Below are 56,166 nucleotides of genomic sequence, written 5' to 3' on the forward strand. Positions count from 1 at the left end.
TTGCGTTAAAAAAGAATATTACGCAGGCAAAGGTTTACGCCATTGACATTAGTGAAAAAGCTTTGGAAATTGCTAAAGAAAATGCTCTAATAAATAGGGTAGAGGTAGATTTTATATTAGATGATGCGCTGAATTTATTGAACCAAAAATACCCTAAATTTGATGTGATCGTAAGCAACCCACCATACATTGCAGCAAAAGAAAAGCAAGAATTACAAAAACAGGTTTTAAACCACGAGCCACATTTGGCTTTATTTGTAGATGATGAAAGCCCCTTGGTTTTTTATGATAAGATTGCTGATTTTGCCATTAACAATCTAAATAAGAACGGATTTTTATATTTTGAAATTAACCAGTATTTAGCTTTAGAAACCAAGCAATTAATTGAAAATAAGGGATTTAAAGTTGATGTTATTAAAGATATGAATGATAATTACAGAATTATCAAGGCTAGTTTCTAGGATGAAACTCTTTAATGGTCTGCTTTAAAAAATCCCTATCTAAATGGGTATAGATCTCTGTTGTGGTAATGCTTTCATGCCCTAACATTTCTTGTATCGCCCTTAGATCTGCACCACCTTCTATTAAATGTGTAGCAAAAGAATGCCTAAACGTATGCGGACTTATATTTTTCTGTAAGCCTATTTTTTGCGCCAGGTCTTTGATCAACATAAAAACCATTATCCTACTTAGTTTGGTTCCCCTACGGTTTAAAAACATAAAATCTTCTTGCCCTTTTTTTATTTCTTGATGATTTCTTACCGTTTGCCTGTAAATAGCGATATGCTTCATTGCGGTATCACCGATAGGCACCAATCTTTCTTTATTTCCCTTTCCAGAGATTTTAATAAACTCCACATCGGGGAAATAGTTAGATATTTTTAATTCTATCAATTCGCTTACCCGCAAACCGCTGCTGTACAAAGTTTCTAACATCGCTTTATTCCTGATGTTTTCTGGTTTGCTTAGGTCTAATGCCGCTATTAAGCCCTCAACTTCTTCAACCGTAAGTACATCTGGTAGTTTTCTCCTAGTTTTTGGTGCTTCTATTAGGGCAGAGGGGTCTTTTGTGATCAGATCTTCTATGATTAAAAATTTATAGAAAGACTTTATCCCACTGATCAACCTTGCTTGGCTTGTGGCCAACATACCCAATTGGTTAACCCATTGCAAAAGATCTTTTAGATCTTGAGTGGTTATTTTTAATGGAGCTATGCTTTTATCATGATAAATTAAAAACTGCTCTATTTTATCAATATCACGCAAATAAGCCTCAATAGAGTTTTTAGATAGCGAACGCTCTAATTTTAGATAATTTTTGAATGCTTTTTTTGCCGATTGCCAATCCACTTTTTGTTTTAAAAATTTAATGATAAGTTTGAGCGCATGAAGATACAAATTATCAACGGGCCAAATTTAAACCTTTTGGGCAAACGCGAACCAGGGATTTATGGTAACCAAGGTTTCGAGAGCTATTTTGAAGATTTAAAACGTAAATATACCGATGTAGATCTATATTATTTCCAAAGTAATGTAGAAGGAGAGATTATTGATAAACTTCATGAAATAGGTTTTTCTTTTGATGGTGTTGTGATGAATGCGGGAGCTTACACACATACATCTGTTGCCATAGCTGATGCCGTTGCCGCTATAAAAACACCCGTTGTTGAAGTTCATATCTCTAATGTTTATGCCAGGGAAGAATTTAGGCACCATAGCATGATGGCCAAAAATTGTAAGGGTGTTATCACGGGTTTTGGGATGATGAGCTATGAACTGGCTTTAAAGAGTTTTATGCCTTAACTCTTTTTTTATAAGTAAACAGATAAACAAAAACCGCACATAAAGCCATTATTGCAGAGGCGATACAGATAGATTGCCAACCTTGCCACTCCCATAATGCCAAACCAATTGCAGAACCCAGCGATGCCCCGATAAAGCTCATGGTCATTAAAACGGTGTTTAACCTATTTCTTGCCGCAGGGTCCAAAGCATAAACCCTGGTTTGGTTGCTTACATGAACCGCTTGTTGACCCATTTCTAACAAAATAATACCTCCGATAAAAACAAAAAGCTTGGCACTAAAAAAGTAAAATATAACCTGACTTATAAAAAGAATAATTAAGCCATAGCCTACGGCAATCCTTGGGTTTGCCTTATCTCCAACGCTACCAATTAACGGTGCTGTGAAAGCTCCAACAGCACCTACCAAGCCAAATAAACCTATTTTGTCGCTCTCAAAACTATAAGGTTGTTGGGCAAGCAGTAAAACCATGTTGGTCCAAAAAGTACCAAAAATCATAAACACAAAGAAATTGATGATGGAGCTTTCTCTTAAAACAGGCTCTTTTTTTATCAAGGTGGTTAAAGAACCCATCAGCTTTTTATAACCTCCGGTAAAGGTTGGGTGGTTTTTTGGAAAACGATAGTAAATCAACCCGATTATTATGGTACAGATGCAGGCTGCAATCCAAAACATTGTCCTCCAACCGTATAAATCGCCCACAAACCCACTTACAGTTCGAGATACCAAAATCCCTATTAAAAGTCCACTCATTACAATGCCAATTACCTTGCCCCTGTTTTTTGGTGCAGAAAGTTGGGCTGCCAACGGTAATATCAGTTGCGGAACCACAGAACTAAATCCTATAATAAAACAAGCAAGCTCTAAAACCCAAAATTTTGTTGCTATGGCAGCGCAAATTAAAGCTATAACGGCCAATATTGTGGTAAGTATTATTTGTTTCTTGCGCTCAAACATATCGCCCAAAGGCACCAAAAACAACAAACCAGCTGCATAACCAGCCTGTGTTAAATATGAAGTATGCCCAGCTTGTGCAGAAGAAATATGGAAATCTTTAGCGATCAAAACAATAAGAGGTTGGCAATAATAAATGTTTGCAACAATGAAACCTGTTGCCAAGGCCATTATAATTACGTCAGATTTTTTTAATTCCATAAAAAGGTTTAATTTTTCCTTAAGTTTTTAAACCTTTTATTTCCTAATAAAAAATAATCTATCACTATGCTTTTATTGTACATCCCAACCAAATTTGGGGTTTTACTAATGTCCCTGTTATATTTTATGGAATGGTTATAAAAAGCTTTTATCACATGTCTGTGTGCTTTAGAAACAGCAGCAGCATTTTTAAATTTTCCATCCACCAAAAATTTTATTATGGCCAAAAAGTCTAAACAGAACCTAAAGGGGATTAAAAAGTTTGCCCGCCAAGGTTTAATGTTCTTTTTTATTAGATAATGGTTGTTTCTAAAATTTAGGTAGGTTTTAAAAGGGCTTTCTGCGTTTAAGGTGCCTCCGCCAACATGGTAAACCATAGACTTGCCACAATACATTACTTTGTATCCTAAGTTTTTAACTCGCCAGCAAAGGTCAATCTCTTCCATGTGGGCAAAAAACCGCTCGTCCAAACCATTTACGCGTTTCCAGACAGAAGATTTTATAAACAAGGCACAACCAGCGGCCCAAAAAATCTCTCGGTTATCGTTATACTGCCCAACATCCTCCTCTACAAAATCAAAAATACGCCCTCTACAAAACGGATAAGCCCATTTATCGATAAAACAACCTGCTGCGCCAGCATATTCGAAATGGTTTTTGATTAAAAGCGAACGTATTTTAGGTTGTGCAATGGCAATTTTATCATCACTCTCCATTAAATCTATAACGGGTTTAATCCAACCCGTGGTTACTTCAACGTCAGAATTTAATAAGATAAAATAATCGGCCTTTACCTGTGCCAAAACTTTGTTATAACCTTCGGCGAAGCCAAAATTTCGCTCGTTTCTAATGATCTTTACCAATGGGAAATTATCCTTCAAGAAATTACAAGATTCATCTGTAGAGTCGTTATCGCCAACAATAATCTGCAGGTTTGGATAAGGGCAATTAAATACGGATGGCAAAAATTTCTCCAAGTAATTTTGCCCGTTCCAGTTTAGGATCACAATGGCTACGCTAGGTTGTTCCATTTGCCACCTCCTTTTTATATTTCCATCTTTTGTGCGACCATAGCCAGTAAGCAGGTTCTGCATTGATCCTATCCTCTAAAATCTTGGTGTGCTTTTTTGTTATTTCTAAAGTATCCGTTTTAGAAGGATCATCGCAAACCAATTTAAAATCGCAAGTGTAATAGCCTCGTTTTGCCAAAGCGACATCACAAAATATAATGGGCGAATTTGTAGATTTTGCAATTTTTTCTAAACCCATAAAAACCGCGGTTTCTTGGTTTAAAAAAGTAACCCATGCTTGTGAATCTCCATGTGCGGGCGTTTGATCTGTTGCAAATATAGTAGAGGTTAAATCGTTCTTCCTCCTAATTATTTCTTTTAAAGATGTTTTCATCCTTATCATCTTGGCCCCGCTTTTTTCCCTCGCTTTTTTAAAAAAATCATCAAAAAAAGCATTATTCAAGGGCTTGTAAATGATCAATACGGCAGCTTTCATTGCAATAGGGGTAACTATTGCGCTCCATTCCCAATTGCCATAGTGGCCTACGGCAGATAGGTAACTTTGGCTCTTCTCTTCATATTTTCTTAATAATTCTATATTACTGAAACTAAAGCGTTTCTCTATAAAGCTTGGTGGAGCAGAAATCATTTTAATGGTTTCTACAAATAAGTCTGCTAAGTATTTAAAAAACTTTTTTTCAATAGCCTTTAGTTCTTCTAGGCTTTTATCGGGGAAAGAGTTTTGCAAATTACTTAATACCACATGTCTTCTGTATTTGATCACATAAAAAAGAACGAGATAAATAAAATCTGACAATAGATATAGCAAGAACATGGGGAGCAGGGAGAGCAAGTACAAAAAAAATGCTGCAACATAAAAAAGCCCTCTATTTATCATTAATTTTACGGTGTAATATTATTTGCAAACATAAAAATTTTGAAATGGAAAAAGGAGCTGTATTTCCTTTGTTTTATCTACCAAATGTAGAATTTTTTAATACCCTACGATCTTATAGCGAAAATGGAATCTTTTTAGAAAATAAAGAACATTACCCTAAGCAAACCTTTAGAAACAGAACCGTTATTGCTGGGCCAAATGGTAAATTAGAGTTGAGTGTGCCCATAAAAAAAGGGCGTTTACAACATACACCATATAAAGATATAAGGATAAGTAATGACGATGACTGGCAACGCATACATTGGTTAAGTTTAGGAACAAGTTATAGAAGCTCGGCCTATTTCGAGTTTTATGAAGACGATTTCGCCCCGTTTTATCAACAAAAGTTCAATTTTTTGTTTGATTACAACCTGCAGCTTTTAGAAGTAATCCTGAAATCTATCAAAATGAAAGTTGATTATAAATTTACAGAAGAATACCATCCTCAGTATAATGATAAAGAAGACTTTAGGTCATCATTAAATATCAGAAAACCTAGTGCTTACCAAACAAAAAAATACCATCAAGTTTTTGAGGATAGAAACCCATATTTGAACAATATCTGTATATTGGATCTGTTGTTTAACCAAGGCCCACAGGCATCAAAGTTTTTTTAAATTAAATTATCAGTTTTGAAAATCCCTCTTCCGAAAATCGATATTTCTAAGATCAACATTACCCAGCACAGAAGGAGAAATAACCCAGGCGAGGTCCCAGGTACTTTCTTTATTAATGAAACTGCCTTACCCAGTAAGATTTTTGTTTATTCTTATAAAGAAGATCACTTAGAAGAACTAGCGGCAAACGATATGGCTGATGCCATAAACTTTACAAAAAATCATAGAGGTTATACCCATTGGATAGATGTTAAGGGCTTAGGCTCTCAAAGTGTTCTGGATTTTATCCAAAAAGAATTTGATGTTAATCCTCTAGTGATGGAAGATATAGTGCATACCCACCAACGGCCAAAAAACGAGGAATACGACCATTTTATGTTTGTGGTAAGCAGGATGTTAGAGCTAGACAAAGGGCTGCAACTCAAAAACGAACAACTTTCTTTTCTGCTTTTTAAAGATACCCTTATCAGTTTTCAGGAAGATTATGACGATGTACTGGACCCCGTAAGAAACCGTTTAAGAAAAAACGTGAATGGTAACATAAGGGTTTTAGGGCCCTCTTATATGCTATACGCATTAATGGATACCGTTATTGATCATTATTTTACCATCATCAATAGGTTAGGAGATGAGCTTGAAATTGTAGAGGACCATCTTTATCAAAAACCAAGAAAGCAATTGATGTACCGTATCCAAGGGGTTAAAAAGCTGATGATTACTATGAGAAGAGGATCTTGGCCAGAACGCGATAAGCTCAATGAGCTTTTAAAATCCACCAATCCTTTGATCAACGAAGAGGTTAAGTTATTTTTAAGGGATGCCTATGATCATAGTATCCAAATTATAGATCTGATAGAAAGCATGCGTGAAACCGCCACCAGTTTGTTGGATCTATACCTTTCATTGATGAGCAATAAGATGAACGAAGTGATGAAAACCCTAACCATCATCTCGGCTATTTTTATCCCATTAACATTTATTGCCGGCATTTATGGGATGAATTTTGCCTATCAAGACCCAAAAACGGGCGAAATATTGAAAGACAACATGCCAGAATTATACATGCACAACGGATATATGTATGTGATGATATTGATGCTTCTGATCGCTATTGCCCAAATATGGTATTTTGCTAGAAAAGGTTGGTTTAGGGATTAAGACTTTTTTTGGTTTCTTCCTATCTGATCAAAAATTTCTGTGATCTTATCCTTGTTGCTTTTAGAAACGCTTATCTTCTCTCCATCTTCCATTAAAACATAGCCACCGTCATTTCTGATGTACTTTTTTAGATATGCGGGGTTTATCAAATGAGATTGGTGTATACGTACAAAACCGTTCTTAAATAATATTTGCTCTACTTCTTTTAAGGTTCTACATATCAGATGCTTCTCTTCGTTTTTTAAAAAAAAATGGGTGTAACTACTTTCTGATTGGCACCTAATAATATTCTCTATTGCAATAAACTCTAGCCCATAGGTTGTTGGCAATGCTAGTTTCTTATTTTGCGCATTCCCGTTTTGCAAAGAATCTATCAGAAAATCAAATTGGTTTAACGTTAAATATTTTTGATTTTTACGTTCCCAAAGATCTATGCAATTAGAAAGCTCTAAAGGATCAATCGGCTTTAGCAAATAGCTAACGGCACTAAAATTAAATGCTTTAATTGCATATTGATCATAAGCGGTGGTAAAAACAACGTCGAATTTAAACTGGGATAAGCTATTAAGCAACTCAAATCCGTTTAGCCCAGGCATTTCAATATCTAAAAAAAGCAAATCAAAAGTGTTTTGCCTCAAATAATCTTGTGCCAATCTCGCATCGTTAAAAACAGCTATTATCTGTATGTTTTTGTTTAGGCCATCTATTAGCATTTGTAAAGACGCAGTACAATGCAGCTCATCATCTATTATTACAATACTGATCATAATTGTTTATTTTAAGCTTAAAATAATTTTTGTGCCATCTGGCAATCCGTTGGTTTCCATATCAACTATTTTCAGGTAAATCTTTGTTGTGGAGGTATTGTTAAAAAGGGCGATGCGTTCTTGGGTTAGCAGCATACCGTATGATTGATGTTTTTTGAATTTACTTTTCAAACTTTCTGATTTTTTTCGGCCAATGCCATTGTCTTCAATCAAAATTTGGCAACTTTTATCGTTTTCGTTTAGTGGGTTAATTCTAATATCTATTGCTTTTTCTGTACGGTTGCTATTCAGCAACCCATGCCAAATTGCATTTTCTATAAAGGGCTGTAAAAGTAATGGAGGCAAGTAAATCTCATTGGTATTTAGTTTTGGCGAAACGGTTATGTTATAGGTAAATTTTTCTTCAAATCTATTGGCTTCAATATCAAGGTATAACCGTAATGCCGTCAATTCTTGATTTAAGTTTATCTTTTCTTTTCGGCTGTTTTCTAAGATCAATCTTATCAACCTCGAAAATTTATTTAAGTAATTAACCGCCTTTTCATCTTGGTTGCTCATTACCAAATACCTGATGGAATTTAAGCTGTTGAACAAAAAATGTGGGTTCATCTGCGAGCGTAAAGCTTGCATTTCTGCCTCTGCGATTTTTCTCTCAAAATCTAGCTTTAGAGATGTCAACTTACGCTGTTCCATTTCTCTGTTAACTGCAATTAATTTTTGCGTTCTTTCGTTAACTTTTTGCTCTAGTTCTAAATTGGAAGATTCTATCAATTGTTTATTGATCTGTAATTGGTTGATGAGGGCAAGCTGGTTATTGTTCTTATCCTTCTCTGTTATCCTGATGCGGTATCCGATAGCAAGTGAAAAACAAAGAACTTCGGCCAGTATGCCTAATTGAAAAACATTTAACGAGTTTAGGCCAAGCGTTATGAATTGAAAAGATTGAAACCTATAATCAACAAAGGCAGCTAAAAAACCAGAGAATATGTAACAACTTACACCTACCAAAAAATAATTTAAGACCGGTGTTTTGACTTTTTTTGCAGCCCACACAACCAATATGATATTTAAAGGCACTAATATTATCCTTGTGATTACAAATAGCGTACTGCGCAATTGTAAGGGATAATAAAAGTACATCATAAAGAAATGCAAAACAGCATAGCATATATATACATATGAAAGTGATTTAAGAACTTTTACCAACTTCGGGTCGTATTTTTTAATGTCCAATAAATAAATCACAAAAAAGTGGTAAACCGCAAAAAACAAAAACTGGATCGGTTCATTGATATATATTCTGAAGAGTGGAAACTCGCCCAGCAAACTGCCTATATAGGTAATCCTATCAAGCCTCATTAAGGCATATATAATTGCTCCCAGTAAATAAAGAGAGTAAAAAAGATATATTTTATGATAGCTCTTTAAGAAAAGAAATATCATAAAAAAGAAAAGAAAACTTAATGAACCAATAAATACAATGGGTATAAATGTGTCTTTAAAAGAGGTTTGATAATATTTTAATATCTCTTGGTCAAAAGTATTGCTATCTTCTAAACTTAAATCTAAATCAGCACTATGGTTGCCTTTATTAAATACTTTAACAAAAATATTTTTTTTCTCGCCCTTCTTTATCTTAAAGGAAAAATAATAGGGAATATTTTCTATCTGTAAAACTGATGTTTTGTTAAGCGTACCTGCCCTACCTAAAAGAATTACGCTATCTTCTCGTTGCTCATAAAGTTCGGTGTAATCATTATTTCCACAATAAATAAAGTGAATGATGTCTTGGTCCAAATCATTAAAAAGCGGGATTTTAAACCAATAAGCTTTATCTTTTTCAATATTTATGAGCCGTTTATTAGAGGTAAATTTTGCTGCAAAAACAGTTTCTATACCCGTTTCTTTGTTAGTTTTTGCAAGCGATATTTGCTGAATATCAAAAAAATAATTAATGCCCTTTAAATTAGAAATTTTTAAACTTTCGTTTTGTTGGCAGCTTACATTGCTACTAATACATATAAAAAATATGACAATGAGAACCTTAAAGAACAATTTAAAACCCAGCCTAAAATTCACCTATTTTTAATTTTAAATATAATAGGTTCAAATTATAACGATAATTTTTAAAATCAAAATCAAATTCTTACGCTAAAGTGCCAAATACTTATTCAAATGGTACAAATACTTATCGCCTATTTTTTATTGGTTTTTTTGATGATATAATTGATCATCATTTAAAAAAATTAAATAAAAAAAAATGAAAAAATTTAATCTACTTTTTATGTTGTTCGCAATTATTATTTGCACCTCATCTACTTTTGCACAAGAAACTTTTAAACAAAAGCTAGAAAGAAAGCTTAAAGAAGCAAAAGAACAAAAAATAGATAAAACCATTGATAAAGCTCTTGGTAAAAGTGAAGAGAAATTAGACAAAGGGGTTAATGGAGTGCTAGAAGGCAAAGATAAAAGCAAAAAAGATAGGTCTTTAAATAGCGAAGGCAATCTTGATAACAACGCCGTAAACGACAAAGAAAACGTTACTAATACACAAAATAAGCAGTCGGTGCGAATTTCTGCTACCTCTAAATTCGATTTTATACCAGGAGAAAAAGTTTTGTATTACGATGATTTTTCCACTACCTCAATTGGTGATTTTCCTCATGGATGGAACACAAACTCCTCTGCCGAGATTGTGAAACTTACGGGTTCAGAAGATAAATGGCTTTTTATGACCAAAGACGGCTATTTCCAACCAATTATGGTAACCGATATGCCAGAGAATTTCACTTTAGAATTTAATCTTTTTAACAGATATAGGAGCAACAATATATTGAATTATCATTTCATCTTGGCAGCATCAGATAACCCAAAGAAAGATTTAAGTGAAGGCGATATGACCAATATGTTTAGGTTTAATTGGGCGGGTTGCATTGGCGAGGCAGGTTTTTATACTAATGAAAATGGAGAGAAAACAAATGAAAACGCAAGTTTAAACATTAAAGGATTAATGGGCGGAGGGGATAATTTTGAGACCCCAGTAAATGCTAAAATTTCTATTTGGAGACAGAAAACAAGGTTGCGCATTTATGTGAACGATGCAAAGGTATTAGACCTGCCGCAAGCTTTGGACCCTAAACTTAGATACAATGTTTTCAAGTTTGGCAGCAATTACATGAATTATTCTGATAATGAGAAAAAAGATGAGTTTATGGTTTCTAATCTGAGGTACTCCATTGGTGCGCCCGATACCAGAAGCAGATTGATTACAGAAGGGAAGCTGGTAACAAGAGGGATTTTGTTTGATGTTAATTCTGATCAAATTAAGCCAGAATCAAATGGAGTTTTAAAAGAGATAGCTGCTGTTTTGCAAGAAAACCCAACCGTAAAAGTAAAAATTATAGGGCATACGGATAGTGATGGTGATGCTGCTTTAAACTTAGATTTATCAAAACGTAGAGCTACTGCCGTAAAAGCTGCTTTAACAGATATTTTTGGAATTAGTGGCGACAGGTTTATGACTGATGGAAAAGGTGCTGCCGAGCCTACAGATCCAAATACCACCATCCAAGGAAAAGCTAATAACCGTAGGGTAGAATTCATCAAACTTTAATAATGGGTGTTAAACTGTTGCTCTTCATATGTCTCAATTTTACGCTGCATTTTCAAGATGATGATTTTGCAGAAACTTTAGCAAATACTTATTTGGTAGCTAATAAAAGTAATACAGGCATTACCAAAATAATTATTGATACTCAACATAAAAAGATAAAGGTTTGGGAAGGTTGTGTGCCAAAAGATTGCGATTGGGGAATAGTTTCTTATAAAAAAACGGGAGATATATTAACCGCATGGTACACCATGGGCGATATTAAGAAGCATATTAATCTAAACTTAAAACGTGATGATTTAATAATGGAGGCTGAGATTAAATATTATATGGATGAAAAAATAATTAAAACAGTGAACTATCAACTTAAATCACAAAAAAATAGATTAAAATAATCATGAAAAAAATTTACACAACACTATTTGTATTGTTAATTGCATTGGCATCCCAAGCTCAAAACTGGAACGGTTTATCTGGTACTTGGACACCCAACTCACCTTCCAATATATCAACATTCACCAACATCACATTTATTCAGCTACTTTCTGCTCAGCATATTAAGATATCTAATGTAAATAATGTACATACCGTTTTTGACTTGAAAACAATAGCAAACGGCGCAGAAACTACTGAACCTTTTGAGGTTAAAAAGTTATATGGTTATGATGCTAAAAAGATATTTGTTAGAATTTACAAAGAAAACAACAAATTAAGGGTGGTTAGAAAAATCTATGAATATGATAGAAACGGAACAATATTAAATAAAGCTACTGCTGATAGCGTATTGTTTGGATATGTAACCATCAAAGAACCAGGTCTTAATATTAATAAATCAAATGTTAACATTGTTGATAGCAGGATTACTCCAATTAATGATTTAGGAAATAACTTTAAAGCTAATAAAGCCTTTTATGGTGGCACAAAATATAGAATAGAATTTTTATCGCTTAACAATTTAAAAGGAGACGAAGATTTTGATACTGAAAAAGATTTAGAAATTCTTGGAGGTTTTAAATGCTTTGTTAGGGATGAAAATAAAAAACAAATTACCTCGCCAAAGCAAATCTACTTTCATGCTAGCCAAGTAGGGTCCCCCGTTTTATTGAAAGTAAACCAGCCAATTTCTTTAAATAATATGGCTATTGATTTTACAGTATCCCCCGGAGGTTTTTCTAAATGTGCACTACTGTTTACTGGTATTTTTCAAGAATTACATAGAAGTAAATATGATGGCGATTTTCCGATGACACAAGGTTATTATTTAAGGGACAACAAAGAAATAAAGACAGAAGAATTAGATTTCTCTAAAGCATTGGCTGGAGAAAATATGGTAGAAATGAATTTAAGACTAGAAAGAAATGGAAGTGGACAACCCACTACAATTGGTGTAAAACTTAAAATCACTAAAATAAATTAACTTATGAAAAGGTTATTCATAACATTAATAACTGTGCTTTCTGTATTGGGTTTAAAAGCCCAAACACAAGAAGAACTAGCCAAAGCTCAGCAAGAATACATGCAACAAATGGGCAAAGCGATGAACTGCGATACTTTGGCAAAAATCTTAAAAGCCAATTTTGATGCTATTGATAAATCTCGGTTAACCAAAAAGCAGTTGGAAGAATATAAAACCACCTTTGATGAGCAAATAAGAAACTGTAAAGAGTATTCAAAAATGGCTAGTGGGTACAGTAGCGCACAACCACCAAAAGACAAGTGGAAAAAAACGCAGGAAGCAAACAATGTAAATATGCCTAGCGGTGAAAAGCCACCATTTAACAGTATAGAAATTCCCTCGGCATATCAAATAACCTATCAAATAAAAGATGGTAAAGATGTAGTGAACTTGGATATTTTTCTTTCGGCAGAAAATGCAAATTATGGGGTAGTAACTAAAGACCCAGAAACTGGAGAAAACTTCTATTCAATTTTTAAAGAAGCCAATAAAAGAATGTATATGATTGGCCGAGGAACGGTAACGTCTTATGATTTTTCGAAATTTCAACAATCTGGGCAAAGCCTTACTCCAACAAAAGAAGAACTAATTAAATACAAACTAAAACCAACGGGTGCAATAGAAATCATAGCTGGCTATTTGTGCAAAGAGCTTGTAGGTAAAACCGATGATGGTACTATGCTGAAACTTTATGTAGCATACGGAATAAAATCTGGTTGTTTGGTAATGCCAGGTGCGAGATATAAAGTAGCAGAAAAGCCATTATATAAAAAGTTTTATGGAACTGATGAATTAGGTTTTTTTCTAAAAGCAGTAACTGTTTCTAATGAGGGTACAACAACATTGATAGCTAATACAGTCAAAAAAAATCCTGCTCAAGTAACTTTAGATATTAGCAAATACAATTATTTTGATGCTAGTACATTATTTCAAATACCAAAAAACTAAAACCTTAATTAAAAGAAAAAATGAAAATTATAAGAAAACTATTCACAATTATTACACTGTTTTCAGTATTTCAACTAAAAGCACAAAACCCTAATACAGATGGAATATACTCTACAAAGTTTGGAAACATAAGTTTAACAACTGAAATAAGCTCGGAATTTGCGGGCGGAACTATCTCTTATGGCGACTACAGAGATAATGGAACCATTACCGGCGCAATAAGTAAAGCAGGAAATGATGAAGTTTTAAACGGAACTTTTTTTAACGGTTCGTCCTTGGGGAAATTTATTTTTCGGCCATCCGGTGTCGATTTTTATAACAAAACCTTTAATCAAAGAATTACACGGTTAGTAGGTTACTGGGGATATCAAACTAATAATGATCTTTCTGAAGATAATAATGATAAATGGATAGCAGAACGAACAAAATTTGGTGTCGCAAATGTTAAAAATGAAACAAATGTTTGGTCTGGTAAGTGGAACACTACAGATGGCTCCATGCATTTGGCGCAAGTAGGAAAAAATATTACTGGCAGATATAAAGGTGTTGGAACAGTTACAGCTACTTATAATCCATCTACCCGCCTCTTAACTGGAACTTTTTTTAATCAAAATATCAAAAAAACCGGATACATAGAATTTTACTTTGAAGGAAATACTTTTAAAGGAAAATGTGGGTGGACAGCCGCCATGACAGAAGGAAACTGGGATGGAACAAAAGATGTGAAAAACAATAAAGAACTGTCTAAAATGACGGTTACCTCTACAACAAGTCAAGGATTAACTACAAATTCAAATTCTCAAAACACTTCTAAAGATGAATTATTTAAAATTAGAGTTAGAGCAGTTCAAGCGATTTCAATGAGTAATTCTATTTTAACTAATCCAGACTTATACGGATTCGCTAGGTTTGAGTTAAAGAAAATTACACCTAACCAATCAATTGATATTAAGTCGGTTGGTAATAAAAACAAATATATTTTTGAAACAACAGAAGATAACCCATTAATAAAAAATCAGATATACATTAATTTTCCCGATCAACCAACTTACTACAGAGATTTTATTATTTCAAAAAATGATTGGGAAAATAATAACATAGGTTTTGAATTAACAATTGGTCATCATTTAAAAACGAAAGAGTATGGTCAACCTAATAAAGATTGTGGTAAGTACCAAGAAACATTTAATTTAAAGAAATCGCAAGCACTAAATAAACAATATAAAATTCCAAATACAGATACTAAAGTCTGTTACCTCAAATTTTATATAGAAAAACTATAAACATGAAAAGTATCGCTTTCACACTCATCATATTTTGCTGATAAAAGAAAATTAAGATCCCCACAAATTAATCCATAAAGAAATGAAAAAATTATTATTAGTAATTGGCCTTTAATTAGGCTTCGCCAGATTAACTATGGCTCAAAGTGTTAACGGTTCCATCAAAATTAATGAACGATCTAAAACAGAAATCAAAATGGAAAGCGCTAATGTTGTAAACCTTTATGCCGCATTTAGGGAGAATAAATACCCTATTTTATTCAATTTTAAAGTAGCCGATGTCCCTTTAAATACTGATAAAAAGGAGGTAGTGATGGTCCAGTTTTTCACTACCGTAAAAAAAGACGGAAAAGTAATCGGAACGATTGAAAGAAGTCCAATCCCGTTTTTCCCTGGCGATATGTTTTTACCAGTAGAAACTTTTGATTTTATCGCCATTCTCTCAAATATTAAGGATAATAGCTTAGGTAAAATATCCGAAGTGCCAAAAGGAAACTATCAGGTTAGCTTAGAGGCAGTGGCAAGCGGCATAAAAGGTAAAATCACTCCGGCAACTTTTACGGTATTTTTTTAAAACCACCATCATGAAAAATATAATAACGTTGATTTTTTGTGTTTTTACAATTACGCCTTTTTTTGCGTGTACCAACAACCAAAAGCAAAAAGCTAATGAAAAGCTTGCCGCATTAAATCCATCAAAAAACATTGAGGCTAACGGTTGTTTATTGCAATATGCCACTAAGTATGAAGAACTGTTGAGTGTAGATAAAGCCGCAGCAATTACTGGTTTGGCTACAGCTGATGCTAAAACGGATTACAATAAATTGATGGATGACCCAACTTTTCAAAGTTTGACTTATAAATGGAAAGGAGACAGAAAGAAGAAAATAGAGATTAATCGAATGGTTGTAAATGTGCCATCCCCAAACTATATAAAAATCAGCGGGATGAAGCCTTTTACCATAGAGCTTTTTAGAAGGGATTACACAAAGAAAACAGAAAAGGAAATTGCCCAAATAAGTATAAAACTTGATAAGGCTTTTGATAAAGCATTAGACCAAAAATCAGAAAGCAAAGAAGCCAATAAAGCGGCTAAAAACATAGAAAGAACCGGAACTTCAAAAGCAAAAGCAAAAACTGTTGTCGAAAACATGAAACAATCTGGCCTTATGAAGATACTGGGAGCTTATGAGCCTGTAAACGGGCTGGGTGATGCCGCTTCTTGGAATACATTGGAAAAAAGATTATATGTACTGAAAGACGGGGTATGTTTTTATATAGAAACAGATTTGAGCGATAAGCCAGATATCAACAAAGAAAAAGCTATAGAAGCTGCAAGAGCAGTACTGGCAAAATGTAATTGAAACAAAAGTTAATAACCTATATTTTAAAAAGCATTAAAATTGAGCTTCAGTTTTGATGCTTTTTTATATCCTGATCCCATACCCAAAAAGGATAAAATTAGTACCCAAGAAACTTACCATATTTCTATTGTAAAGCGTTACCTATCTTTTAAATGAATAAATTGATCTCAAAACCGATCAGTTTAAATGAATTTTTAATAAATTTAGGTCATGAAATATACATTTACTATATTATTTGTTGCACTATTTAAATTGTCTTTTGGTTTTGATGTGATCGATGATTTAAGCAATGTGTTAAAAAATGGGGATATAAAAACCTTGTCCACTTATTTTTCTAACACCATAGAGTTATCGATAATGGATCAGGATGATATTTATTCTGCAAACCAGGCTAATTTGATACTCAAGGATTTCTTTACTAAAAATCCTCCTAGCGCAACCAAAATTATCCATAAAGTAGTGTCTAATGCCAACTATAAATTTGGGGTTATTGTTTACAATAGTAGCAAGGGTAATTATAGGATTAGCTTAGAATTAAAAGGTAACGGGAGCGATTTTAAGCTAACGCAAATCAGAATAGATGAAAATAAAAATTAATCACACAAGAAAATTTCTATTTTTGAAGCTTATATTTAACACCGTTGAAACAAGATTTGCTCTATAAATTTATCCAAAATGCTCTAAGAGAAGATGTTGGTAATGGCGATCACACTTCCTTATCTACTATCCCTTCAAACGCCGTTGGCAGTGCCAAGCTTTTAATCAAAGAAAACGGAGTAGTTTCTGGAGTAAAAATAGCGTTAGAGATTTTTAAAGCCGTTGATCCTAAATTAAAAGTAGAAGTAAAGATCAATGATGGCACACCTGTAAAAATCAACGACGTTGTATTTACAGTATCTGGAAACGCCAGGTCTATTTTAACGGCAGAAAGGTTGGTTCTAAACACCATGCAAAGGATGAGCGGTATTACCACCACCACAAGAAGGATAGTAGATTTGCTAAGCAGCACAAGCACCAAGGTTTTAGATACCCGTAAAACTACACCAAACATCAGGTTTTTAGAGAAAGAAGCTGTTAAAATTGGTGGCGGTGTAAACCATAGGTTTGGGCTTTATGATATGATTTTGATAAAAGACAACCATATAGATTATGCCGGTGGAATTGCAAATGCAATTAATGCTGCACACCAATATTTAAAAGATAAAGCCCTAGGGTTACAGATAGAAATTGAAGTGAGGGATTTTTTAGAATTGGGGCAAGTATTAGAAGTTGGGGGCATAGATCGGATATTATTGGACAATTTTAATTTTAACGACCTTAAGAAGGCCGTTAAAATAATCGATGGAAGATTTAAAACAGAGGCTTCTGGTGGAATTACCGAAGAAAATGCTTTAGAATTTGCCAAGTGTGGCGTAAACTATATCTCTATGGGTGCGCTTACCCATTCTGTAAAAAGTTTAGACATGAGCTTAAAAGCCATAGTTTAATTAACGATATTTTTTTATATGAATATTAATCCCTCATAGTACAATGATTTCTGTTTATTCTATCGGAGCATTAATTATTGCCTATTTATTTGGATCTATACCAACTGCCGTTTGGATTGGGCAGGCTTTTTATGGGATTGATGTTAGAGAATATGGTAGCGGAAACGCTGGCGCCACCAATACCTTTAGGGTTTTAGGAAAAAAAGCTGGCATCCCTGTAATGTTGATCGATATTTTTAAAGGATGGACGGCCACAAACCTTGCTTTTTTCATAGGTTTATCAGTAACCGGGCCAGAACATTCTGTACAATACGTTAACTATCAATTGGCATTAGGTATTGTTGCAGTAATGGGGCACCTATTCCCAATTTTTGCTGGCTTTAGGGGTGGTAAAGGTATTGCCACCTTATTTGGTATGATTTTGGCAGTCCACTTTCCCGCAGCTTTGCTTTGTGTTCTAGTATTTGTAATCGTTTTATTACTAACCAAATACGTATCATTAAGCAGCATTTCGGCAGGTTTTACATTTACTTTTAGCGTAATATTTATTTACCAAGTTTCTGTAAGGGCGATAGTGATTTATGGTATGGCAATTTGCATCCTTATATTAGTAACGCACCAAAAAAACATAGAAAGGCTACTTAGAGGAAAAGAATCTAAAGTGAATCTGTTTAAAAAGAAACAAATTCAATCTTAAAAATGATCCAAAAATTAAAATCGGCAGCTATAGTTTGCCTCACAGTATTTATGGCCGCCTGTTCTACAGTACCTTTAACCGGTAGAAGGCAAGCTAACTTAGTTAGTGATACAGAAATGCAGCAGATGGCTGCCCAAAGCTATAACCAATTATTATCCGATCCTTCAACAAAAGTTGTAAATAATACCGCACAAAGCAGGAAGGTAAAAGAGATTGGTGGCAAAATAGCTACAGCGGTAACCAAATTCATGAATGAGAACGGTTATGCAGATCAAATTGCGGGTTATAAATGGGAATTTAATCTGATAGATAGTAAAGAAGTAAATGCTTGGTGCATGCCCGGTGGTAAAGTTGCGGTTTATACTGGGATTTTACCGGTTACATTAACAGATGCCGGCTTGGCAACCGTTATGGGCCACGAGATTGCACACGCTGTTGCAAAACACTCTAATGAGCGTTATTCAAATCAAATGATCGCCCAAGGTTTAGGATCCGTATTGGGAGGTGCAATCACAAATTCACAAGCAGGTATGAATGTTTTCAACCAGGTGTTTGGCATTGGGGCACAAGCTGGTGTTTTATTGCCCAATTCAAGAAAACAAGAATCTGAGGCGGATAGGCTGGGGTTAACATTTATGGCAATGGCAGGTTATGATCCGGCAAAGGCCGTAGAGTTTTGGCAAAGAATGATGGCCCAAAACAAAGGTCAGGCGCCACCAGAATTTTTAAGTACCCACCCAAGTGATGCCACCAGAATTTCTGATATTAAAAAATACTTGCCAGAAGCATTAAAATATTATAAAAGGTAAATATTCTTTATGAATATCATATAAAAAGGAGATTTCTTGACTGAAATCTCCTTTTTTTTATACCCAAAATAGTAATATTAAAAATTTTTGTTAAAAAATTACCCCTTAAAAAATATAATTCGTCTAATTTTTATAATATTTTATTATTTATTTTTAATTAAACTCTAATTTTTATTGATAAAAATGAAAATTTTACAAATTTTATGATTTTATTGATATTTTTTATTCAAAAAACATTTTAATTTCAATTATTTATTAATTTTATCACAATAATTTATTAAATGATTAAAAAAAATACCCTAAACATTAAAAGTAAATGAAAAAAACACTAAAATTCAGAAACAAAACAACATTATTGGCAATATTTGCTATAATAATTGTTGTAATGGTAGTTTTTCTGCCAGATTTCTCTTTTGCGCAAGACCCAACGGGTGCTAAAACAGGAACAATCAACGATGTTGCCGCCGCAACTAGTGGCCAACCTACGCTAACTGAAGTTGGAGAGCAAGCCGGACACAATAAAATTGCCATTAACATTATGTGGACCTTAATTGCTGGTTTCTTGGTTATGTTTATGCAGGCAGGTTTTGCAATGGTAGAAACAGGTTTCACACAAAAGAAAAATGTTGCACACACCATGACCATGAATTTCCTTATCTACGCAATAGGTATGATCGGGTTTTGGATCTGTGGTTTTGCGATCATGTTTGGCGGAGGATTTAACCTTGGATCTTTAGGAGGGTCTGCAGGCGTTATTCCTTCAGAATATGTGGTTCATCTATTTGGTCATGATTTTGGAATTTGGGGAAAAGCAGGTTTTTTCTTGAGCAGCAAGTATTATGATGTAGGTATTTACACACTTTTCCTTTTCCAAATGGTGTTTATGGATACTACAGCAACCATCCCAACTGGATCTATGGCAGAAAGATGGACCTTAAAGTCTTTTATCATCTACGGGTTCTTTATCTCTATGATCGTTTATCCATTGTATGGTAACTGGGTTTGGGGCGGCGGATGGCTATCTCAACTAGGTGCTAACTTTGGTTTTGGTCATGGCCATGTAGATTTTGCTGGATCTTCTGTTGTACACATGGTTGGTGGTGTTGCTGCCTTGGCCGGTGCAATCGTAATTGGTCCTCGTTATGGTAAATTTGGTAAAAATGGCGAAGTAAAAACTATTCCGGGACATAATATCCCAATGGCAATGGTTGGTACCTTTATTTTAGCTTTTGGATGGTTTGGTTTTAACGCCGGATCTACATTGGCTGGTAGCGATCTTAGAATTGGTGTTATTGCAACAAATACAATGTTGGCTGGCGGTGCAGGTGCTTTAGCTGCATTGTTTTATATGTATATTAAAGGACAAAAAGCAGACCCAGGTATGATCGCCAATGGTATGTTGGCAGGATTGGTTGCCGTAACCGCACCATGTGCTTTTATCACTTCTCTTTCTGCAGTTATTATAGGAGTAGTTGCAGGTCTTTTAGTTATTGCAGCTATTTATATTATGGATCATAAATTAAAAATCGATGATCCAGTAGGTGCGTTTGCTGTTCACGGAGTTAATGGTGCATGGGGCGTAATTTCATTAGGTTTATTTGCCGATGGAACTTACGGTGATGGATGGAACGGCGTTAAAGGAAATGTTACAGGTTTGTTTTATGGAGATTCTAGCCAATTAGTTGCTCAATTGATCGGAACGGTTACTTGTATAGTTTTTGTATTTATCGTGATGTATGTTTTCTTTAAATTATTGAACAAAATTGTTCCTTTAAGAAGTAAAGAAATTGATGAAATTGAAGGTCTAGATATTCCAGAAACCGGAGTGTTGGGTTACGTAGATTAAGCTCATTAAATATTAAATAATTTCACTTTGAATTTTTAAAAGACTTGAGGAATTTCCTCAGGTCTTTTTTTTATGCAGTGGTATATCATTTATTAGCCAATACTTCTAAAATGGCTCGCGTTTTTAATAAACATTCTTCGTATTCTTGGTTAGCTTCGGCATGGTAGGTTATGGCGCTCCCAACATGAAATGATAAATATTTTTCAGAAGCATTATAAAGGATAGTGCGTATGATCACATTGAAATCGAAATCATCGTTATCAGAAAAATAACCAACGGCTCCAGAATACATCCCTCTTTTTCTGTTTTCATAATGTTCCATCAATTGCATCGCTTTAATTTTTGGTGCGCCCGTCATACTGCCCATTGGGAAACAACTTTTTATAATATCGATATTATTGATTTTTTCTTCAATCTCGCAGATTACTGTAGAAACCATTTGATGCACTTGTTTAAAACTGTAAACACCAAAAAGCTCCTCTACTTTTACAGTTCCTTTTTTAGCAAATTTTGTTAGATCATTACGTACCAGATCTACGATCATTACATTTTCTTGCCTTTCTTTTGGGTGCTTAAAAAGCCGGTTTTTTATTTCTATATCTTCTAAAATATTTCCACTCCTTTTGGCGGTACCTTTGATTGGTTGAGAGATGATTTTATTTCCCCTTCTAGCTAAAAAGCGTTCTGGTGTTGCAGAAATAATATATTTATCGTACCATTTAAAATAATTGGCAAAAGGCGTGGGCGATTTTTCATTTAGTTTTCTAAAAATCCCTAATGTAGAAATATCGCAATCATCGGCATAAAACTCCATACAAAAATTAGTCTCATAGATATTGCCTAAGCTTATTTCGTTTTTTATTTTATTAATATTGTTTAGGTATGCTTTTTTATCAAGCCTTGCTCTTATGTTAATGTTTTTATTGCTGCGCCCATCAGATATTTCGGTTTCATTGATCATTTTTAATACACTATCAGCATGATTACTTTTAATCTCTATTTTATCATTTTTAATGATGATGAGGTGCAGGGGAGCAAAGAAGAATAAATCGGGGAATTTGATGAAATCTGGGTTGTTAGAACTCAAATCTTCTGTTTGGTTTTTTAGATCGTAGCTAAACCCCCCAAAAATCCAGTTATCATTTTTTTCTCTAAATTGTTTTAACTTTTCAAAAGAGTTGGCTATTTCATCGCTTTCTGTTTTATCGGCGCAGCCAAAAGCAATTATTGCATCAAAATTAGAATAAGGATCAGCATAATTGTTAGAGTCTAAGAAGCAGCAAACATCAAAAGTATTGGCATAAGAAAGTGCTTTAATTTTAAACTCTGAAATGTTTGATGGGTTTGTTTGCATAAGAGCAAACAAAAATAATAATTAAAGAGGGTGTCTCAAAAATAAAATTTGTCATGCTGAATTTATTTCAGCATCCCATTTTAAGGTTAAAATGCTAATTGGGAACTTATTTTGATGAGATTCCGATTAGCCAGCTGGCTAACGGAATCTCATCTATTTTGAGACAACCTCTAGGTATTTAAACTTCAAGAAAATTATTTATTGGGTACAATAAGTACGGGGCATTTTGCGTGGCGGGTTACATTTTCTGCCACCGATCCCGATAAAAAATGATCAAAACCAGTTCGTCCATGAGTACCCAAAATGATCAATGAGGCTTCATATTTTTTTGCAATGTCAATAATCTCATGGGTTATATTGCCCATCAAGATAAATTCCTTTACTATCAATCCTTCGCCAAATTTTAAAACCATGTTTTCGAGCAGTTTTGCAGCGGCATCTTGCTGTACATCCATCACATTTGGCATAATAACCGCTGGGTTGCCTAAAATGGGATCACCGGTAACATTCATCACCACAGGCATTTCGCTAATGTGTATCAAAGCCACTTCGGCATGTAGCTTTTTGGCTAAAGCAAAACCGTAAGCTGCCGCCTTATAAGAAGGTTCAGAATCATCAACGGCTATCAATATTTTTTCAAATGAGCTTAAATTTTCCATCTTATTAATCATTTATGTTAATTTACACAAAATTCAGACCATCAAAACAAAATTTGATTACAAGTTTTTTATTTATATGGTTTAAGGTTTAGAGGCATATTAAAATTATCCTAGCAATGTTTATGAAACACAATACGGGGGTTTGTAACCTATCGGTTATACCATTAAGGGCAAATCCTTCACATCGATCAGAAATGATTTCTCAATTGATATTTGGGGATGTCTTTCGGGTTTTGGAACAAGAAAACAGTTGGTTAAAAATTGAGGTTTCTGATGATGGCTACCAAGGTTATATCAATGAAAATCAGATGGCTTTCGCCGATGATTTGCAGGTGGATAATAGAAACTTAGAAAACAAATTTTTAACTAGCGCACCTTATACCATGATATTGAAAGGAAACCTAAAAGAACCGCTTTATATACCTGCAGGCAGCACCCTGCCATTTTATGATAACGGAAAATGCAAAATAGGGAACGATATTTATCAGGTTACAACAGGAAATGTGTTTTTGCCAAACAAAGACGATTTTGAAGCAGATGTACAAGAGACCGCTAAAATATTTTTGAGCAGTCCTTATCTATGGGGGGGTAAAACGCATAGCGGGATAGATTGTTCGGGATTTTCGCAAGTGGTTTTTAAAATGTTGGGAATACAATTATTAAGGGATGCGTGGCAACAAGCAGAAATGGGTAAAACTGTCGATTTTTTAACAGAAGCTAAAGCCGGTGATCTTGCTTTTTTTGATAATGAGGAGGGTAAGATTATCCATGTAGGCATTATGCTCAATAACAGTCAGATCATACATTCATCTGGCAAAGTGAGAATAGATAGGATAGATAACCAAGGGATCTATCATTTAGAGAAGAATAGATATACCCATAAATTAAGGATCATTAAAAGGTTTGTTTAATACTTTTTTACGAGCATATATTGTAAAAAAAGAACTTAACCTTGGTAAAACATGATTTGAATTGTGTTTTTGTATCAATAACAGTACAAAAGATAAAAAACTGTTCAATTTTTATCAACTTAAAATAAGCTTTCATAAACCGCTAGATAATAAGGTCTTAAACCAATTGTTTTTTTATTGATTTATTTTGGTCTGTTCATTGGAGGGTGCATCCCGAACAATTAAAATGAAATGAACATGAAAAAAATAATGTTAGTAGCAGCCGCAATGGTATTTGCAGGTTCTACGTTCGCTCAAACAACAACATCATCAAGAACCACTTTTGGATTAAAGGGTGGGGTTAATCTTCCCAAATACAAGTATGTGAACAATGATGCCAATACATCATCAGAAACTAAAACAACCACAAACTTTAACCTTACGGGATATGCAGATGTTCCCATGTCGAGATATTTTTCTATACAACCCGGTATTTCTTTACAGGGCAAAGGGGCAAAGTATTATGAGAATGGGAACAATCAGGTAGAAGATAATGTATTGGCAATAGAAATCCCGGTTAATCTGTTGGCCAATTTACCTGCAGGTTTAGGTAGGTTTTATTTAGGTGCGGGCCCTTATGCAGGGTTTAACGTTGCGGGGCAAAGAAAAACCACTATTGGCAACGCAACTACCAAAGATGATTTGAAATTTGGTAATTCTAATTCTGATAATTTAAAGGCATTAGATTTCGGTTTTAACTTCTTGGCTGGTTATCAATTAAACTCGGGCCTTAATTTTGGGGCGGGTTACGGGTTAGGTTTAACCAATTTAACTCCAACCTCTACAAGTTCAACAAAAACCGAACAAAATAACAGGGTATTGTCTTTTACCGTAGGTTACGCATTTTAAGAAAATATATTTTAAAACAGAAAAGAGGCTTTCGCCTCTTTTTTTATGATTCAAATCATCCTGGTCTTATCTCAACATCGCCACAAAATCATCGAATAGATATCTACTATCGTGTGGGCCCGGAGAAGATTCTGGATGATATTGTACAGAGAAAGCTTTCTTTCCCTTTACCCTAATTCCTTCTATTGATTTATCGTTCAAATTAATGTGGGTTACTTCTACCTTGTCAGATTTTAAAACTTCATCTGCAATTACGCCAAAACCATGATTTTGTGAAGTTACTTCGCAATGGTCTTTAATAATATTTTTAACAGGATGATTTAAACCACGATGGCCGTTAAACATCTTCATGGTACCAACATCATTTGCTTGTGCCAATAACTGATGACCTAAACAAATACCGAACATCGGTTTATCGGCAGCTAAAATATCTTTCACGGTATCAATAGCATAAGGCATTGCTGCCGGATCGCCGGGACCGTTAGAAATAAAATAACCGTTTGGTTGCCATTTCTCCATTTCCTCAAAAGTGGTTTTAGCAGGGAAAACCTTAGCATAAACGCCTCTTTCAGAGAAATTCCTTAATATATTTTTTTTAACCCCTAAATCTAAAACTGCAACTTTTAAATCTGCTTTTTCATCACCAATATAGTATGGTTTTGTAGTACTTACCTGCGAAGAAAGTTCTAAACCATCCATAGAAGGTACTTCGGCCAATTTTTTCTTTAGCTCCTCAACATCTAAAATTTCTGAAGAGATAATTGCGTTCATTGCACCTTTATCCCTAATATGTCTTACAATTTCTCTGGTATCAACATCAGAGATCCCAACTATGTTTTCATCCTGAAAGTAATCTTGCAAAGATTGGTCTGCTTGTTTTCTACTAAATGGAATATTAAAGTTTTTACAAACCAAACCTGCAATTTTAATATTTTCAGATTCTGTTTCTACATCACTAATGCCATAATTACCAATATGTGTATTGGTTGTTACCATGATCTGTCCAAAATAAGAAGGATCGGTAAAAACCTCTTGATAGCCCGTCATGCCGGTATTAAAACAAATTTCCCCGGTTGTGGTGCCAATTTTTCCGGCTGCTTTGCCATAAAAAATAGTGCCGTCTGCTAAAAGAAGTATCGCCGGTAATTTGGTGTAATTTGCGTTCATGCTTTGTAAAGATTAAATTTTTGGTTTTTAAAAAAGAAGTAGGAAAGGGGGAGTTTTATATTCCCGTGAATGTTTGAAGAAAACAAGAAATGTTCAATACTCATCTCGGGATGCAAATTTATGTTTTTTTGCCGAATAGCCTAAGTATTATTTCAATTTTAAATCGGAATCATTTTTCTAACTTTGAAATCAAAACAGAAACAAACTTAAACCATTTTAAATGTCTGTTCATAAAGAAGTAAAAAGAGTTACCACCCATATTTTGCAAGAGATGAAAAATAGGGGAGAGAAAATAGCTATGCTCACTGCCTATGATTATTCTATGGCAAAAGTGGTTGACGAAGGTGGCGTAGATATAATTTTAGTTGGCGATTCTGCCTCTATGGTTATGGCTGGGCATGAAACCACCTTACCTATTACTTTAGATCAGATGATTTATCATGCTGCATCTGTTATACGTGGTACTACAAGAGCTTTGGTAATTGTAGATCTACCTTTTGGTTCTTATCAGGGTAACTCTAAAGAAGCCCTAAATTCTGCAATTCGCATTATGAAAGAATCTGGAGCGCATGGTGTTAAATTAGAAGGTGGGATTGAAATAGCGGAATCTATAGAAAGGATCGTAGCAGCTGGAATACCTGTTATGGGGCATTTAGGTTTAACGCCACAATCTATCTATAAATTTGGCACCTATACCGTTAGGGCTAAAGAAGAAGCTGAAGCAGAGAAACTTAAAACAGATATTAAAAGAATAGAGGCAGCAGGCTGTTTTTCTGTGGTGTTAGAGAAAATACCTGCACTTTTGGCAAAGGAAGTGAGTGAGAGTATCCAAATCCCAACAATTGGAATAGGGGCAGGGCAATACTGCAATGGACAGGTTTTGGTGGTAAACGATATGATTGGTTTAACTAAAGGATTTACTCCGAGGTTTTTACGCCAATATTTAGATTTGTACAATCAAATTAACGGTGCGGTGCAATCTTATGTTAAAGATGTAAAAGCAGGCGGTTTCCCTAATGAGAAAGAGCAGTATTAGTTAGTTGTTTAGTTGAAATAATTCATTAGTCATTGGTCCACTAGTATTTGCATAATTTTTTTATTGTTTTAATTGATAAATTAGTACAAATCATGGAAATCTTAGAAAAGTATAATTTAGAGATTAAAAAACTTTGTAATCAATACAAAGTGAAATCTTTATATGCATTTGGCTCCGTTTTAACTGATAATTTTAATTCTAAAAGCGATGTTGATTTAATTGTTGATTTCAATTCTATGGAAGTTGAGGAGTATGCTGATAATTATTTTGATTTTAAATTTGCTCTTCAGGATATATTAAATAGATCTATTGATTTGCTTGAAGAAAAGGCAATTAAAAACCCATTTTTTAAACAAAATGTTAATCAGCTTAAACAATTAATTTATGGACATTGAGATTAAAGCTTGGTTATATGATATTTTGAATGCTATTATTGAAATTGAAGGTTTCTTTTTAAATCAAACTAAAGATTTTATAAATTATCAAAATGACATTCGCACAAAAAGAGCAACTGAACGAAATTAGAAATTATAGGGGAAGCAATGAGTAGAATTCTAAGAAAAGACGATACACTTTCAATTTCTAGTTCTAGAAAATTAGTTGATTTAAGGAATAGGGTTATTCATGGTTACGATACGGTATCTGATGAAACTATTTGGGGAATTGTCTTTAGACATCTTCCTGTTTTAAAAATAGAAGTGCAGAATTTATTAAATGAATAGCTGTTTAACTTTCTAAAATCTCATATCTAAATCAATTAATGGAAGATTTCTATAAAATAACCGATCAAGATATTCTTTTTGAGGATAACCACTTGATTGCGGTTTATAAAAAAGCAGGCTGGATTGTGCAAAGCGATGAAACTGGAGACCCATCTTTGGATGAAATGGTAAAGACTTACATTGCCGAGAAATATAATAAGCCAAATGGTGCTTTTTTAGGAGTGGTACACCGTTTGGACAGGCCTGTTAGCGGGGTAATCTTATTTGCCAAGACTTCTAAAGCCTTAGAAAGGATAAACAAAATGTTTAAAGAGCGTGATATGCACAAAACATACTGGGCTGTAGTAAGGAAAGAACCCGCAAAAATGCAAGGAACTTTAGAGCATTGGTTGGTAAAAAACCCAAAAAAAAATATTACAACCGCTTATAACACAGAAATTAAGGGAAGCCAAAGGGCCGAGCTGAATTTTAAGGTTTTAGGTTTTTTAAACGAATATTATTTGATCGAGGTTGACCCCATCACTGGTCGGCCGCACCAAATTAGGGTACAGTTGGCTACTTTGGGAAGCCCAATTGTTGGCGATAATAAATATGGCTATCCTCGTGGGAGTAGGAAAAAAAGCATCAGTTTACATGCACTCCGACTAAAATTTATTCATCCTGTTAAGAAAGAAAAAGTAGAGATTTTTGCGCCATTACCAAAAGATGGTTTTTGGGAGAAATTTGAAGGTTTTTTAAGCTAAAAACTCATTAATTGCTTTCATCAGAATTTCTGGTTCTTCTTTATAAACCAAATGTTTAGCAAACGGAACAACCATTAAATTAGAATTTGGGATAAACTCGGCAACATCAAAAACAAAACTTCTTTGTATTACTTTATCCTTATCTCCCTTAATAATCAAAGTTTCTGATTTGATATTTTTAACATCCCCTGCGGGATAACTTTCTTTTTTAAACCACATTTTGTGCAACTGTTCTGTCAACAGATCAAAATTTGGTTCTGGGTTTAATTTTTGATATTGATGGTAAGGCTCAGGATTATTTTTTCTGCGATAATCTGCGTCTTCGTTTTTTAGCAATTCTTTGGTTGCCAACACATTACCATAATCCCATCTTGAGCTAATGGTAATTAGTTTATTGATTTTAATGTTACTGTAACAAGCTAGCCGGTAGCCAATTATCCCACCATCGCTAATCCCGATCATATCTATTTCAGCTAATTGTAAATGATTTAAAACGGCTTCTACATCACTTTGCAACAATTCATAACTCAGTTCTTTATCACCTAAAGTAGATTTCCCATGCCCGCGGCTATCGATAGCGATAACCCTGAAATCCTTTATAAGTTTAGAAACAATGAGGTTAAAATCTTCTAAATTCCCAAATGCGCCGTGTGTTAATAGGAGGGGGGTATTTTGGGGGTTACCTGTTTCCTCAAAATAGATTTTGGCAGTTTTATTTTCAATATAGTTTCCGTTGGTATGATCAAGCTCTTGCATATAATTTATTTAGCTAAAATCAATCCAAATAAAATTTCAAATGATATAATTTAGCAAAGTGTATATTAGAGTTTTAATTTTATGGAACCACAAAAATTTTCTATCACACAAAGAATAAAAAGTTTTAAATATGCTTTTGAAGGCTATAAATATCTTTTTAAAGAAGAACATAATGCAAGGGTACATTTGTTTTTCACAATTTTAGTAGTTAGTTGTGGGTTCTTTTTTCAAATCAATCTACTAGAATGGGTCTCTATATTTTTTGCAATTGGGTTGGTCATCGTTACAGAAATATTGAATACCGCAATTGAAAAATTAGCTGATTTTGTATCGCCAAATAAAAACATCAACATAAAAATAATTAAAGATTTAGCCGCCGCAGCGGTATTTACCAGCACTATTATTGCGGTAATTATCGGTGTTATCATCTTTCTCCCTAAATTAACCCAAATATTATAAATGAAAAAACAGTTTGAAATTTACAAGAAGACCAGGCTTTTCTTGTTAGATTATATAAAAGACCTTTCCACGGATCAGCTGAACCAAATTCCACAAGGTTTTAATAATAACATCATCTGGAACATCACACATTTGATCGCTACCCACCAAGGTGTTTGTTATGTAAGGTCTGGGCATCAATTAAGGGTTGATGAAATGATTTATAACAATTACAAAAACGGCACATTGCCTCAGCCGTTTGTAAATAGCCATCAAATAGAAAATGTTAAAGAGCTATTAATTAGCTCAATAGATGTTTTAGAAAAAGATTACAACGAGGGTTTGTTTGAGAAATACATTTCTTGGACAACCAGAACAGATGTTGCGCTAAAAAGCATAGAAGAGAGCATCAATTTTTTGCTTTGGCATGATGGTTTGCACCTTGGTGTTATAATGGCGATGAAAAAATTGGTTTAAAATATATGGCCCAAGATTATGATCTTAGGCCATTTAAAAAAAATATCAGTAATTAATTATTTCGATAAATAATGCACATCTGACAATTCCCTTAGCTTTTTAGCTGCCTGTTCTGCCGTTATATCCCTTTGAGGATTGGCCATCATCTCATAACCTACCATAAACTTTTTAACCGTTGCCGACCGTAAAAGAGGTGGGTAAAAGTGCATGTGCCAATGCCATCCTGGATTTTCGCCATTGTTTACAGGTGCTTGATGAATGCCTGAAGAATAAGGAAAAGAGGTCTCGAAAAGATTATCGTATTTAATGGTGAGCTTTTTAAGTATTTCTGCTAGGGCCAGTGTTTCTTCCTCGTTAAACTGATGCGTATATTGCACCTGTCTTTTGCTTATCAAGATACATTCATAAGGCCAAACTGCCCAAAATGGCACTAAAGCTACAAAATGTGCGTTCTCGCAAACCAATCTTTCTTTAGATTTTTCTTCTTCTGCTAAATAATCAGATAAAATACTTCGGTTATTCTCTTTAAAATATTTCTGAAATTGGATTTGCTCTTTTTCTGGTTCTACCGGAACGCTGCTTTGTGCCCAAATTTGCCCATGCGGATGAGGGTTACTACATCCCATAATGTCGCCTTTGTTTTCAAAAATTTGGATATATCTCATCCAATCGTTTTTAGCTAATTCTTGAAACTCTGTTTTCCATAGATTAATAACATCAACAATATCAGTTACATCCATCTGTGGTAACGTTAAATCATGACGTGGAGAAAAGCAAATTACCCTACATATCCCTTTTTCACTTTTGGCCTGCAATAATCCTTTTACGTTAACTATGCCATCTGGTGTATCTTTCAATAATGATGAAAAATCATTGGTAAAGGCAAATGGGGCCTTATAATCCGGATTGATTGAACCATCAGACCGTTTATTTCCAGGGCATAAATAACAGTTGGGATCGTAACTGGGCCTTGTGGTAATTGCATGAGCTTCAACCTTGCCTTGCCATGGTCTTTTTGTACGATGCGGCGAGACCAGGATCCAATCACCTGTTAAAATATTTAATCGCTTGTGCGGATGCTCTTCAAAACTAAATTCCATGCTTATTTTACTAAGTGTGTGCCTTCTTCAATTTGTGTGATGTAAACATTCATGCCAATGTTCATTTTGTTGTAATAAGCTTCTTTCATTCTCTTTACTATACCTTCTAGTTCTTCTTCCCTAACCAAAGAAATAACGCAGCCCCCAAATCCACCGCCCATCATCCTTGCGCCTAAAATCCCTTTTTCCTTTTTTGCACAGCTTACGATAAAATCTAGTTCGGGGCAGCTTACTTCATATAATTCGCTTAAACCGGTATGTGTCTCGTACATTTTCTGGCCAAAATCTTCTATCTTATTATCCTGCAGATCATCACAAGCAGCTAATAACCTGTTGTTTTCTTCCACTACATATTTGCAGCGATCATAGATGTCTTTACTTTCGTTTTTAAGGCATTCTTGCACCATTTCTATGGTTGCATCCCTTAGGGTAGTTACTTCTTGATATTTTTGTTGGATGATAGAAACGCCTTCGCCACATTGGCTGGTTCTCACATTATATTCTGACGATGCCAAAGAATGTTTTACCATAGAATCAAATAAAACGATCTTTATCCCTTCTAGCTCAAATGGTACGTACTCATATTTTAGAGAGCGGCAATCTAGTTTTACCACATGGCCTTTTTTGCCAAAAACACTTGCAAATTGATCCATGATACCACATTTAACGCCAACAAATTCGTTCTCGGCCTTTTGTGCTAATTTTACGATTTGCATCTTTTCTAAACCTAAACCATAAATATGGTTTAACGCAAAAGCTGTTGCACATTCTAACGCTGCCGAAGATGACATTCCTGCGCCCAAAGGTACATCGCCAGAAATAACGGCATTAAAACCACCCACTTTTTTATTGATTTTCAATAATTGCTCTACAATGCAAACCACGTAATTTGGCCAGCCTTTATCAGAATAAGCGCAGCTAGAAACCGTAGTAGTGTAAGATTCGTCTAAATCTGCAGCAACAATAAAAATTGTATCGTCGTCTCTTTTGGTAATGGCAATATAAGCGGCTTTGTTTATTGCGGCAGGCAAAACGTAACCCATATTATAATCGGTATGTTCGCCAATTAAATTAACCCTTCCTGGTGAGCGAACGATTAAGGGTTCTTCATTAAATGTTTTTTTGAAAACTTCTTTTACAAGATTTTGAGGATCTTTCATCTATACAAAAATTGCGTTAATAAAATAATGGTTTTATAAATGATTTTATTATTTAATGCTGCAATATATGTGATAAATAATTGTAATAATTGTATTATTATCTTTTAATGTTAGACTATTTTATTTATTTTAATAGTTTTAAATATCAGGTTTTAGATGGCAAAGAAAAAACAAGGTTTTGCGGGACAAAGGATCATTGATTTAAGCAGGGATGATATTAAAGAGTACCTATCAAAGCATCCTTCTTCAAAGAACGGTTATTTTACCAAAACCGGTTTTTTCCCCGATGCTAAATTTCAGTTTATAGAAGATTTTAAAGGGAGGGAAGATTATATTTTGATCTACTGCATAAAAGGTTATGGCGTGGCCAACATCAATTACAAAACATATCATATTTCTCCTGGAGATTTTTTTTTGATCCCTTCTGAAAATGCTTTTTCTTATTATGCAGATGACGTTAAACCTTGGAGTATTTTTTGGTTCTTTTTTAAAGGAGATGCTTTGGAGGAGATTGCAGATCTATACATTAAGTTAAACCATACCCATAAAGGTTATTTGCCCTATAATGAAGAAAGGATCAAACTCTTTAACAGAATTTACCAGTATTTAGAGCAAGGTTATGGAAGAACCAATTTAACCTTTATGAATATGTGCTTGCTTAATCTGGTTTCTTCTTTAGTTTTAGTTACCGATACCAAAAAGAAGAAGGAAGATAAGACGCAAGGGATCATCAACAGCAGCATACAACTGATGAAAGAAAACTGCGAAAAAAGTTTAAGCTTATTAGAAATCGCAGAAAGCGTAAGCATGTCTAGCTCACATTTTTCTTTGGTCTTCAAAAAAGCAACCGGTATTTCGCCAATTAACTATTTTAATATTATTAAAATCCAAAAAGCCTGCGATTATTTGAGATTTACAGATTTATTGGTTAAAGAAGTTGCTTTTAAAGTAGGCATAACAGATATTCACTATTTTACTAGGTTGTTTTCTAAAGTAATGGGAATAACGCCTTTTAAGTTTAAGAATGCCAAAACTTAGTTTAATTGTTTTTTGTAAAAATCAAGTATCGAGTTGTCTAGGTAATAGTCTGGAAGCAAAACCTTTAACATGGTTAAACCATTGTTGTAAGAGATATTAACCACACCGTTTAGTTTATCGGTACAGGTTTTAATGGTGTAAAGCCCCAGTCTTATGGTGTCCATATCGCCTTTTTTGTTTGCTTTCTTAAATAGCTCAAAGGCATTGTTTATTTCTATTTCTGAAAATTTTTGCCCGTTATTTTCTACCGTTAGGGAAAAGATACCGTCTTTATCAACAAAAGAATTAATTATGATCTTTGGTGAGATATTGTCGCTAAATTTAAAAGAATTATCAAAAATGTTAGTAACTATTGATTCAAAGATTTCTAGATCTGTATGAAACTTTTTTAAATCTTGTGTGGCTATCTTTATTTTAATATCGGGTTTGATATTAGTATATTTAGATTTTATTTGCTTCAATATGTGGTTTATTCTATCATAAACAGCAACTTCTTCAATTAAAACTTCTTTTGTTCTAATACTATTTACCAAAACCATTTTCTTTAGCATATCGTCCATCTTCTGAGATTCTACCTCTATCATTTCAACAATTTCTTGTTTATCATCCTCAACCTTGGCCAAAGAAGTAAGCCCTAAAATTCTGCATAAAGGCCCTCTAATATCATGTGAAGTGCTGTAAAAGAAAGATTCTAACTCACTGTTAACCTTAACAAGTTGTCTGTTTGCGTTATTTAACTCGTTGGTTCTTTGTTTTACCTCTTTTTCTAATTCGTTTTTATAATTCTTTTGGGTTTTGATATATGCTTCTTCTTTTTTAAGCACATCTTTTAAGAAAAGGTATAAAAAGAAACCAATAACAGAATATACAAGAACTATAAATAAGATGCTGTTGATCAAATCGTTATTCACATCTTTTAAAAATTCGTTAAAATTTTTATCAATTTGCACCACTGCCACCACCTGCCCCGATCTGTTTTTTATAGGTGCAAAAGAAGAAAGCCAAATACCGTTTTCGTCTTTGTATTCGTCTAAATCCCCACCTTTGTCAAAATTCTTGATCAATTCACTTGGGGGGTTGTGATAAGTATGTAAATAATAGGGTTTATTACTGGATGTAACCGCAAATAAAAACTTGTTTGGTTCATTAGATCTTACAAGGGTATATATAGGGCTGGTAATTTTTGATGATTTTTGTATGTTTTTTAATTGTTGGTGTATTTGGTAATAAGAAGAATCTTGTTTTGCGTTCTTAATTTGATCTTTTTTATTAAAATCTTTTGTGATTTTCTGTAGCTCATCGCCATCTATTTGTTTAGAAAGGATGCTAGCTATGGTGCTTAATTTAGCGAAAACGCCTTGTTTACCATTTTGTTTGTTTGTTTCATAAACATGAAAAGTGTTGTATAGCGCTAACACAATTAGGCATACATACACAGAGATAATAATTTTCAGTTTCAAAAATTTCATGCTATAACGAATAGATTAAAATTGTTTACGGAAATAAGGCGGTTTTAGTTTTCATAAATTGGTTTCAAATTAAATTGCTTAAAACCGTTTAACATCAAAACCAAAATTTTAGATGTAGTAATGCGTATTCTGAATTTAAGTGTAAACTTATTTTCATTTTTCTGTTTTTACTTGTAAATTTTGTTAAAAAACCTGTTTAATTATTAATTAACGCTTATATTTATCGGAATTAATTAGATTTGATTTAAAAGCCGAAATATTATATGTCAGAAACTGCAGAACTTAAGTTAGAAGGAAATGTGTACACGCTACCGATTGTAGAAGGTACAGAGAGAGAAAAAGCAATTGATATTGCTAAATTAAGAGATCAAACAGGTTTTGTTACGTTAGATAGCGGCTTTAAAAATACCGGTGCTACTAAAAGCGCCATTACCTTTTTAGATGGGGAAAAGGGCATTTTAAAATATAGAGGTTACTCGATTGAGCAATTGGCAGAAAAATCTACTTTTTTAGAGGTTGCCTACCTATTGATCTACGGCAATCTCCCAACTCAATCCCAAATAGATGACTTTCAGCACCAAATAAGCAGGCATACCCTTGTACATGAAGATATGAAGAAGTTTTTTGATGGGTTTCCGTCAAAATCGCATCCAATGGGTCAGCTTTCTTCTTTAATTTGCTCATTGTCTTCATTTTATCCAGAGTGCTTAGATCCACACCAAACCAAGGAAGAGTTTGATCTAACAATCATCAAATTACTGGCTAAAATGGCAACCATCGTTTCATGGATCTATAAAAAATCTTTAGGGCACCCGGTAATTTATCCAAAAAATAAATACGATTACGTTACCAATTTTCTGCACATGACATTTGGGCAGCGTACCGAAGATGTTGAAATTGACGAGGTTGTTGTAAACGCCATGAACAAGTTATTGATCCTTCATGCAGATCATGAGCAGAATTGCTCTACATCTACCGTAAGGATCGTTGGTTCTTCTGATTGTAACCTATACGCTTCTATTTCTGCAGGTATTTCTGCTTTGTGGGGGCCATTGCATGGTGGTGCCAACCAAGCCGTGATAGAAATGCTAGAAAAAATTAAAAATGATGGTGGCGATGTTGATAAATGGGTAAACAAAGCAAAGGATAAAAACGATTCTTTTAGATTGATGGGCTTTGGGCACCGAGTTTATAAAAACTTTGATCCAAGGGCTAAAATAATTAAGAAAGCCTGTGATGATATTTTGACCAAGCTAGGCATCAACGATCCAGTTTTGGGTATTGCCAAAAAGTTAGAAGAAGTGGCTTTAAGCGACCCTTATTTTGTTGATAAGAAATTATATCCAAATGTTGATTTTTACTCGGGCATTATTTATAGGGCACTGGGTTTCCCAACAGAAATGTTTACCGTATTATTTGCCCTTGGCCGTTTACCCGGGTGGATTGCCCAATGGAAAGAGATGAGAGAGAACAAAGAGCCAATCGGTCGTCCTCGTCAAATATATGTTGGAGAAAACGATAGAGATATTGTACCCATAGAAAAAAGATAATGATAGAAAAAGTCCTTAAAAAAGGACTTTTTTTTGCGTTCACTTTTCAGAAAGAGACGAATAACCGCCAACATTTTCTGATAATAAATCTATTGTGGATTTTGGTTTGCCATCTTTCTGGGAAGAACTATCGGCATCTAAACCCAAGTTTTCTTTTTTGGTTTTTTCTATTTGTGCTTTTATATTTTTCTTTGCTTTGGCAATATCTTTTTTGTCTTTCTCTGATTTTTTCATGGCAATTTTTTAAATTACCAATCAAATACCTTACCACAGGTTAATTAATTAAGGCCCAAAAATTCCCTCATCCTTAAAAATTCAGATTGTAAAGTTGCTTTAAAATGAAGAGTTTGATGGGTTATGGGATGCTCAAACTCTAATCTGGAAGCATGTAAAAGCATGGTATCCATTTTCCAATTTTCTTTAAATAGCTTGTTTTGTTTGTTGCAGCCATGGGGTCTATCGCCAATTATCGGGTGGTTGATATGGGCAAAATGCTTTCTTAATTGATGCATTCTTCCCGTCTCTGGTGCTGCCTCTACCAAAGAATACCTAGATGAAGCGTGATTTCCAAAAGCAACGTCAATCTCTGCTCTCTTTAAAGTCTTAAATCTGGTAAAAGCTTCTTGCATTGTCCCGTTTTCTTTCCTTAACGGATAATCGATTTCCATTTCATCGGGTGTAAAACCCCTTACGATCGCTAAATATTTCTTTTTTATCTTATTATCCCTAAACAAAGCCTGCAGCAACGCATTGGTTTCCTTATTCAATGAAAATAAAAGCAAGCCCCCTGTTTTTCTATCTAAACGATGGGCAGGCCATACGTTTTGACCAATTTGGTCTCTCAACAATTGAAGCGCAAATTCTTCTGCATCTCTTGCAATGGGCGATTGATGAACCAATAAGCCATGCGGTTTATTGATCGCGACCAAGTTTTCATCCTGAAATATGATTTCTAACATTAATTTGCAACGATAGGTAATTAAAGATAATGACTGTTGTTTTGCGAATTGATAATCAGCGGCTTTGTTTAAACGATATAGGTGCCCATGTTGATTATTTTATATCTGTTTATGGGCTTTACAATAATTAGAAATCAATCTTTTAGATAACATTTACTTCTCTTTCTAGATCAACATCAAATTTTGCTTTAACAGAGTTGATAATCGATTGTGATAAATCATAAACTTCGCCTCCGGTTGCGTTACCGTGGTTAACCAAAACCAAGGCTTGGTTTTTCCAAGTCCCGGTATTCCCAATTACTTTTCCTTTCCAACCGCATTGTTCTATTAACCAACCTGCGGCTAATTTAATGCCGCTATCAGTGATGTAATGTACAACATCCGGAAACTTTTTATGAAGCAGATCAAACTCATCTTTTTTTAAGATTGGATTTTTGAAGAAAGAACCTGCATTGCCTATAGTAGAAGGGTCTGGTAATTTTGATACCCTAATTGCAGAAACAACCCTTGAAACATCTTTGATATTTGGTTGATAGATCTCTCTTTTTTTCAATTCATCTTCAATAGCCCCGTAAGAAACATTAAGATAGGCATGGATAGAAAGTTTAAATTTTACAGATGTAATAATATATTTACCTTTTAGATCTTGTTTAAAAATACTTTCTCTGTACCCAAAACAACAATCTTTTTTTAGAAAAACCTTAAAACTGCCAGTTTTGATTTCAAAAGCTTCGCAACTATCAAAAACATCTTTTAACTCTACGCCGTAAGCCCCAATGTTTTGTACCGGAGAAGCACCAACAGAGCCAGGGATCAAACTTAAGTTTTCTATCCCTGCAAAACCCCAATCTACGCAGTAATTAACCAAACCGTTCCAAGCCTCGCCTGCACCGCTCTCTACAATTACTTCCTCGTGGTTGATACGATGTTCGATCCCTCTAATGTTTACCTTGATAACCAATCCATCAAAATTTTTGGTAAATAGCATATTACTGCCGCCGCCTAAGATTAATCGGTTTGTATGATGCCACTTAGCATCAGCGAAAAGCTCTGTTAATTCTTCTTTATGATTGATTTCGACAAAAAATCTAGCATAGGCCTCTATGCCAAAAGTATTGAAGTTTTTTAAAGAAACGTTTTCATGGATCTGTAGCATGAGTGGTTAATGGTTAAATTATAAAACTTTGAACGATAGCATAATTTAGCTAGTGTGCAAATTGATGAATTTTGAATGATAGCATAATTTGCGAATTTTTAACCAACCAATTAATTTATAGTCAGTTACTTAAAATATTTCTTACTTGCCACCAACAATCCAAACTCTTCAGAATCTTCTTTTTTTGTTGATTTATGATGTATTTTATGTGCCCGTCTTATCCCTTTTAAATATTTATTGTTGGATCTAAAAGCCTTTAACCGGTTATGGATAAACCAATCGTGAAAAATAAAATAAATGATTCCATAAATTGAAATCCCTGCGCCTACCCAAAATTTGTAGTTCAAATCTTTATGGCCGATCCATAATAAGCATAAAGCCAAAACCCCAAAACCAAGACTGAATATATCGTTCCATTCAAAAAAGCCATGCCTTTGTTGATGATGTGTTTTATGGATAAACCAAAGCGGGCCATGGAACAGGTATTTGTGCATTGCCCATGATAGCAATTCCATTACTATAATGGTTGCCAGAACGATAGCTATATTAATGAGGATTTGCATGGTTGATTAGTAGAGGGTCTATAGTCTAATGGTAAATAAACTATAGACAATAGACCACTAAATATGTATCGCCCTATTATCGGTTGCCGCTAGTGCTGCTTCTTTAAAGGCCTCGGTAAAAGTTGGGTGTGCGTGGCTAATTCTACCAATGTCTTCTGCGCTTGCCCTAAATTCCATGGCAACAACGGCTTCGGCAATCATATCGGCACAACGGGGGCCGATCATGTGAACGCCCAAAATCTCATCCGTTTCTGCATCTGCTAAAACTTTTACCAAACCATCGGTATCCATACTTGCCCTTGCCCTTCCGCTGGCTTTAAATGGGAAAGTACCGGTTTTGTATTTGCTTCCTTTTTCTTTCAGCTGTTCTTCGGTATAACCAACAGAAGCAACCTCTGGCCAGGTGTAAACCACACCTGGAATTAAGTTATAATTGATATGTGGTTTTTGCCCTGCAATGGTTTCTGCAACAAAAGTTCCTTCTTCTTCTGCCTTGTGGGCCAACATAGCACCCTTAATCACATCGCCTATGGCATAAATACCTTTTACAGAGGTTTCTAAATGTTCATTAACCGGTATTTTTTTACCGCGTTCTTCAAGCGTGATACCAATATTTTCTAAACCTAATCCTTCAGAATAAGCAGTTCTACCAACGGCAACCAAACAATAATCTCCTTCTAAAACTACTTTTTCGCCCTTTGGTGAATCTACAGTAACCGTAACTTTTTTGCCTTTAACCGTAGCACCGGTAACTTTGTGGCTCAGTAAAAATTTCATCCCTAGTTTGGTCAAAGATTTTTGAAGTTCTTTACCCAAAGTTTTGTCCATTGTTGGGATAATGGCATCCATAAACTCCACAACGGTAACTTCTGCTCCCAAACGGGCATAAACAGAACCTAACTCTAAACCAATAACACCACCACCAATTAAAATCAAGTGTTTTGGCACTTCAGTAAGGTTTAAGGCTTCGGTAGAAGTGATGATCCTTTTGCCATCGGTTTTTAAAAATGGTAATTCGGTGGGTTTGCTCCCAGTTGCTATAATTATATTTTTGGCGGTAATTTCTTGTTCGCCACCTTTTGTTGAGGCAATTTTAATGGTGTTTTTATCTTTGAAAGAACCCAATCCTTCAAAAGTATCTATCTTATTTTTCTTCATCAAAAAAGTAATTCCGCCAGTAGTTTGATCTACCACTTCATTTTTTCTTTTGATCATTTGTTTGATGTTTACTTTTACCTCTTTTACATCTATACCATGTTCTGTAAAAGTATGGGTAGCATTATGGTAATGCTCTGAAGAATCTAAAAGTGCCTTGGATGGGATACAGCCCACATTTAAACAGGTACCACCAAAAGTGGTGTATTTCTCTATAATTGCGGTTTTTAAACCTAGCTGAGCGCATCTAATAGCGGCCACATAACCACCAGGGCCAGAACCTATCACGATAACATCGTATTGCATTTTCTTAGTTTTTTGTTTGCGCTAAATTAAGGAAAAATTTAGGCTATAGAAGTTTGGTTTTAATTTAATTGATATAATTTTGGATGTTAATGATAATGGCGATTTTTACCGCACCGTAAATATGGAGCTAATTTGACATTAGGTTAATAGGGTAATGTGCATAAAAAAAGCTCAAATGTTTTTAAAACATATTGAGCCTTTTTTAGATCAACCAAAACTATTTTAACTCTATGCGCTTTTTAATAAAGAAACTTTATTATCCCTAATCTGTGGGATGTGGTTTCTTAAAAATTCTTTCAATTCCCATCTTTTTTTCTCATCGGCTATTTTATTAAGCTTTAAAACAACTTTTTCTTCTTCTTTGGTACTAAAAATAATTTCAGAAAAACGGGTTTCAAAATAATCTAGCTTGGTAAATTTTAAGCAGACTGTTTCGCTTTGCATCTGCTGCTTAAACCATATCTCATCATGGTTAATATAGATGTAATTTTGTTCTTGTTCTTTGTAAAGTTTAAAAATACTGATAGCCGCAACCAAAGAACACATAGATAAAATGAGATAAGAGCTTAATTCTGTAATGATTAGAGAGAAATTGAGGATGAGGGAAATCCCTGCCAAAACGGTTGCGGATAGTAAAACAGCATACCAACCATTTTTTGAAAACAGGCATTTATCACAATTAATGTAAATACTTTTTTCCATTTTTTACAGTTTAAAATTTTGTGGTTATCTCTTTCTACTTAAAATTAAATAAAAGGTTACATAATTATTCTTAATGGAAATAGGTAAAGTATTGAAGAATAAAAAGATGAGAAAATCAATCTAATTTTTTTTGTAGAATCTAAGCTAGCAATTAACTCAAAAGATAATCGGGCAGCTCTTCCAAAAATCTATAAGATTGTTTTTTGTAATCCATCAAACAGCAATAATGATTTATTCCATTGCTTACCATTAAATAATCTACCCTGTGGATCATGTTATAACTTGCGGCCTGATCAAATACTTTTTGATCTATTTTAACACTTGTAGCTTTGCATTCTACCAATACGTTAGGCTTGCCCTCTTTATCAAAAATTAAAATATCGGTTCTTTTTTGCAGTTTGTTAAGTTTTAGACCACCTTCTAATTTTATCAATGTTTTTGGGTATTTTTTCTCATTGATCAAATATTGAACAAAATGCTGTCTAACCCATTCTTCTGGCGTTAGCAACAAATCTTTTTTCCTTAGCTCATCAAAAATAAAGATAGAGCCATTTTTTTGGGAAAGCTTAAATGGATAATGCGGTAAGTTTAAAGGAACAGGTTTAAACATTTTGCTAAATTAAGCTTGAATTTTCAACATTCTAATATTTGAGAACTAATATTTTTAATTTCGCAAAACCATGACGGCAACAGAAATCATCAAAGACATTAAAGCCAAAAAGCTAAAACCCATTTATCTGTTGCATGGCGATGAAAGTTTTTATATAGATCTAATTAGCGATGCCATTGAAGAAAACTTGCTTTCTGAAGCAGAAAGAGGGTTTAACCAAACCATTCTTTACGGCAAAGATGCTGATGCGATGACGGTTTTAAACGCCGCCAAACGTTACCCCATGATGAGCGATTATCAATTGGTAATGGTTAAAGAAGCCCAAGATTTAAAACTAGACAAAGCTGCCGAGCAATTTCAGGCTTATTGTGAAAACCCTTTAAAAAGTACCATTTTAGTGCTTTGCCATAAATACGGTAAGTTTGATAAACGTAAAAAGGTTTTTAAAGTAATAGAAAAAAACGGGTTGGTTTTTGAATCTGCTAGTATTTACGATAATAAGGTCCCGGCTTGGATAGAAGATTTTATTACATCTAGAGGCCATCATATTAATCACAACGCCTCGGCATTGTTGGGAGAATATTTAGGTAACGATTTAAGTAAGGTTGCTAACGAACTAGAAAAATTGATGTTAAATGTACCTAAGGGGCAAGAGATAGGTACAAAGGAAGTTCAGGATAATATTGGGATCAGTAAAGAATACAACGTTTTTGAGTTGCAAAATGCGCTAACCAGAAAAGATGTGTTTAAGGCAAACCAAATAGTGAATTATTTTGAGGCCAATCAAAAGGCAAATCCCATGGTTTTGGTTATGGGGAATTTAGCGGGATATTTTACCAAGATTTTAAAATATCATTATGTAAAAGATAAATCGCAAGCCGCAAGAGAAATTGGTGTAAACCCCTATTTTTTAAAAGATTATGAATTGGCAGCGAAAAACTATCCCTTAGGGAAAACATTTGAAGTGGTTTCACTTTTAAGAGAGTATGATCTAAAATCTAAGGGCGTTGATAGCACCGGAAATACAGAAGCTGGCGATCTGATGAAAGAATTAGTTTATAAGATTATTCATTAGTTTTTGAGTTTAAAGTAGAAAGTTAAAAGTAGTAAGTTTAAAGTGCAATATCTGCGGGTTAGATACTCTTTTTTTAGTAATTGATTGCTTCATTTTTATTTTATGATAGAATAAATTTAAAAATCAAATTACAAAGGGATATCACTTTGGTTATCCAAAAAAATCAGCATTTAATCATATCGATAAATCCAATCCTTCAAAATTAAATAAAATGCAATATTTCCTCGTAAAATCAGAACCCTTTAAATACAGTTGGGACCAGTTTAATAAAGACAAACGTACTTTTTGGGACGGAGTAAGAAATTATCAGGCTCGCAATAACCTAAAAGAAATGAAAGAAGGCGATCTGGTGCTCTTTTATCATAGTAATGAGGGTAAGGATGTGGTGGGGATAGCAAAAGTGGTCAAAGAATTTTACCAAGATCCAACAACAGAAGATAAAAACTGGGTAGTGGTAGATCTGGAGCCGGTGCAATCATTAAAAAAACCGGTTACTTTGGCTACTATTAAGGCAGATGAACGCCTAAAAGATGTTTCTTTGGTAAAACAAGGCAGGCTTTCTGTTATGCAATTAAAAGCAGAAGAATTTGATAGGATCGTAGAATTGGGTTCTTAAAAAATGAAAAAACCGCTATTTTATCTTTTGATTTGTTTTGGTTTTTTAGCTTGCAACCATCCAGATTATAAAACTAAATTGATTGGAAAATGGAATTACGTATCTTACGAATACGCAAATAAATCTTTAGATAAACCATTGGCAGATATTACATTACAAAAGCCATCTATAGTTTTTTATCAAAACGGAAATGCCGAGATATTTTCTAGCGGTAAGGTTTTATCTAAAGGTACTTACTATTTAGAGGATAAAATAATCAGGTATGAGGAAGTTTTGCCAAACGGGCAGAAAAGAAAAATCCCATTTTTGATAAATGAGTTAAATGATAACGAACTGGTTTTCCAAACGATGGATTCGGAAACACTTATCATAACCGCCAAAAAAGAAAAATTTTAAGCTTCGTCTTTAAACTGATTGTTCAAACGCTCTAGATCGTCGATCATCTCTGTAAACTTTTTCTCTTCTTTGTTGATATAGATTTTCATCAAATAAAGATAACAAACGGCAAACCAAGCAATAGTTGCCCCAACAACCCCGATCATTAACCAAACGTTTAGGGTGTAAAAAAACTCTATAAAATAAATACTGATGCCCAAACCCAAGAATAAAGTATAGATTTTGTAGTTCCTGGTATGTTGTATATACCTAGATTTCCTAAACTTTTGTATAAATTGGATATGGTCTTTGGGTTTATCAAATAAGGTGTTGCTATCGGCAATATTTTTTAGGTTGATTATCTGCACAACAATAAAATAAATGCTGCAAGCCGCAACCATAATTAAGCCTAGGTAAGAAGTCCAAAAGTCGAAACTAAACGTAAACCATAAATAAACCACTATTAAAAAGGCGGGCAACATCAACAAAATCTCTTTCCAAAATTTTAGGCTCAGTTTCTCCCTGCTCTTTTTATATTGATCAATTATTTTTTGATGATCTACCTGTGGAGCGGTTTTTTGCTCGTTCCAAATGCCAACTAATGAATCAAAGTCTTTCATGCTGATTGTATAATTCGGTTAGCTTATGTTTAATCCTGTGTATTTTAACCCTCAAATTCCCTTCCGAAATACCAGAAATCTCGGCAATTTCTGGATATGGAACCTCATCCATTACCAATGTAATAATGATACGCTCATTTTCCTCTAATCTAGAAATACACTCATAAAGTGTTTTAACCTGTTCTTGTTTTTCCTTATCTTCTAATTCTTCTTCTCTGTTCTCGATGATATTTGGGGTAAGTTCGTCTTTTGCTTGTCGTTTTTCTTTTTTGAGATAGGTTAAGCAGGTGTTTACGGCAATCCTGTAGATCCAGGTAGAGATCATAGATTGGTTTCTGAACTTATCTAAATTTTGCCAAACCTTTAAAAAAGTTTCTTGTAGAAGATCGTTGGCACTATCACTATCCCCGGTATAACCAAAGCATAAATGGTAAATCTTTTTAGAATTAGCATCAAAAATTTCTTTAAAAGCCTGCTCTTGATTGGGCATTAATGTTTCTTTTTTTTGGTTTAGATAGGAGGATAATTCATTTGTTACAATAATAAATCAAAATACTTCAGTTTAAATATTTAACTTTTTACTACCAATCATTAAGAATCATTTTAACTTTTTAGACTATTCAATAATAAAAGACTAATGAACCACTGCCTAATGAACTATTTTAACTTTAAACTATTCAATCTCTACTAGCCTAAAAGATTTTCTCTTGCTCTTTAACAGATCTATCAAAGAATCAAATTGTTGCTGATAATCAAATTGTAAGTCTTCGTTTAGTTTTGGTAAAATCCTTTTAGCTCTCTTCAACTGTCTAAAAAGCAATAAAATTAAAGATTGTTGGGTAACCGTAACAATAGGGTGCTTGATAAATTCATCACAAAAACATAGTATAATATCGCATTCTTTATCTTTTTCGCCAATATATTTGATGTGCTTGTTCATAATCCTGATCAGTTTTCTCAACTGTTTGTTCACATAATAAATACTAGGGTGTAAATCATCAAATTCATTGATTATCAATTGCTTAATATCTTCTACATAAACTTCTTTTTTATCTTGATAAAACAATAAATAATGCAATAATTCTTTGTTTTCCGTTTTATATTTGGCCAATCGGAGACATATTTCTTTAACCTCCTGTATCTCTAAATGATTAAGTTCTTTTTTAAGTTCTGCTAATTTTGGGCTATCCATTTGCTTATCGTTTGCTCACTTCGGCAAATTAGTTACTTTTGTTAAATTCCCAAACTACATTTGAATGAGTCTTAAACGTATTTCATTAATCACCTTGGTCGCAATTTTTATTGCGGCATTTGTTACCAGCTTGCACCATTATCAAATTTTAGCAATTCCAGAAACTGCACTTTTAATTGTAAGATGGTTGGCAATTGGCTGTTTGTTGGTTTATGGATGGCATAAAAAATCGTTGACCTCTTGGATCCTGATTTCTATGGTTGTTGGTGCAGAAATTGGTCATGATTTCCCAGCTATTGCCATTAATCTTCAGGTTTTAAGCAAGGTTTTCCTTAAAATGATAAAGACCATAGTTGCGCCTTTGTTATTTGCCACTTTGGTTTTTGGGATCGCGGGCCATTCAGATTTAAAGCAAGTAGGGCGCATGGGTTGGAAATCACTGCTTTATTTTGAAGTGGTAACAACATTGGCTTTATTTATTGGATTGGCGGCCATTAATATTTCTAAAGCAGGAGTTGGTATTAAACCCCCTCCGATCATTAACGAGAGTTTAGAAGCTGTTCCGCCACAATCTGCAACAGATATCATTTTACATATTTTCCCAGAAAACATCGCAAAATCTATCGCCGAAGGGCAGGTTTTGCAAGTGGTAATTTTTAGTATCATCTTTGGTATTGCATTGGCGATGGTGCGTGAAGATAAACGCCGACCGATGTTAAGAGCTGCCGAGAGCCTCTCTGAAGTGATGTTCAAGTTCACAAACATTGTAATGTATTTTGCCCCAATTGGTGTTGGAGCTGCAATTGCTTTTACCGTTGGGCACATGGGCTTGGGTATTTTGCTAAACCTGTTTCAGCTCTTGGCAACACTTTACGTTGCATTGATCGCCTTTGTACTATTGATCTTATTCCCGATAGCATTAATTGTAGGCGTACCGATTAAAAAATTTTTACAGGCCGTTGCCGAACCTATTTCCATCGCTTTTGCCACTACAAGTTCAGAAGCTGCATTGCCCAGGGCCATGGAAGCCATGGAAAGAATTGGCGTTCCACGTAAAATCGTAGCCTTTGTTATCCCCACGGGTTATAGTTTTAATTTAGATGGCACCACACTTTACCTTGCATTGGCAGCGGTTTTTGTGGCCCAAGCTGCCGGTATGGAAATGAGCATTGGTCATCAGTTAGTCATTGTTTTTACGTTGATGCTAACAAGTAAAGGTGTTGCGGGGGTTCCACGGGCATCTTTGGTAATTTTGTTAGGGACTGCGGCATCTTTTAATTTACCGGTTTGGCCAATATTTATAATTTTGGGGATTGATGAGCTGATGGACATGGCCCGTACTTCTGTAAATGTTTTGGGAAACTGCTTGGCAACCGTAGTTATAGCTAAATGGGAAGGGGAATTTGATGAAAATGCAAATCACAAAGAAATAGAACAACTTTAAGATGAGTGATAAATTCAAGAAAATATTTTTGGCCTGTAGCATAGCTATTCCCTTTTTGCTTTACAGCATCTATTATTATTCTATCATGATAAAAAATGCACCCTATAAATTTTCTGAATTTGTTGGCGTAAATATAAAATCAGGATCAGGAAATCATTTGGATAAAACTTATTCTTCTACAAAACAAGAATATGAATACATCAATACCAGAGATTCATTGATCAAGGAAAAAGTGAAGCTTTCTAAAGATGATCTATTATACATCCATAGAAAAGCGGTTGATCTAGGATTATGGAATTGGCCAGAAAAAATGTTGGGAGATACTACCGGGAAAGCACCAAAATACTTCTTGGAGCTTGATTATCAGCGTAAAAAGAAAATCATAGAAATAGATGCGGCATACAATACCAACCCGAAATTAAAAGATGCCGCCATGGAACTGATTAAAACCGTTGATGGTGTGATAGAAGATGCAGCCGATAAGCAGAACAAATAGCAACTAAATATCAATTGGGTTTAAAGGTTTTATTGAGACTCAGAAACAATAGAGAATAAAATTAAAATAACTTGGGCGTTTTAACACGCCTGCCCGAACAGGCGGGCTATCCGCTATAGTCCCGATGAAAAATCGGGAGCTGCCGCTACTATCGTTAGCGCACTCTGCTATATAATATTTCTTATCATTATTTCAAATAAACCGTTTTGATGTTCACAAATTCGTGAATGCCAAAATTGCTCAATTCCCTACCAAAGCCCGATTGGTTAATTCCGCCGAAAGGCAATCTTGGATCGGATTTTACAAATTGATTTACGAAAGCGCTACCAGCTTGTAATTGTTCTTTGGCAATTTTTTCTCCTTTCTTTAGGTCTCTGGTAAAAACTGCAGAACCTAATCCAAAAACAGAATCATTGGCAACTTTAATGGCCTCGTTTACATCTTTTACCGTGATGATCGCTGCAACAGGTCCAAATAGTTCTTCATTATAAGCGGGCATCCCTTTTTTTACATTGGTAAGTATGGTTACAGGATAGAATGCGCCTTTGCCTTTGGGGATTTCCCCACCTAAAATACATTTAGCACCTTTAGCAATAGATTTTTTAACCTGTTCATGTAATTCGTTACGTAAATCTTCTCTCGCTTGCGGCCCCAGATCTGTCTTTTTATCCATCGGGTTGCCCATTAATTTATCGGCCATTTTTTGTTTAAAGAGCTTAATAAATTCTTTTTCTATAGGTTTAACAACAATAAACCTTTTGGCAGCGATACAGCTTTGTCCGTTGTTTATCATCCTAGAAGTAACACAAGTTTCAGCAGCTTTTTCTAAATCCGCATCTTTTAAAATGATATATGGATCGCTACCTCCCAATTCTAAAACACATTTTTTTAATACCGAACCTGCTTTTTCTGCAACTTTTTTCCCCGCTTGTGTACTTCCTGTTAAAGTAACTGCTTTTATAAACCTATTTTCTATGATTGGATTAACTTTTTTACCACTTACCAATAAAGTTTGAAATACATATTTTGGAAAACCAGCTTTTAAAACCATTTCTTCTATCGATAAAGCACAGCCGCTAACGTTAGATGCGTGTTTTAAAACTCCGCAATTACCCGCCATTAAGTTTGGTGCTAAAAACCTAAAGACTTGCCAAAATGGAAAGTTCCATGGCATTATGGCTAAAACAACTCCAATAGGCTCAAAAGCGACAAAACTTTTAGAAGCATCTGTTTTTATAACCCTATCTTTTAAAAAGTCTTCGGCATTTTTAGCATAATATTCACAAACCAAGGCACACTTCTCAGCTTCGGCTATACCCTCTAAATATGGTTTTCCCATTTCTTGGGTCATCAGCTTTGCCAAAACCTCTTTTTTAGATTTTACCACTTTTGCCAGTTTCAGCATTAATGAAGAACGTTCTTTAAAAGAGCTATCCTTCCAAACCAACCAAGATTGATGGGTTTGAGCAATCTTTTTTTCTATTTCTTTAGAGGTGTGTTCTTTATAAGTTTTAATGGTTTTTCCGTTAAACGGATTGGTACTTTTTAAAGTCATGATTTTATTTATTGATAAAATGATTTTTATTAAGATTTAAAACGCTTAATTTTTTATCTTAACCGAGCATGGGATTTAAAAGAAAAGCGCAATTAGCATACCGAAAAGCCAATTTTGGTATTATATTCAAAGAACTATTTTTTATAGTTGCCGGAATTATAGCCGCAAGCTTTGGCCTTAAAAGTTTTTTACTGCCCAATCATTTTTTAGATGGCGGGGCAATGGGCATTTCTCTTTTGCTAAATGTTAAAACCGGATATTCTCTGGGCGCATTGGTGGTTTTGGTCAATATTCCATTTGTTTTGTTAGGCTTAAAGCAAATTTCTAAAATGTTTGCCTTTAAAACGGTTTTAGCTATTGCCGGCCTTGCTTTAATGGTTTCTTTTGATTTTTATCCTATCGTTACCTCTGATAAATTACTGATTGCCGTATTTGGTGGATTCTTTTTAGGAGCTGGAATTGGCTTGGCGATTAGGGGAGGGGCGGTAATTGACGGAACAGAAGTTTTGGCACTTTTTATTTCTAGAAAAATAAGTTTAAGCGTTGGTGATATTATATTGGTATTCAATATTTTGATTTTTGGTGTTGCAGCTTATATCATCAATATAGAAACAGCTCTATATGCTATTTTAACTTATTTATCGGCCTCTAAAACAGTAGATTTTATCATCCATGGTATAGAAGAATATATAGGTGTAACCATTATCTCATCTAAAAACGAAGAAATAAGGAAAGTAATAACCAAGGTAATGGGAAGGGCCGTAACCATTTATAAAGGAGAAAGAGGTTTTATCAGTGATACTAATCCTGACGAGGTTAACCTTAAAATCGTTTTTACCGTAGTTACCAGATTAGAAGTTTCCAGATTAAAGAACCTGGTTAAAAACATAGATAAAGGAGCTTTTATTGTAATGCACACCGTTGATGATACTTACGGCGGGATGGTAAAGCAGAGGCCTTTGCACCAATAATTTCTCAATTATGAAACTTGATAACCCCTAACTAAGAAACCATCTTTAAATTAGATTTTTTATGTTCCAATGCTTTTTTTAAAAATCTCATAAGACTTAAAGATTATCGTTAACCTGTTTTTTGTTTAAAACAACCAATTACCAAAATATCTTTTAACAAATAGGGGTAGCAATGGTTCTAAAGGTAAGGTTTACCCTTAATCTTAAATTTGTTTTAGTTGATGGTAGCCTATGGAGCCAGTATGTTTGTGTGGTACCTTTCATAATTAAAAGACTTCCGTTTTCTAGAATTAGTGCTACTTTATGTTTGGTTTCTTTGTTTTTAAAAACAAATTTACGTTCTGCACCAAAACTCATTGAAGCAATGGCTGCGTCTTTTTTTAGATCTGTTTCAGCATCGCTATGCCAAGCCATTCCTTCTTCTCCTGTATGGTAAAGGTTTAAAAGACAAGAGTTAAAGGTTTCTCCGCTTTCTTTTTCTATCAATAATTTTAGTTCTAAAAGTTCATTTGTCCAAGGCAGCGCATATTTTGTAGTTTTAGAATAAGTATATCCAAAAGGTTTTTCTCCATACCATGCTACTTTTCTTTTGGTGATAATCTTCTTACCAAAAATGATGGCTTCATCGTTTTTCCAATCAATAGTTTCCAAGAGTTTGTTCAAATAACCTTCGGCCTGCGCTTTGCCCATTATTTTACCATAATAGTTTACGGTACCTTGGTAAGGAAGCAGATTTTTAGATTTATCTAATGTTTGTTCAAATAAGTCCATTTTTATTTAATAGCTATCATAAACTTTCAAAATTGGTAATTGCGCTTTCCCAACCAATAATGGCTTTTTTTCTTGTGCTACCCCACATATAGCCACCAAAATTGCCAGTAGATTGTATTACCCTATGACATGGAATTAACAATGCAACCGGGTTGCTGCCAATTGCTGTGCCCACAGCCCTAGATGCCGTTGGTTTATCAATTTGATGGGCAATATCCCCGTAAGTTGATAATTGCCCCATAGGTATCTTTAAAAGAGTTTCCCAAACTTTTAGTTGAAAATCTGTCCCTTTTAAATGAAGTTTAATTTGATGGAGGTTTGTCCACTCTTTTTGAAAGATATGTAAGGCATTTTGTTGTAGCCTATCTAGCTTTTTTTTGAATACGGCGTTTGGGAATTTAAGCCTCAAATTATCAATTGCTTGTGTTTCATCATTCTCAAAAGCCATATAACAAATCCCTTTTAGGGTAGAGGCTACAATTAAAGAACCAAAATTACTTTCAGTAAAACTGTAACTGATCACCAGATTCTTACCTCCGTTTTTATATTCTGCGGGTGTCATCCCTTCTATATTTATAAATAATTCGTGTAAACGGCTGGTACTTGATAAACCTGTTTCATAAGCGGTATCAAATAAAGTGGCTTGTTTTTCTTGTAATATTTTTTTAGCATGTTATATATTGATGTACTGAAGGAATTTCTTAGGGCTTGTACCTGTCCATTCGGTAAATAAACGTTGGAAATGATCGGGACTTAAATTTATTTTTTCGGCTATTTGGCTTAAACTAGGTTGGTTTTTGAAGTTTTGGTTGATAAAATCTATTGCTTCAGCAATTCTTTTATAGTTGATGGTTGCCTGTGTTTCCATTTTATTGAATTTTGATAAGCCGAATATCCAAAACCTTTTAAGTTATTAAAATCCGAATTATGCGGAATTTAATATCTGATGGCTTTTAAATAACCTTAGATATTTCAATTGAGTAAATCAATGAACCATAAAAAAAGCAAGAACATTTGGATCCTTGCTTTTTATTACATATTCTCTTAAATCTATATTCTCAAAAATTACTGCATCAAAAACTTAAAGTTCGCAATATTTTTTAGTGAAATGCCAGTTCCTCTAACAACGGCCCTCAAAGGATCATCTGCAACGTGTACGGGCAATTTTGTTTTAGAGCTTACACGCTTATCCAAACCTCTTAATAATGCGCCTCCGCCAGTTAAATATATACCGGTCTGATAAATATCGGCAGAAAGCTCTGGCGGTGTAATTTCGAGTGCCTTTAAAATCGCTTCTTCAATTTTAGAAATAGATTTATCCAAACAATGGGCAATTTCTGTGTAGGAAACGGTAATTTGTTTTGGTACGCCTGTCATCAGATCACGGCCTTGAACCGCAAAATCGGCAGGGGCATCTTGAAGTTCTGGAAGGGCAGAACCCACTTCAATTTTAATCCTTTCAGCGGTACGATCACCAATCATAATATTATGTTGGCGACGGATATAATTTACGATATCAGAATCGAAATTATCACCAGCTACACGTATAGATTGATCGCAAACTATCCCCGAAAGGGCGATGACGGCGATTTCAGTAGTACCACCGCCTATATCAATGATCATATTTCCCATTGGTTCTTCCACATCAATTCCAATACCCACGGCAGCAGCCATTGGCTCGTGGATCAAATAAACCTCTTTTGCGCCAGCTATTTCTGCAGAATCCCTTACGGCTCTTTTTTCTACCTCGGTAATACCAGAAGGGATACAGATTACCATTCTTAAAGAAGGAAAAAACCAACCTTTACCACCATTGATCATCTTTATCATTCCCCTGATCATATATTCGGCAGCATTAAAGTCTGCAATAACACCATCTTTAAGCGGGCGTACGGTTTTGATGTTTTCGTGGGTCTTGCCTTCCATTTGCATGGCTTGGCGGCCAATAGCGATAACTTTATTTGTTGTTCTATCAAAAGCAACGATAGACGGCTCATCTACCACTACTTTATCGTTATGGATGATTAAGGTATTAGCTGTACCTAAATCTATTGCTATTTCTTGTGTAAACCAATTGAATAAACCCATTTATAGATTATGTTTTTGTAAAAGTATGATCTTTATTCTAATTCTAAACAAAAAAATATTGTTTAGGACTATTTTTAATGTTTAAAATGACGCACCCCTGTTGTAACCATAGAAATGCCTTTTTTATTGGCCATATCTATAGAATCTTGATCTTTTATAGAACCTCCTGGTTGTAAAATTGCCGTAACCCCAGCCTCTGAGGCCAACTCTACGCAATCTGGGAAGGGGAAAAAAGCATCAGATGCCATTACCGCCCCTTTTAAATCGAAACCAAAACTTTCTGCTTTTACAACGGCTTGTTTTAAAGAATCTACCCTTGATGTTTGCCCAACTCCACTAGCAATTAATGTATTGTTTTTTGCAAAAATGATGGTGTTAGATTTTGTATGTTTTACCAATTTATTGGCAAAATAAAGATCGTTTAATTCTTGTTGTGAAGGAGATTTTTCGGTAACCGTTTTCATCAGTTCTGGCCCTTCAACCGTATTGTCTTTATCTTGTTCTATCACGCCGTTTAACAAAGTTTTAAATAATTTATTAGGAAGAAGAACGTCTTTTCTTTTTAATATGATACGATTCTTTTTAGAAGTGATTACTTTTTCTGCTTCTTCAGAATAAGAAGGGGCAATTAAAACCTCAAAAAACAGCTTATTTATTTCAGATGCAGTTGCCTCATCTACTTCGCCATTGCAGATCAAAACGCCACCAAAGGCAGAAATTGGGTCGCAAGCTAGGGCGTCGTTCCAAGCATCAAATAATTGAGGCCTTGATGCAACACCGCAAGCATTGGTATGTTTCAAAATGGCAAAGGTAGGTTCTGTAAACTCATCAATTAAAGCAACTGCCGCATCAACATCAACCAAATTATTATAAGAAAGCTCCTTGCCGTTCAGCTTTTCAAACATCGCCTCTAAATCGCCATAGAAGTAACCTTTTTGATGAGGATTTTCGCCGTAACGTAAAACTGCAGCTTTTTGCTCGCTTTTTTTAAAAACGGTTAAGGCATCTTCATCTTTATTAAACCAATTAAAAATCGCGGTATCGTAATGTGATGAAATATTGAAGGCATTTCTAGCAAATACTTTACGTTGCGCTAAAGTAGTTTCGCCATTTTGGGTTTCCAATAAATCATTTAGCGCATTATAATCATCTTTAGAAGCAATGATTACCACATCTTTATGGTTTTTTGCCGCAGCCCTAATCAAAGAAATACCGCCAATATCAATCTTTTCTATGATGTCTTGTTCTGAAGCATCGGATTTTACGGTTTCTTCAAACGGGTATAGATCAACAATTACCAAATCAATCTCGGGGATTTCATATTCGGCGATTTGCGCTTCGTCTCCTTCATGATCCCTTCTTGTTAAGATACCACCAAAAACCTTTGGATGCAAGGTTTTTACACGGCCACCTAAAATAGAAGGATATGAAGTTAAATCCTCTACCGGGATAACATCTACACCTAAATCTTTAATAAATTTTTCTGTGCCACCAGTAGAGTAGATATTTACTCCTAATTTGTTTAGTTGATGAATTATCGGTTCTAAATTATCTTTATAATAAACAGAAATTAAGGCGTTTTTGATTTTTACGGGTTGGCTCATTTAAAATTTTTTATTAGAAGCCGCAAAGATAGAAAATTCAGTTGTTTTGTTTAAAATTAAACGCAGTTTTATCATTGTGTTAAAAAATTTATTGATATGCCGTTTGGCAAATCATCAGGTTTTTGGTGCAAATAATTCATCCCTATCTCACAATAGATAATAACGTTTGGGATCTGTTGGCAAAACATTAAATTTGCACATCAATAGAAAATCATGTCAGAAGAATTAGAACACGTAAAATGCCTAATCATAGGTTCGGGGCCGGCAGGCTATACAGCTGCCATATATGCCGCTAGGGCAGATTTAAAACCAGTAATGATTACTGGGATGCAAATGGGCGGGCAATTAACACAAACCACAGATGTAGAGAATTTCCCAGGTTACCCAGGTGGCGTAATGGGCCCAGAAATGATGGAAGATTTCCGTAAACAAGCAGAACGTTTTGGAACCGACATCAGGTTTGGATATGTTTCTAATGTAGATTTTTCTGGCCCAGTACATAAGGTGATAGTTGATGAAAATACCACTATTTTGGCTGATACCGTAATCGTTTCTACAGGTGCAACCGCAAAGTGGTTGGGCTTGCCATCAGAAGAAAAATATAATGGTTTTGGGGTTTCTGCCTGTGCGGTTTGTGATGGTTTTTTCTTTAAAAACCAAGATGTGGTAATTGTTGGGGCAGGAGATACCGCTGCAGAAGAAGCTACCTATTTGGCTAAACTTTGTAATAAAGTAACCATGTTGGTGCGTAGAGATGAGTTTAGGGCTTCTAAAGCAATGGTTAATAGGGTTTTAAAAACCAAGAACATAGAGATTTTATATAACTCTGAAACCAAAGAAATTTTAGGCGATGGTAAAGGCGTAACCGCTGTTAAGGTGGTTAATAATGTAACAAGAGAAGAAACCGATGTTCCGGCAACGGGTTTTTTTGTTGCCATTGGCCATAAACCTAACACAGATATCTTTAAAGATTGGTTAACTATGGATGATGTGGGTTATATCATTACCCAACCAGATTCTACTGCAACAGAAATTGAGGGTGTTTTTGTTTGCGGTGATGCGCAAGACAAGATTTACCGCCAAGCGGTTACCGCGGCTGGTACCGGTTGTATGGCTGCTTTAGAAGCGGAAAGATATTTAGCCGCTAAAGAAGACGTTGAAGCATAATTATATTTTATAATGATTAAAGAAAGGTTTGGGTTTTGCTCAAACCTTTTTTATGGATTTTTAAATTATCCATTTTTTTGACATTCGACCCCGATGGGGTCGTTAAATTCTTTATTGTTTTCTATAAATATTTGAATCCTACGGATTCTGGTATAGGTTAAATATGTTGAAATTCTTAAAATAAGCTTTTTTTCCACTTAGAACGTTATTTCTAGTGTTAGTTCGCAAAACTTTCATTATGATTTAAAACGGCATAATCTTTTGGTTTGATTGACATGATTGTTGAGCATACCACTTTGTTATAAATATTTGAATCCTACGGATT

63 protein-coding genes (1 of these 63 cut by a window edge) are annotated in these 56,166 nt (G+C 34.5%); 34 read left to right on the top strand and 29 right to left on the bottom strand.

What is annotated here, in order from left to right:
• On the top strand, positions 1–461 hold the 3' portion of the coding sequence (gene prmC, locus I5M32_RS06315) for a peptide chain release factor N(5)-glutamine methyltransferase (protein WP_262895588.1). 364 nt of this gene lie to the left of the window's left edge; 461 of the gene's 825 nt are visible here — the last part of the coding sequence; its start codon lies beyond the left edge, outside the window; it ends in the stop codon at positions 459–461.
• Here prmC and xerD read toward each other — a convergent pair.
• A complete protein-coding gene (gene xerD / locus I5M32_RS06320; RefSeq protein WP_200585349.1) occupies positions 451–1,350 on the bottom strand; it encodes a site-specific tyrosine recombinase XerD in 900 nt (299 codons plus the stop codon). The genes prmC and xerD overlap by 11 nt on opposite strands.
• A gap of 36 nt (positions 1,351–1,386) precedes the next feature.
• Here xerD and aroQ point away from each other — a divergent pair, with 36 nt between their 5' ends.
• Complete coding sequence (aroQ, locus tag I5M32_RS06325) at positions 1,387–1,803, top strand: type II 3-dehydroquinate dehydratase (RefSeq protein WP_200585350.1); 417 nt, start codon at positions 1,387–1,389, stop codon at positions 1,801–1,803.
• Here aroQ and I5M32_RS06330 read toward each other — a convergent pair.
• Genes I5M32_RS06330 through I5M32_RS06340 form a run of 3 tightly spaced genes read right to left on the bottom strand, consistent with a single transcriptional unit; the run spans position 1,793 to position 4,867 of the window.
• Positions 1,793–2,959, bottom strand: a complete 1,167-nt coding sequence (locus I5M32_RS06330) for an MFS transporter (RefSeq protein WP_200585351.1) — start codon at positions 2,957–2,959, stop codon at positions 1,793–1,795. The genes aroQ and I5M32_RS06330 overlap by 11 nt on opposite strands.
• Before the next feature lie 8 nt (positions 2,960–2,967).
• Complete coding sequence (locus tag I5M32_RS06335) at positions 2,968–4,053, bottom strand: glycosyltransferase family 2 protein (RefSeq protein ID WP_317193102.1); 1,086 nt, start codon at positions 4,051–4,053, stop codon at positions 2,968–2,970.
• On the bottom strand, positions 3,977–4,867 hold the full coding sequence (locus I5M32_RS06340) for a lysophospholipid acyltransferase family protein (RefSeq protein WP_200585352.1): 891 nt from the start codon (positions 4,865–4,867) through the stop codon (positions 3,977–3,979). The genes I5M32_RS06335 and I5M32_RS06340 overlap by 77 nt, the downstream gene beginning before the upstream one ends.
• Positions 4,868–4,911: 44 nt before the next feature.
• On the opposite strand from I5M32_RS06340, the gene I5M32_RS06345 reads away from it, so the two are divergent.
• Together I5M32_RS06345 and corA are read left to right on the top strand one after the other, a co-directional pair.
• On the top strand, positions 4,912–5,523 hold the full coding sequence (locus I5M32_RS06345; RefSeq protein ID WP_200585353.1) for a WbqC family protein: 612 nt from the start codon (positions 4,912–4,914) through the stop codon (positions 5,521–5,523).
• 15 nt (positions 5,524–5,538) lie between these two features.
• Positions 5,539–6,681: a magnesium/cobalt transporter CorA gene (corA, locus tag I5M32_RS06350; protein WP_234461879.1), complete on the top strand. Its 1,143-nt coding sequence runs from the start codon at positions 5,539–5,541 to the stop codon at positions 6,679–6,681.
• Here the strand turns inward: corA and I5M32_RS06355 are convergent.
• On the bottom strand, positions 6,678–7,448 hold the full coding sequence (locus I5M32_RS06355) for a LytR/AlgR family response regulator transcription factor (protein WP_200585354.1): 771 nt from the start codon (positions 7,446–7,448) through the stop codon (positions 6,678–6,680). The genes corA and I5M32_RS06355 overlap by 4 nt on opposite strands.
• 6 nt (positions 7,449–7,454) lie before the next feature.
• A complete protein-coding gene (locus tag I5M32_RS06360) occupies positions 7,455–9,527 on the bottom strand; it encodes a histidine kinase (protein WP_200585355.1) in 2,073 nt (690 codons plus the stop codon).
• Positions 9,528–9,708: 181 nt separating this feature from the next.
• Between I5M32_RS06360 and I5M32_RS06365 the strand changes: the two genes are divergently transcribed.
• From I5M32_RS06365 to I5M32_RS06420, 12 genes are all read left to right on the top strand, one after another.
• Positions 9,709–11,061, top strand: a complete 1,353-nt coding sequence (locus I5M32_RS06365) for an OmpA family protein (protein ID WP_200585356.1) — start codon at positions 9,709–9,711, stop codon at positions 11,059–11,061.
• A gap of 2 nt (positions 11,062–11,063) precedes the next feature.
• Positions 11,064–11,453, top strand: a complete 390-nt coding sequence (locus I5M32_RS06370) for a hypothetical protein (protein ID WP_200585357.1) — start codon at positions 11,064–11,066, stop codon at positions 11,451–11,453.
• 2 nt (positions 11,454–11,455) lie between these two features.
• Positions 11,456–12,475 (top strand): hypothetical protein, encoded by a 1,020-nt coding sequence (locus I5M32_RS06375; RefSeq protein WP_200585358.1) that lies wholly within the window; start codon positions 11,456–11,458, stop codon positions 12,473–12,475.
• 3 nt (positions 12,476–12,478) lie between these two features.
• Positions 12,479–13,462 (top strand): hypothetical protein, encoded by a 984-nt coding sequence (locus I5M32_RS06380; RefSeq protein WP_200585359.1) that lies wholly within the window; start codon positions 12,479–12,481, stop codon positions 13,460–13,462.
• A gap of 20 nt (positions 13,463–13,482) precedes the next feature.
• The gene (locus I5M32_RS06385; RefSeq protein ID WP_200585360.1) at positions 13,483–14,745 is read left to right on the top strand and encodes a hypothetical protein; all 1,263 of its coding nucleotides are present in this window, start codon (positions 13,483–13,485) and stop codon (positions 14,743–14,745) included.
• A 196-nt stretch (positions 14,746–14,941) separates the two neighbouring features.
• Entirely contained in the window at positions 14,942–15,319 is a 378-nt protein-coding gene (locus tag I5M32_RS06390; RefSeq protein ID WP_200585361.1) for a hypothetical protein, read from the top strand.
• 10 nt (positions 15,320–15,329) lie between these two features.
• Complete coding sequence (locus tag I5M32_RS06395) at positions 15,330–16,109, top strand: hypothetical protein (protein ID WP_200585362.1); 780 nt, start codon at positions 15,330–15,332, stop codon at positions 16,107–16,109.
• Positions 16,110–16,319: 210 nt separating this feature from the next.
• The gene (locus I5M32_RS06400) at positions 16,320–16,706 is read left to right on the top strand and encodes a DUF4783 domain-containing protein (protein WP_200585363.1); all 387 of its coding nucleotides are present in this window, start codon (positions 16,320–16,322) and stop codon (positions 16,704–16,706) included.
• 44 nt (positions 16,707–16,750) lie between these two features.
• Positions 16,751–17,596 carry a carboxylating nicotinate-nucleotide diphosphorylase gene (gene nadC / locus I5M32_RS06405; RefSeq protein WP_200585364.1) on the top strand — a complete coding sequence of 282 codons (846 nt, stop codon included), beginning with the start codon at positions 16,751–16,753 and terminating at the stop codon, positions 17,594–17,596.
• 43 nt (positions 17,597–17,639) lie between these two features.
• Positions 17,640–18,293: a glycerol-3-phosphate 1-O-acyltransferase PlsY gene (gene plsY / locus I5M32_RS06410; protein ID WP_200585365.1), complete on the top strand. Its 654-nt coding sequence runs from the start codon at positions 17,640–17,642 to the stop codon at positions 18,291–18,293.
• Positions 18,294–18,295: 2 nt separating this feature from the next.
• A complete protein-coding gene (locus tag I5M32_RS06415; RefSeq protein ID WP_234461880.1) occupies positions 18,296–19,102 on the top strand; it encodes a M48 family metallopeptidase in 807 nt (268 codons plus the stop codon).
• A gap of 316 nt (positions 19,103–19,418) precedes the next feature.
• Positions 19,419–20,948 (top strand): ammonium transporter, encoded by a 1,530-nt coding sequence (locus tag I5M32_RS06420; RefSeq protein ID WP_200585366.1) that lies wholly within the window; start codon positions 19,419–19,421, stop codon positions 20,946–20,948.
• Between the two features lie 85 nt (positions 20,949–21,033).
• On the opposite strand, the gene I5M32_RS06425 is transcribed toward I5M32_RS06420, so the two are convergent.
• A complete protein-coding gene (locus tag I5M32_RS06425; protein ID WP_200585367.1) occupies positions 21,034–22,302 on the bottom strand; it encodes an anthranilate synthase component I family protein in 1,269 nt (422 codons plus the stop codon).
• A 194-nt stretch (positions 22,303–22,496) separates the two neighbouring features.
• Complete coding sequence (locus I5M32_RS06430) at positions 22,497–22,961, bottom strand: universal stress protein (protein WP_200585368.1); 465 nt, start codon at positions 22,959–22,961, stop codon at positions 22,497–22,499.
• Between the two features lie 122 nt (positions 22,962–23,083).
• On the opposite strand from I5M32_RS06430, the gene I5M32_RS06435 reads away from it, so the two are divergent.
• A complete protein-coding gene (locus tag I5M32_RS06435; RefSeq protein WP_200585369.1) occupies positions 23,084–23,872 on the top strand; it encodes a C40 family peptidase in 789 nt (262 codons plus the stop codon).
• A gap of 237 nt (positions 23,873–24,109) precedes the next feature.
• A complete protein-coding gene (locus I5M32_RS06440; RefSeq protein WP_200585370.1) occupies positions 24,110–24,760 on the top strand; it encodes an outer membrane beta-barrel protein in 651 nt (216 codons plus the stop codon).
• A gap of 66 nt (positions 24,761–24,826) precedes the next feature.
• Here I5M32_RS06440 and carA read toward each other — a convergent pair whose 3' ends face one another.
• Positions 24,827–25,927: a glutamine-hydrolyzing carbamoyl-phosphate synthase small subunit gene (carA, locus tag I5M32_RS06445; protein ID WP_200585371.1), complete on the bottom strand. Its 1,101-nt coding sequence runs from the start codon at positions 25,925–25,927 to the stop codon at positions 24,827–24,829.
• Positions 25,928–26,147: 220 nt separating this feature from the next.
• Here carA and panB point away from each other — a divergent pair, with 220 nt between their 5' ends.
• From panB to I5M32_RS06470, 5 genes are all read left to right on the top strand, one after another.
• Positions 26,148–26,963, top strand: a complete 816-nt coding sequence (panB, locus tag I5M32_RS06450; RefSeq protein ID WP_200585372.1) for a 3-methyl-2-oxobutanoate hydroxymethyltransferase — start codon at positions 26,148–26,150, stop codon at positions 26,961–26,963.
• Between the two features lie 92 nt (positions 26,964–27,055).
• Complete coding sequence (locus I5M32_RS06455) at positions 27,056–27,358, top strand: nucleotidyltransferase family protein (protein ID WP_200585373.1); 303 nt, start codon at positions 27,056–27,058, stop codon at positions 27,356–27,358.
• On the top strand, positions 27,348–27,488 hold the full coding sequence (locus I5M32_RS06460) for a hypothetical protein (protein WP_200585374.1): 141 nt from the start codon (positions 27,348–27,350) through the stop codon (positions 27,486–27,488). Before I5M32_RS06455 ends, I5M32_RS06460 begins: the two co-directional genes overlap by 11 nt.
• 17 nt (positions 27,489–27,505) lie before the next feature.
• Positions 27,506–27,685 (top strand): HepT-like ribonuclease domain-containing protein, encoded by a 180-nt coding sequence (locus tag I5M32_RS06465; RefSeq protein WP_200585375.1) that lies wholly within the window; start codon positions 27,506–27,508, stop codon positions 27,683–27,685.
• A 38-nt stretch (positions 27,686–27,723) separates the two neighbouring features.
• Positions 27,724–28,428, top strand: a complete 705-nt coding sequence (locus I5M32_RS06470) for an RluA family pseudouridine synthase (RefSeq protein ID WP_200585376.1) — start codon at positions 27,724–27,726, stop codon at positions 28,426–28,428.
• On the opposite strand, the gene I5M32_RS06475 is transcribed toward I5M32_RS06470, so the two are convergent.
• Entirely contained in the window at positions 28,420–29,184 is a 765-nt protein-coding gene (locus I5M32_RS06475; RefSeq protein WP_200585377.1) for an alpha/beta fold hydrolase, read from the bottom strand. The two genes, I5M32_RS06470 and I5M32_RS06475, sit on opposite strands and share 9 nt — an antisense overlap.
• 81 nt (positions 29,185–29,265) lie before the next feature.
• Between I5M32_RS06475 and I5M32_RS06480 the strand changes: the two genes are divergently transcribed.
• Complete coding sequence (locus I5M32_RS06480) at positions 29,266–29,643, top strand: diacylglycerol kinase family protein (RefSeq protein WP_200585378.1); 378 nt, start codon at positions 29,266–29,268, stop codon at positions 29,641–29,643.
• Positions 29,644–30,099: a DinB family protein gene (locus I5M32_RS06485; protein ID WP_200585379.1), complete on the top strand. Its 456-nt coding sequence runs from the start codon at positions 29,644–29,646 to the stop codon at positions 30,097–30,099.
• A 56-nt stretch (positions 30,100–30,155) separates the two neighbouring features.
• On the opposite strand, the gene I5M32_RS06490 is transcribed toward I5M32_RS06485, so the two are convergent.
• Both I5M32_RS06490 and galK read right to left on the bottom strand, forming a co-directional pair.
• Entirely contained in the window at positions 30,156–31,199 is a 1,044-nt protein-coding gene (locus I5M32_RS06490; protein WP_200585380.1) for a UDP-glucose--hexose-1-phosphate uridylyltransferase, read from the bottom strand.
• Positions 31,200–31,201: 2 nt separating this feature from the next.
• Complete coding sequence (gene galK / locus I5M32_RS06495) at positions 31,202–32,359, bottom strand: galactokinase (protein ID WP_200585381.1); 1,158 nt, start codon at positions 32,357–32,359, stop codon at positions 31,202–31,204.
• Between the two features lie 156 nt (positions 32,360–32,515).
• Between galK and I5M32_RS06500 the strand changes: the two genes are divergently transcribed.
• Entirely contained in the window at positions 32,516–33,397 is an 882-nt protein-coding gene (locus tag I5M32_RS06500) for an AraC family transcriptional regulator (protein ID WP_200585382.1), read from the top strand.
• Here the strand turns inward: I5M32_RS06500 and I5M32_RS06505 are convergent.
• Complete coding sequence (locus I5M32_RS06505) at positions 33,394–34,866, bottom strand: sensor histidine kinase (protein ID WP_200585383.1); 1,473 nt, start codon at positions 34,864–34,866, stop codon at positions 33,394–33,396. The genes I5M32_RS06500 and I5M32_RS06505 overlap by 4 nt on opposite strands.
• Positions 34,867–35,129: 263 nt before the next feature.
• On the opposite strand from I5M32_RS06505, the gene I5M32_RS06510 reads away from it, so the two are divergent.
• Positions 35,130–36,416, top strand: a complete 1,287-nt coding sequence (locus I5M32_RS06510) for a citrate synthase (protein WP_200585384.1) — start codon at positions 35,130–35,132, stop codon at positions 36,414–36,416.
• Positions 36,417–36,455: 39 nt separating this feature from the next.
• Here the strand turns inward: I5M32_RS06510 and I5M32_RS06515 are convergent, their stop codons facing one another.
• From I5M32_RS06515 to I5M32_RS06545, 7 genes are all read right to left on the bottom strand, one after another.
• Entirely contained in the window at positions 36,456–36,650 is a 195-nt protein-coding gene (locus I5M32_RS06515; RefSeq protein ID WP_200585385.1) for a hypothetical protein, read from the bottom strand.
• Between the two features lie 44 nt (positions 36,651–36,694).
• Positions 36,695–37,375, bottom strand: coding sequence for a pseudouridine synthase (locus tag I5M32_RS06520; RefSeq protein WP_200585386.1), 681 nt, complete (start codon positions 37,373–37,375; stop codon positions 36,695–36,697).
• Positions 37,376–37,517: 142 nt separating this feature from the next.
• Positions 37,518–38,531, bottom strand: a complete 1,014-nt coding sequence (murB, locus tag I5M32_RS06525) for a UDP-N-acetylmuramate dehydrogenase (RefSeq protein ID WP_200585387.1) — start codon at positions 38,529–38,531, stop codon at positions 37,518–37,520.
• A 125-nt stretch (positions 38,532–38,656) separates the two neighbouring features.
• Entirely contained in the window at positions 38,657–39,094 is a 438-nt protein-coding gene (locus tag I5M32_RS06530) for a sterol desaturase family protein (protein ID WP_200585388.1), read from the bottom strand.
• A gap of 57 nt (positions 39,095–39,151) precedes the next feature.
• Positions 39,152–40,555, bottom strand: a complete 1,404-nt coding sequence (gene lpdA / locus I5M32_RS06535) for a dihydrolipoyl dehydrogenase (RefSeq protein ID WP_200585389.1) — start codon at positions 40,553–40,555, stop codon at positions 39,152–39,154.
• A gap of 228 nt (positions 40,556–40,783) precedes the next feature.
• Entirely contained in the window at positions 40,784–41,257 is a 474-nt protein-coding gene (locus I5M32_RS06540; RefSeq protein ID WP_200585390.1) for a hypothetical protein, read from the bottom strand.
• Between the two features lie 151 nt (positions 41,258–41,408).
• Positions 41,409–41,867 carry a type I restriction enzyme HsdR N-terminal domain-containing protein gene (locus tag I5M32_RS06545; protein WP_200585391.1) on the bottom strand — a complete coding sequence of 153 codons (459 nt, stop codon included), beginning with the start codon at positions 41,865–41,867 and terminating at the stop codon, positions 41,409–41,411.
• A gap of 70 nt (positions 41,868–41,937) precedes the next feature.
• On the opposite strand from I5M32_RS06545, the gene holA reads away from it, so the two are divergent.
• The 3 genes from holA (at position 41,938) to I5M32_RS06560 (ending at position 43,954) form a co-directional block, all read left to right on the top strand.
• Positions 41,938–42,942 carry a DNA polymerase III subunit delta gene (gene holA / locus I5M32_RS06550; protein WP_200585392.1) on the top strand — a complete coding sequence of 335 codons (1,005 nt, stop codon included), beginning with the start codon at positions 41,938–41,940 and terminating at the stop codon, positions 42,940–42,942.
• Between the two features lie 211 nt (positions 42,943–43,153).
• Positions 43,154–43,558 (top strand): EVE domain-containing protein, encoded by a 405-nt coding sequence (locus I5M32_RS06555; protein WP_200585393.1) that lies wholly within the window; start codon positions 43,154–43,156, stop codon positions 43,556–43,558.
• Positions 43,559–43,561: 3 nt separating this feature from the next.
• The gene (locus I5M32_RS06560) at positions 43,562–43,954 is read left to right on the top strand and encodes a hypothetical protein (RefSeq protein WP_200585394.1); all 393 of its coding nucleotides are present in this window, start codon (positions 43,562–43,564) and stop codon (positions 43,952–43,954) included.
• Here the strand turns inward: I5M32_RS06560 and I5M32_RS06565 are convergent.
• From I5M32_RS06565 to I5M32_RS06575, 3 genes are all read right to left on the bottom strand, one after another.
• Positions 43,951–44,553: a hypothetical protein gene (locus I5M32_RS06565; RefSeq protein WP_200585395.1), complete on the bottom strand. Its 603-nt coding sequence runs from the start codon at positions 44,551–44,553 to the stop codon at positions 43,951–43,953. The genes I5M32_RS06560 and I5M32_RS06565 overlap by 4 nt on opposite strands.
• Positions 44,540–45,043 (bottom strand): RNA polymerase sigma factor, encoded by a 504-nt coding sequence (locus tag I5M32_RS06570; RefSeq protein WP_200585396.1) that lies wholly within the window; start codon positions 45,041–45,043, stop codon positions 44,540–44,542. Before I5M32_RS06570 ends, I5M32_RS06565 begins: the two co-directional genes overlap by 14 nt.
• A 183-nt stretch (positions 45,044–45,226) precedes the next feature.
• Positions 45,227–45,745 (bottom strand): hypothetical protein, encoded by a 519-nt coding sequence (locus I5M32_RS06575; RefSeq protein ID WP_200585397.1) that lies wholly within the window; start codon positions 45,743–45,745, stop codon positions 45,227–45,229.
• A 64-nt stretch (positions 45,746–45,809) separates the two neighbouring features.
• On the opposite strand from I5M32_RS06575, the gene I5M32_RS06580 reads away from it, so the two are divergent.
• Both I5M32_RS06580 and I5M32_RS06585 read left to right on the top strand, forming a co-directional pair.
• Positions 45,810–47,189 (top strand): dicarboxylate/amino acid:cation symporter, encoded by a 1,380-nt coding sequence (locus I5M32_RS06580; RefSeq protein ID WP_200585398.1) that lies wholly within the window; start codon positions 45,810–45,812, stop codon positions 47,187–47,189.
• Position 47,190: 1 nt separating this feature from the next.
• Positions 47,191–47,685, top strand: coding sequence for a hypothetical protein (locus tag I5M32_RS06585; RefSeq protein WP_234461881.1), 495 nt, complete (start codon positions 47,191–47,193; stop codon positions 47,683–47,685).
• 187 nt (positions 47,686–47,872) lie between these two features.
• Here I5M32_RS06585 and I5M32_RS06590 read toward each other — a convergent pair whose 3' ends face one another.
• A complete protein-coding gene (locus I5M32_RS06590; protein ID WP_200585399.1) occupies positions 47,873–49,240 on the bottom strand; it encodes an NAD-dependent succinate-semialdehyde dehydrogenase in 1,368 nt (455 codons plus the stop codon).
• A gap of 68 nt (positions 49,241–49,308) precedes the next feature.
• Here I5M32_RS06590 and I5M32_RS06595 point away from each other — a divergent pair, with 68 nt between their 5' ends.
• Positions 49,309–50,211 (top strand): YitT family protein, encoded by a 903-nt coding sequence (locus I5M32_RS06595; protein WP_200585400.1) that lies wholly within the window; start codon positions 49,309–49,311, stop codon positions 50,209–50,211.
• Positions 50,212–50,364: 153 nt separating this feature from the next.
• Here I5M32_RS06595 and I5M32_RS06600 read toward each other — a convergent pair whose 3' ends face one another.
• From I5M32_RS06600 to purH, 5 genes are all read right to left on the bottom strand, one after another.
• Positions 50,365–50,982: an alpha-ketoglutarate-dependent dioxygenase AlkB family protein gene (locus I5M32_RS06600; RefSeq protein WP_200585401.1), complete on the bottom strand. Its 618-nt coding sequence runs from the start codon at positions 50,980–50,982 to the stop codon at positions 50,365–50,367.
• A 16-nt stretch (positions 50,983–50,998) separates the two neighbouring features.
• Positions 50,999–51,544, bottom strand: coding sequence for a methylated-DNA--[protein]-cysteine S-methyltransferase (locus tag I5M32_RS16920; RefSeq protein ID WP_317193103.1), 546 nt, complete (start codon positions 51,542–51,544; stop codon positions 50,999–51,001).
• Between the two features lie 111 nt (positions 51,545–51,655).
• Entirely contained in the window at positions 51,656–51,850 is a 195-nt protein-coding gene (locus I5M32_RS16925; protein WP_317193104.1) for an AraC family transcriptional regulator, read from the bottom strand.
• A gap of 197 nt (positions 51,851–52,047) precedes the next feature.
• A complete protein-coding gene (locus I5M32_RS06610; RefSeq protein WP_200585402.1) occupies positions 52,048–53,070 on the bottom strand; it encodes a rod shape-determining protein in 1,023 nt (340 codons plus the stop codon).
• Between the two features lie 74 nt (positions 53,071–53,144).
• Positions 53,145–54,674: a bifunctional phosphoribosylaminoimidazolecarboxamide formyltransferase/IMP cyclohydrolase gene (purH, locus tag I5M32_RS06615; RefSeq protein ID WP_200585403.1), complete on the bottom strand. Its 1,530-nt coding sequence runs from the start codon at positions 54,672–54,674 to the stop codon at positions 53,145–53,147.
• A 213-nt stretch (positions 54,675–54,887) separates the two neighbouring features.
• Between purH and trxB the strand changes: the two genes are divergently transcribed.
• Positions 54,888–55,841 (top strand): thioredoxin-disulfide reductase, encoded by a 954-nt coding sequence (gene trxB, locus I5M32_RS06620; RefSeq protein ID WP_200585404.1) that lies wholly within the window; start codon positions 54,888–54,890, stop codon positions 55,839–55,841.
• Positions 55,842–56,166 lie beyond the last annotated feature (325 nt).

Origin of the sequence: Pedobacter segetis, assembly GCF_016623585.1 — a bacterium.
GTDB lineage: Bacteria > Bacteroidota > Bacteroidia > Sphingobacteriales > Sphingobacteriaceae > Pseudopedobacter > Pseudopedobacter segetis.

Coding starts and splice junctions, on each gene's coding strand:
- aroQ (WP_200585350.1), top strand. CDS start 1,387: ATGAAGATACAAATTATCAACGGGCCAAATTTAAACCTTTTGGGCAAA.
- I5M32_RS06330 (WP_200585351.1), bottom strand. CDS start 2,959: ATGGAATTAAAAAAATCTGACGTAATTATAATGGCCTTGGCAACAGGT.
- I5M32_RS06335 (WP_317193102.1), bottom strand. CDS start 4,053: ATGCAGAACCTGCTTACTGGCTATGGTCGCACAAAAGATGGAAATATA.
- I5M32_RS06340 (WP_200585352.1), bottom strand. CDS start 4,867: ATGATAAATAGAGGGCTTTTTTATGTTGCAGCATTTTTTTTGTACTTG.
- I5M32_RS06345 (WP_200585353.1), top strand. CDS start 4,912: ATGGAAAAAGGAGCTGTATTTCCTTTGTTTTATCTACCAAATGTAGAA.
- I5M32_RS06355 (WP_200585354.1), bottom strand. CDS start 7,448: ATGATCAGTATTGTAATAATAGATGATGAGCTGCATTGTACTGCGTCT.
- I5M32_RS06365 (WP_200585356.1), top strand. CDS start 9,709: ATGAAAAAATTTAATCTACTTTTTATGTTGTTCGCAATTATTATTTGC.
- I5M32_RS06370 (WP_200585357.1), top strand. CDS start 11,064: ATGGGTGTTAAACTGTTGCTCTTCATATGTCTCAATTTTACGCTGCAT.
- I5M32_RS06375 (WP_200585358.1), top strand. CDS start 11,456: ATGAAAAAAATTTACACAACACTATTTGTATTGTTAATTGCATTGGCA.
- I5M32_RS06380 (WP_200585359.1), top strand. CDS start 12,479: ATGAAAAGGTTATTCATAACATTAATAACTGTGCTTTCTGTATTGGGT.
- I5M32_RS06385 (WP_200585360.1), top strand. CDS start 13,483: ATGAAAATTATAAGAAAACTATTCACAATTATTACACTGTTTTCAGTA.
- I5M32_RS06390 (WP_200585361.1), top strand. CDS start 14,942: ATGGAAAGCGCTAATGTTGTAAACCTTTATGCCGCATTTAGGGAGAAT.
- I5M32_RS06395 (WP_200585362.1), top strand. CDS start 15,330: ATGAAAAATATAATAACGTTGATTTTTTGTGTTTTTACAATTACGCCT.
- I5M32_RS06400 (WP_200585363.1), top strand. CDS start 16,320: ATGAAATATACATTTACTATATTATTTGTTGCACTATTTAAATTGTCT.
- plsY (WP_200585365.1), top strand. CDS start 17,640: ATGATTTCTGTTTATTCTATCGGAGCATTAATTATTGCCTATTTATTT.
- I5M32_RS06415 (WP_234461880.1), top strand. CDS start 18,296: ATGATCCAAAAATTAAAATCGGCAGCTATAGTTTGCCTCACAGTATTT.
- I5M32_RS06420 (WP_200585366.1), top strand. CDS start 19,419: ATGAAAAAAACACTAAAATTCAGAAACAAAACAACATTATTGGCAATA.
- I5M32_RS06425 (WP_200585367.1), bottom strand. CDS start 22,302: ATGCAAACAAACCCATCAAACATTTCAGAGTTTAAAATTAAAGCACTT.
- I5M32_RS06430 (WP_200585368.1), bottom strand. CDS start 22,961: ATGGAAAATTTAAGCTCATTTGAAAAAATATTGATAGCCGTTGATGAT.
- I5M32_RS06435 (WP_200585369.1), top strand. CDS start 23,084: ATGAAACACAATACGGGGGTTTGTAACCTATCGGTTATACCATTAAGG.
- I5M32_RS06440 (WP_200585370.1), top strand. CDS start 24,110: ATGAAAAAAATAATGTTAGTAGCAGCCGCAATGGTATTTGCAGGTTCT.
- carA (WP_200585371.1), bottom strand. CDS start 25,927: ATGAACGCAAATTACACCAAATTACCGGCGATACTTCTTTTAGCAGAC.
- panB (WP_200585372.1), top strand. CDS start 26,148: ATGTCTGTTCATAAAGAAGTAAAAAGAGTTACCACCCATATTTTGCAA.
- I5M32_RS06455 (WP_200585373.1), top strand. CDS start 27,056: ATGGAAATCTTAGAAAAGTATAATTTAGAGATTAAAAAACTTTGTAAT.
- I5M32_RS06460 (WP_200585374.1), top strand. CDS start 27,348: ATGGACATTGAGATTAAAGCTTGGTTATATGATATTTTGAATGCTATT.
- I5M32_RS06465 (WP_200585375.1), top strand. CDS start 27,506: ATGAGTAGAATTCTAAGAAAAGACGATACACTTTCAATTTCTAGTTCT.
- I5M32_RS06470 (WP_200585376.1), top strand. CDS start 27,724: ATGGAAGATTTCTATAAAATAACCGATCAAGATATTCTTTTTGAGGAT.
- I5M32_RS06475 (WP_200585377.1), bottom strand. CDS start 29,184: ATGCAAGAGCTTGATCATACCAACGGAAACTATATTGAAAATAAAACT.
- I5M32_RS06480 (WP_200585378.1), top strand. CDS start 29,266: ATGGAACCACAAAAATTTTCTATCACACAAAGAATAAAAAGTTTTAAA.
- I5M32_RS06485 (WP_200585379.1), top strand. CDS start 29,644: ATGAAAAAACAGTTTGAAATTTACAAGAAGACCAGGCTTTTCTTGTTA.
- I5M32_RS06490 (WP_200585380.1), bottom strand. CDS start 31,199: ATGGAATTTAGTTTTGAAGAGCATCCGCACAAGCGATTAAATATTTTA.
- galK (WP_200585381.1), bottom strand. CDS start 32,359: ATGAAAGATCCTCAAAATCTTGTAAAAGAAGTTTTCAAAAAAACATTT.
- I5M32_RS06500 (WP_200585382.1), top strand. CDS start 32,516: ATGGCAAAGAAAAAACAAGGTTTTGCGGGACAAAGGATCATTGATTTA.
- I5M32_RS06505 (WP_200585383.1), bottom strand. CDS start 34,866: ATGAAATTTTTGAAACTGAAAATTATTATCTCTGTGTATGTATGCCTA.
- I5M32_RS06510 (WP_200585384.1), top strand. CDS start 35,130: ATGTCAGAAACTGCAGAACTTAAGTTAGAAGGAAATGTGTACACGCTA.
- I5M32_RS06515 (WP_200585385.1), bottom strand. CDS start 36,650: ATGAAAAAATCAGAGAAAGACAAAAAAGATATTGCCAAAGCAAAGAAA.
- I5M32_RS06520 (WP_200585386.1), bottom strand. CDS start 37,375: ATGTTAGAAATCATATTTCAGGATGAAAACTTGGTCGCGATCAATAAA.
- murB (WP_200585387.1), bottom strand. CDS start 38,531: ATGCTACAGATCCATGAAAACGTTTCTTTAAAAAACTTCAATACTTTT.
- I5M32_RS06530 (WP_200585388.1), bottom strand. CDS start 39,094: ATGCAAATCCTCATTAATATAGCTATCGTTCTGGCAACCATTATAGTA.
- lpdA (WP_200585389.1), bottom strand. CDS start 40,555: ATGCAATACGATGTTATCGTGATAGGTTCTGGCCCTGGTGGTTATGTG.
- I5M32_RS06540 (WP_200585390.1), bottom strand. CDS start 41,257: ATGGAAAAAAGTATTTACATTAATTGTGATAAATGCCTGTTTTCAAAA.
- I5M32_RS06545 (WP_200585391.1), bottom strand. CDS start 41,867: ATGTTTAAACCTGTTCCTTTAAACTTACCGCATTATCCATTTAAGCTT.
- holA (WP_200585392.1), top strand. CDS start 41,938: ATGACGGCAACAGAAATCATCAAAGACATTAAAGCCAAAAAGCTAAAA.
- I5M32_RS06555 (WP_200585393.1), top strand. CDS start 43,154: ATGCAATATTTCCTCGTAAAATCAGAACCCTTTAAATACAGTTGGGAC.
- I5M32_RS06560 (WP_200585394.1), top strand. CDS start 43,562: ATGAAAAAACCGCTATTTTATCTTTTGATTTGTTTTGGTTTTTTAGCT.
- I5M32_RS06565 (WP_200585395.1), bottom strand. CDS start 44,553: ATGAAAGACTTTGATTCATTAGTTGGCATTTGGAACGAGCAAAAAACC.
- I5M32_RS06570 (WP_200585396.1), bottom strand. CDS start 45,043: ATGCCCAATCAAGAGCAGGCTTTTAAAGAAATTTTTGATGCTAATTCT.
- I5M32_RS06575 (WP_200585397.1), bottom strand. CDS start 45,745: ATGGATAGCCCAAAATTAGCAGAACTTAAAAAAGAACTTAATCATTTA.
- I5M32_RS06580 (WP_200585398.1), top strand. CDS start 45,810: ATGAGTCTTAAACGTATTTCATTAATCACCTTGGTCGCAATTTTTATT.
- I5M32_RS06585 (WP_234461881.1), top strand. CDS start 47,191: ATGAGTGATAAATTCAAGAAAATATTTTTGGCCTGTAGCATAGCTATT.
- I5M32_RS06590 (WP_200585399.1), bottom strand. CDS start 49,240: ATGACTTTAAAAAGTACCAATCCGTTTAACGGAAAAACCATTAAAACT.
- I5M32_RS06595 (WP_200585400.1), top strand. CDS start 49,309: ATGGGATTTAAAAGAAAAGCGCAATTAGCATACCGAAAAGCCAATTTT.
- I5M32_RS06600 (WP_200585401.1), bottom strand. CDS start 50,982: ATGGACTTATTTGAACAAACATTAGATAAATCTAAAAATCTGCTTCCT.
- I5M32_RS16920 (WP_317193103.1), bottom strand. CDS start 51,544: ATGACACCCGCAGAATATAAAAACGGAGGTAAGAATCTGGTGATCAGT.
- I5M32_RS16925 (WP_317193104.1), bottom strand. CDS start 51,850: ATGGAAACACAGGCAACCATCAACTATAAAAGAATTGCTGAAGCAATA.
- I5M32_RS06610 (WP_200585402.1), bottom strand. CDS start 53,070: ATGGGTTTATTCAATTGGTTTACACAAGAAATAGCAATAGATTTAGGT.
- purH (WP_200585403.1), bottom strand. CDS start 54,674: ATGAGCCAACCCGTAAAAATCAAAAACGCCTTAATTTCTGTTTATTAT.
- trxB (WP_200585404.1), top strand. CDS start 54,888: ATGTCAGAAGAATTAGAACACGTAAAATGCCTAATCATAGGTTCGGGG.